The sequence below is a fragment of the Sphingopyxis sp. genome (genome assembly GCF_036261875.1).
In the GTDB taxonomy this organism is placed as follows: domain Bacteria; phylum Pseudomonadota; class Alphaproteobacteria; order Sphingomonadales; family Sphingomonadaceae; genus Sphingopyxis.
In genome coordinates this window covers 218893-274887 of sequence record NZ_DATAJZ010000007.1, presented here as the reverse complement: position 1 = coordinate 274887, position 55995 = coordinate 218893, and the positions used below count along the sequence as shown (strand labels likewise).

General features: G+C 66.6%; 51 protein-coding genes and 1 riboswitch (1 of these 52 only partly in view). Of the genes, 28 read left to right on the top strand and 23 right to left on the bottom strand.

The window, feature by feature from the left end:
* Window positions 1-55 precede the first annotated feature (55 nt).
* From VHO04_RS03140 to VHO04_RS03115, 6 genes are all read right to left on the bottom strand, one after another.
* Window positions 56-1009 carry a right-handed parallel beta-helix repeat-containing protein gene (locus tag VHO04_RS03140; protein ID WP_329626995.1) on the bottom strand — a complete coding sequence of 318 codons (954 nt, stop codon included), beginning with the start codon at window positions 1007-1009 and terminating at the stop codon, window positions 56-58.
* 126 nt (window positions 1010-1135) lie between these two features.
* Complete coding sequence (gene metH, locus VHO04_RS03135) at window positions 1136-3757, bottom strand: methionine synthase (protein ID WP_329626994.1); 2622 nt, start codon at window positions 3755-3757, stop codon at window positions 1136-1138.
* Window positions 3758-3779: 22 nt separating this feature from the next.
* A complete protein-coding gene (locus VHO04_RS03130; RefSeq protein ID WP_329626993.1) occupies window positions 3780-4304 on the bottom strand; it encodes an N-acetyltransferase in 525 nt (174 codons plus the stop codon).
* The gene (locus VHO04_RS03125) at window positions 4304-5368 is read right to left on the bottom strand and encodes a homocysteine S-methyltransferase family protein (protein WP_329626992.1); all 1065 of its coding nucleotides are present in this window, start codon (window positions 5366-5368) and stop codon (window positions 4304-4306) included. The genes VHO04_RS03130 and VHO04_RS03125 overlap by 1 nt, the downstream gene beginning before the upstream one ends.
* The gene (metF, locus tag VHO04_RS03120) at window positions 5365-6309 is read right to left on the bottom strand and encodes a methylenetetrahydrofolate reductase (RefSeq protein WP_329626991.1); all 945 of its coding nucleotides are present in this window, start codon (window positions 6307-6309) and stop codon (window positions 5365-5367) included. The genes VHO04_RS03125 and metF overlap by 4 nt, the downstream gene beginning before the upstream one ends.
* The gene (locus VHO04_RS03115) at window positions 6306-7286 is read right to left on the bottom strand and encodes a metalloregulator ArsR/SmtB family transcription factor (protein WP_329626990.1); all 981 of its coding nucleotides are present in this window, start codon (window positions 7284-7286) and stop codon (window positions 6306-6308) included. The genes metF and VHO04_RS03115 overlap by 4 nt, the downstream gene beginning before the upstream one ends.
* 225 nt (window positions 7287-7511) lie before the next feature.
* On the opposite strand from VHO04_RS03115, the gene VHO04_RS03110 reads away from it, so the two are divergent.
* The 4 genes from VHO04_RS03110 to VHO04_RS03095 all read left to right on the top strand — a co-directional run bounded on the left by VHO04_RS03110 (window position 7512) and on the right by VHO04_RS03095 (window position 9458).
* Window positions 7512-7835, top strand: coding sequence for a hypothetical protein (locus tag VHO04_RS03110; RefSeq protein ID WP_257544326.1), 324 nt, complete (start codon window positions 7512-7514; stop codon window positions 7833-7835).
* Between the two features lie 178 nt (window positions 7836-8013).
* Complete coding sequence (locus VHO04_RS03105; RefSeq protein ID WP_257544328.1) at window positions 8014-8343, top strand: entericidin EcnAB; 330 nt, start codon at window positions 8014-8016, stop codon at window positions 8341-8343.
* Between the two features lie 75 nt (window positions 8344-8418).
* Window positions 8419-8619 carry a hypothetical protein gene (locus VHO04_RS03100; RefSeq protein ID WP_329626989.1) on the top strand — a complete coding sequence of 67 codons (201 nt, stop codon included), beginning with the start codon at window positions 8419-8421 and terminating at the stop codon, window positions 8617-8619.
* A gap of 34 nt (window positions 8620-8653) precedes the next feature.
* Window positions 8654-8746, top strand: a riboswitch (ZMP/ZTP riboswitch).
* A gap of 22 nt (window positions 8747-8768) precedes the next feature.
* Entirely contained in the window at window positions 8769-9458 is a 690-nt protein-coding gene (locus tag VHO04_RS03095; RefSeq protein WP_329626988.1) for a DJ-1/PfpI family protein, read from the top strand.
* A 123-nt stretch (window positions 9459-9581) separates the two neighbouring features.
* On the opposite strand, the gene VHO04_RS03090 is transcribed toward VHO04_RS03095, so the two are convergent.
* The 3 genes from VHO04_RS03090 to groES all read right to left on the bottom strand — a co-directional run bounded on the left by VHO04_RS03090 (window position 9582) and on the right by groES (window position 12568).
* Window positions 9582-10346: a glutaminyl-peptide cyclotransferase gene (locus VHO04_RS03090; RefSeq protein WP_329626987.1), complete on the bottom strand. Its 765-nt coding sequence runs from the start codon at window positions 10344-10346 to the stop codon at window positions 9582-9584.
* Between the two features lie 227 nt (window positions 10347-10573).
* On the bottom strand, window positions 10574-12217 hold the full coding sequence (gene groL, locus VHO04_RS03085) for a chaperonin GroEL (RefSeq protein ID WP_329626986.1): 1644 nt from the start codon (window positions 12215-12217) through the stop codon (window positions 10574-10576).
* 63 nt (window positions 12218-12280) lie between these two features.
* Window positions 12281-12568, bottom strand: a complete 288-nt coding sequence (gene groES / locus VHO04_RS03080) for a co-chaperone GroES (RefSeq protein ID WP_037554105.1) — start codon at window positions 12566-12568, stop codon at window positions 12281-12283.
* Window positions 12569-12710: 142 nt separating this feature from the next.
* On the opposite strand from groES, the gene VHO04_RS03075 reads away from it, so the two are divergent.
* Window positions 12711-13184 carry an HNH endonuclease signature motif containing protein gene (locus tag VHO04_RS03075; protein WP_329626985.1) on the top strand — a complete coding sequence of 158 codons (474 nt, stop codon included), beginning with the start codon at window positions 12711-12713 and terminating at the stop codon, window positions 13182-13184.
* A 268-nt stretch (window positions 13185-13452) separates the two neighbouring features.
* Here the strand turns inward: VHO04_RS03075 and VHO04_RS03070 are convergent, their stop codons facing one another.
* The 3 genes from VHO04_RS03070 to VHO04_RS03060 are packed head-to-tail and all read right to left on the bottom strand — an operon-like array spanning window position 13453 to window position 16530.
* Window positions 13453-14850 carry an MATE family efflux transporter gene (locus tag VHO04_RS03070; RefSeq protein WP_329626984.1) on the bottom strand — a complete coding sequence of 466 codons (1398 nt, stop codon included), beginning with the start codon at window positions 14848-14850 and terminating at the stop codon, window positions 13453-13455.
* 42 nt (window positions 14851-14892) lie between these two features.
* Window positions 14893-15933 carry a TIR domain-containing protein gene (locus VHO04_RS03065; protein WP_329626983.1) on the bottom strand — a complete coding sequence of 347 codons (1041 nt, stop codon included), beginning with the start codon at window positions 15931-15933 and terminating at the stop codon, window positions 14893-14895.
* A gap of 24 nt (window positions 15934-15957) precedes the next feature.
* Window positions 15958-16530: a Pycsar system effector family protein gene (locus tag VHO04_RS03060; protein WP_329626982.1), complete on the bottom strand. Its 573-nt coding sequence runs from the start codon at window positions 16528-16530 to the stop codon at window positions 15958-15960.
* 152 nt (window positions 16531-16682) lie between these two features.
* Between VHO04_RS03060 and VHO04_RS03055 the strand changes: the two genes are divergently transcribed.
* The 3 genes from VHO04_RS03055 to VHO04_RS03045 all read left to right on the top strand — a co-directional run bounded on the left by VHO04_RS03055 (window position 16683) and on the right by VHO04_RS03045 (window position 20201).
* Entirely contained in the window at window positions 16683-16919 is a 237-nt protein-coding gene (locus VHO04_RS03055) for an acyl carrier protein (RefSeq protein WP_329626981.1), read from the top strand.
* Window positions 16920-16926: 7 nt separating this feature from the next.
* On the top strand, window positions 16927-18129 hold the full coding sequence (spt, locus tag VHO04_RS03050) for a serine palmitoyltransferase (RefSeq protein WP_329626980.1): 1203 nt from the start codon (window positions 16927-16929) through the stop codon (window positions 18127-18129).
* A 113-nt stretch (window positions 18130-18242) separates the two neighbouring features.
* Window positions 18243-20201 (top strand): ATP-binding protein, encoded by a 1959-nt coding sequence (locus VHO04_RS03045; protein ID WP_329626979.1) that lies wholly within the window; start codon window positions 18243-18245, stop codon window positions 20199-20201.
* Between the two features lie 147 nt (window positions 20202-20348).
* Here the strand turns inward: VHO04_RS03045 and VHO04_RS03040 are convergent, their stop codons facing one another.
* The 3 genes from VHO04_RS03040 to VHO04_RS03030 are packed head-to-tail and all read right to left on the bottom strand — an operon-like array spanning window position 20349 to window position 22708.
* Window positions 20349-21209, bottom strand: coding sequence for a hypothetical protein (locus VHO04_RS03040; protein WP_329626978.1), 861 nt, complete (start codon window positions 21207-21209; stop codon window positions 20349-20351).
* 47 nt (window positions 21210-21256) lie between these two features.
* Window positions 21257-22228, bottom strand: a complete 972-nt coding sequence (locus VHO04_RS03035; RefSeq protein ID WP_329626977.1) for an acylglycerol kinase family protein — start codon at window positions 22226-22228, stop codon at window positions 21257-21259.
* 6 nt (window positions 22229-22234) lie between these two features.
* A complete protein-coding gene (locus VHO04_RS03030) occupies window positions 22235-22708 on the bottom strand; it encodes a DUF2141 domain-containing protein (RefSeq protein WP_297663723.1) in 474 nt (157 codons plus the stop codon).
* A 120-nt stretch (window positions 22709-22828) separates the two neighbouring features.
* Between VHO04_RS03030 and lptF the strand changes: the two genes are divergently transcribed.
* Window positions 22829-24037, top strand: coding sequence for an LPS export ABC transporter permease LptF (gene lptF / locus VHO04_RS03025; protein WP_297663724.1), 1209 nt, complete (start codon window positions 22829-22831; stop codon window positions 24035-24037).
* 6 nt (window positions 24038-24043) lie between these two features.
* Window positions 24044-25141, top strand: coding sequence for an LPS export ABC transporter permease LptG (gene lptG / locus VHO04_RS03020; protein ID WP_329626976.1), 1098 nt, complete (start codon window positions 24044-24046; stop codon window positions 25139-25141).
* A 153-nt stretch (window positions 25142-25294) separates the two neighbouring features.
* On the opposite strand, the gene VHO04_RS03015 is transcribed toward lptG, so the two are convergent.
* Together VHO04_RS03015 and VHO04_RS03010 are read right to left on the bottom strand one after the other, a co-directional pair.
* Window positions 25295-25693 carry an acyl-CoA thioesterase gene (locus VHO04_RS03015; protein WP_329626975.1) on the bottom strand — a complete coding sequence of 133 codons (399 nt, stop codon included), beginning with the start codon at window positions 25691-25693 and terminating at the stop codon, window positions 25295-25297.
* Window positions 25694-25814: 121 nt separating this feature from the next.
* Window positions 25815-27065, bottom strand: a complete 1251-nt coding sequence (locus VHO04_RS03010; protein WP_329626974.1) for a threonine ammonia-lyase — start codon at window positions 27063-27065, stop codon at window positions 25815-25817.
* A 241-nt stretch (window positions 27066-27306) separates the two neighbouring features.
* On the opposite strand from VHO04_RS03010, the gene VHO04_RS03005 reads away from it, so the two are divergent.
* The 5 genes from VHO04_RS03005 (at window position 27307) to VHO04_RS02985 (ending at window position 34207) form a co-directional block, all read left to right on the top strand.
* On the top strand, window positions 27307-28185 hold the full coding sequence (locus tag VHO04_RS03005) for an NAD(P)-dependent oxidoreductase (protein ID WP_329626973.1): 879 nt from the start codon (window positions 27307-27309) through the stop codon (window positions 28183-28185).
* A 194-nt stretch (window positions 28186-28379) separates the two neighbouring features.
* Window positions 28380-30005 carry an amidohydrolase gene (locus tag VHO04_RS03000; protein WP_414713074.1) on the top strand — a complete coding sequence of 542 codons (1626 nt, stop codon included), beginning with the start codon at window positions 28380-28382 and terminating at the stop codon, window positions 30003-30005.
* Complete coding sequence (locus tag VHO04_RS02995) at window positions 30002-31258, top strand: FAD-binding oxidoreductase (protein ID WP_329626971.1); 1257 nt, start codon at window positions 30002-30004, stop codon at window positions 31256-31258. Before VHO04_RS03000 ends, VHO04_RS02995 begins: the two co-directional genes overlap by 4 nt.
* 137 nt (window positions 31259-31395) lie before the next feature.
* The gene (locus VHO04_RS02990; protein WP_329626970.1) at window positions 31396-32544 is read left to right on the top strand and encodes an alpha-hydroxy acid oxidase; all 1149 of its coding nucleotides are present in this window, start codon (window positions 31396-31398) and stop codon (window positions 32542-32544) included.
* 88 nt (window positions 32545-32632) lie between these two features.
* Window positions 32633-34207 carry a toll/interleukin-1 receptor domain-containing protein gene (locus VHO04_RS02985; protein WP_329626969.1) on the top strand — a complete coding sequence of 525 codons (1575 nt, stop codon included), beginning with the start codon at window positions 32633-32635 and terminating at the stop codon, window positions 34205-34207.
* A gap of 51 nt (window positions 34208-34258) precedes the next feature.
* On the opposite strand, the gene VHO04_RS02980 is transcribed toward VHO04_RS02985, so the two are convergent.
* A complete protein-coding gene (locus tag VHO04_RS02980; RefSeq protein ID WP_329626968.1) occupies window positions 34259-34993 on the bottom strand; it encodes a TorF family putative porin in 735 nt (244 codons plus the stop codon).
* A 396-nt stretch (window positions 34994-35389) separates the two neighbouring features.
* A complete protein-coding gene (locus tag VHO04_RS02975) occupies window positions 35390-36142 on the bottom strand; it encodes a TorF family putative porin (protein WP_329626967.1) in 753 nt (250 codons plus the stop codon).
* Window positions 36143-36405: 263 nt separating this feature from the next.
* Here VHO04_RS02975 and ispG point away from each other — a divergent pair, with 263 nt between their 5' ends.
* The 3 genes from ispG to VHO04_RS02960 all read left to right on the top strand — a co-directional run bounded on the left by ispG (window position 36406) and on the right by VHO04_RS02960 (window position 38681).
* Window positions 36406-37557 (top strand): flavodoxin-dependent (E)-4-hydroxy-3-methylbut-2-enyl-diphosphate synthase, encoded by a 1152-nt coding sequence (gene ispG / locus VHO04_RS02970; protein WP_297663578.1) that lies wholly within the window; start codon window positions 36406-36408, stop codon window positions 37555-37557.
* A gap of 196 nt (window positions 37558-37753) precedes the next feature.
* Window positions 37754-38170, top strand: a complete 417-nt coding sequence (locus VHO04_RS02965) for a hypothetical protein (RefSeq protein ID WP_329626966.1) — start codon at window positions 37754-37756, stop codon at window positions 38168-38170.
* A 31-nt stretch (window positions 38171-38201) separates the two neighbouring features.
* Window positions 38202-38681 (top strand): GNAT family N-acetyltransferase, encoded by a 480-nt coding sequence (locus VHO04_RS02960; RefSeq protein WP_329626965.1) that lies wholly within the window; start codon window positions 38202-38204, stop codon window positions 38679-38681.
* Here VHO04_RS02960 and VHO04_RS02955 read toward each other — a convergent pair.
* Both VHO04_RS02955 and VHO04_RS02950 read right to left on the bottom strand, forming a co-directional pair.
* Window positions 38678-38875, bottom strand: coding sequence for a hypothetical protein (locus tag VHO04_RS02955; protein WP_329626964.1), 198 nt, complete (start codon window positions 38873-38875; stop codon window positions 38678-38680). The two genes, VHO04_RS02960 and VHO04_RS02955, sit on opposite strands and share 4 nt — an antisense overlap.
* 9 nt (window positions 38876-38884) lie before the next feature.
* Complete coding sequence (locus VHO04_RS02950; protein ID WP_414713073.1) at window positions 38885-40015, bottom strand: acyltransferase family protein; 1131 nt, start codon at window positions 40013-40015, stop codon at window positions 38885-38887.
* Between the two features lie 92 nt (window positions 40016-40107).
* Here VHO04_RS02950 and VHO04_RS02945 point away from each other — a divergent pair, with 92 nt between their 5' ends.
* Window positions 40108-40971 carry a LytTR family DNA-binding domain-containing protein gene (locus tag VHO04_RS02945; RefSeq protein ID WP_329626963.1) on the top strand — a complete coding sequence of 288 codons (864 nt, stop codon included), beginning with the start codon at window positions 40108-40110 and terminating at the stop codon, window positions 40969-40971.
* Between the two features lie 99 nt (window positions 40972-41070).
* On the opposite strand, the gene VHO04_RS02940 is transcribed toward VHO04_RS02945, so the two are convergent.
* Window positions 41071-42588, bottom strand: coding sequence for an acyl-CoA carboxylase subunit beta (locus tag VHO04_RS02940; RefSeq protein ID WP_329626962.1), 1518 nt, complete (start codon window positions 42586-42588; stop codon window positions 41071-41073).
* Between the two features lie 56 nt (window positions 42589-42644).
* On the opposite strand from VHO04_RS02940, the gene VHO04_RS02935 reads away from it, so the two are divergent.
* The 4 genes from VHO04_RS02935 (at window position 42645) to VHO04_RS02920 (ending at window position 46789) form a co-directional block, all read left to right on the top strand.
* The gene (locus VHO04_RS02935; RefSeq protein WP_329626961.1) at window positions 42645-43145 is read left to right on the top strand and encodes a thioredoxin family protein; all 501 of its coding nucleotides are present in this window, start codon (window positions 42645-42647) and stop codon (window positions 43143-43145) included.
* Complete coding sequence (locus VHO04_RS02930) at window positions 43145-43918, top strand: SDR family oxidoreductase (protein ID WP_329626960.1); 774 nt, start codon at window positions 43145-43147, stop codon at window positions 43916-43918. Before VHO04_RS02935 ends, VHO04_RS02930 begins: the two co-directional genes overlap by 1 nt.
* A gap of 115 nt (window positions 43919-44033) precedes the next feature.
* Entirely contained in the window at window positions 44034-45632 is a 1599-nt protein-coding gene (locus VHO04_RS02925; protein WP_329626959.1) for a S10 family peptidase, read from the top strand.
* Window positions 45633-45886: 254 nt separating this feature from the next.
* Window positions 45887-46789 (top strand): DMT family transporter, encoded by a 903-nt coding sequence (locus VHO04_RS02920; protein ID WP_329626958.1) that lies wholly within the window; start codon window positions 45887-45889, stop codon window positions 46787-46789.
* Window positions 46790-46950: 161 nt separating this feature from the next.
* Here the strand turns inward: VHO04_RS02920 and VHO04_RS02915 are convergent, their stop codons facing one another.
* Window positions 46951-47910, bottom strand: coding sequence for an L-threonylcarbamoyladenylate synthase (locus tag VHO04_RS02915; protein ID WP_329626957.1), 960 nt, complete (start codon window positions 47908-47910; stop codon window positions 46951-46953).
* Between the two features lie 51 nt (window positions 47911-47961).
* Here VHO04_RS02915 and VHO04_RS02910 point away from each other — a divergent pair, with 51 nt between their 5' ends.
* The 5 genes from VHO04_RS02910 to VHO04_RS02890 all read left to right on the top strand — a co-directional run.
* Window positions 47962-49704, top strand: coding sequence for an acyl-CoA dehydrogenase (locus tag VHO04_RS02910; RefSeq protein ID WP_329626956.1), 1743 nt, complete (start codon window positions 47962-47964; stop codon window positions 49702-49704).
* A gap of 115 nt (window positions 49705-49819) precedes the next feature.
* Entirely contained in the window at window positions 49820-52111 is a 2292-nt protein-coding gene (locus VHO04_RS02905) for an EAL domain-containing protein (RefSeq protein WP_329626955.1), read from the top strand.
* Window positions 52112-52768: 657 nt separating this feature from the next.
* The gene (locus VHO04_RS02900; protein WP_329626954.1) at window positions 52769-54730 is read left to right on the top strand and encodes a ribonucleoside-diphosphate reductase subunit alpha; all 1962 of its coding nucleotides are present in this window, start codon (window positions 52769-52771) and stop codon (window positions 54728-54730) included.
* 28 nt (window positions 54731-54758) lie between these two features.
* Window positions 54759-54950, top strand: a complete 192-nt coding sequence (locus VHO04_RS02895) for a hypothetical protein (RefSeq protein ID WP_329626953.1) — start codon at window positions 54759-54761, stop codon at window positions 54948-54950.
* A gap of 13 nt (window positions 54951-54963) precedes the next feature.
* Window positions 54964-55995, top strand: the 5' portion of a protein-coding gene (locus VHO04_RS02890; protein WP_329626952.1) for a ribonucleotide-diphosphate reductase subunit beta. Its footprint extends 33 nt past the window's final position; 1032 of the gene's 1065 nt are visible here — the first part of the coding sequence; its start codon is at window positions 54964-54966; the stop codon falls past the right edge of the window.

The window sequence follows — 55995 nt, the reverse complement described above, 5'->3', positions numbered from 1 at the left end:
ACGGAGCGGGTCAAACCAAAACGATCACGCCCTAAGTTCGCCCCTTTCTTGGGGCCTAGCGTTTCTCGAACCTCGTGATCTTCGCTCCCAGCTCGTTGGCGCCGATCGCCAGCGGCTCGCCGCTCCAGTCGGCGACGAACACCGACGGCCAGCTTACCTCGGGTGACAGGCTCGCCCGGTTGCCCGAAATGGCGAGGCCGCGCGAGGGATGGTCGCGCGCTTCGGCGGCGACCGCGATAAAGGCCGAGTGATTTTCCTTGTCGGCCCCCTGCACGAACAAATTATTCACGATCCGCCCGGTCGATCCCGCCGGCAGGTCGATCATATAATTGGTCGCCTTGCCCTGCGTGTCGTCGAAGCTGTTGTCGCTGACGTCGACGACGGCGGCGCGCGTCTTGAGATAATGGCCGCCGCTGCCCTTTTCGAAGCGCGTGCGGGTGACGACGACGCGGCCATAGTCGCCGGTATAGACGCTGTGCGCGCAGCTCAGCCCGCGGTCGCAGCGGCCGAGGCGCGAAAAGGTCGAGCGGTCGATCGTCAGCGTCGCCGCCGGGTCGTCGGCGGTCAAAATACCCTCCTCGCTGCTGCGGAACAGGCTGTTCTCGACCGCAAGATCGCTCTTTTCGAGGCGGATGCCCGCGCCGTTGCCGTCGGGGACGCGCATGTTCTGAAACACGATACCATCGACCTTCGCCCCGGCGCCGCGCAGCACGAGCGCCGCCTTCCCTTCGCAGACCACGCCGTCGAAGACTGCGCGGCCGGGCTCGGCAGCGACGAAGGCAACGCGGCCTTCGGTCTGGACCGCGCAGTCGCGGTGATAGCCGGACGCGATGCGGATCGTCCCCTCGCCATCGCCGATCGCGTCGACCGCATCCTGAAGGCGGGTGAAGCCCCGGCCATCGACACTATAGGGCGCGCCGCCGGTCTGCGCGGGCAGCGGTGCCGGCGCAAGGAGCAGCGGAAGGGCGAGCAGCGGCAACATCGGCCGGCGGGCAAGCGTCTGGATCATGGCGGCTTTATAACAGCTTCGGCGACGTCCGTCGTTCGCGAAGCTGGTTAACCGGCGCGCTGTCCCTTTATCGGACAACAGCCGCCACCGTCCTTAACCGTCGCCTCCGCGGGGGGCGACGGAGGATCAATCCAGATTCGGCCGCAGCCAGCGCGTCGCGGTTGCAAGATCGACCCCGCGCCGCTCGGCATAGTCGGCAAGCTGATCCTCGCCCACCCGCGCGACCCCAAAATAGCTCGCGTCGGGATGCCCGAAGTAAAAGCCCGAGACCGCCGCGGTCGGCAGCATCGCGAAATGATCGGTCAGCGTCGCGCCCGACGTGTTGCCCGCGTCGAGCAGATCGAACAGGATGCGCTTCAGGCTGTGCTCGGGGCAGGCCGGATAGCCGGGCGCCGGGCGGATGCCGCGATATTCCTCCTTGATGATCGCCTCGGGCGTCAGTTGCTCGTCCGGCGAATAGCCCCAGAGGTCGGTGCGGACATGCGCGTGGAGCCGCTCGGCAAAGGCTTCGGCGAAGCGATCGGCGAGCGCCTTCAGCAGGATGTCGCTATAATCGTCGTGCGCCGCCTTGAAGCGCGCAAGATGCGGCTCGATGCCGTGGATCGCCACAGAAAAGCCGCCGATCCAGTCGCCGTCGGGGCTGATGAAATCGGCGAGGCACATGTTCGGGCGCCCCTCGCGCTTGGCAATCTGCTGGCGGAGGAAGGGAAGACGGACGTGGCGCTCCTCTTCTTCGAGGTGGATGATCACATCGTCGCCGTCGCGGCGACACGGCCACAGCGCCGCGACCCCGCGCGCGTGGAGCCAGCCCTCGCCGACGATCTTCTCCAGCATCGCCTGCGCGTCGGCGAAGAGGCCGCGCGCGCTTTCGCCGACGATTTCGTCGTCGAGGATCGCCGGATAGACGCCCGCGAGTTCCCAGGCGCGAAAGAAGGGCGTCCAGTCGAACCATTCGACCAGTTCGGCGAGATCCCACTGGTCGAAGGCATGGACGCCGGGCTTTTCGGGCGGGAATGGCCGGATATGCTCGTCGATCGTGAAGCCGTTGGCGCGCGCATCCTCGATCGGGATCAGCGCGCTCTGCCCCTTGTTCGCGCGCACCTCGCGGATATGCTCGTAATCGGCCTTGTAGCCCCCGACGAACGCATCGCGGCCGGTGTCGCTGACCAGCGAAGTCGCGACGCCGACGGCCCGGCTCGCGTCGAGCACATGCAGCACCGGCCCTTCATAGGCGGGGTCGATACGCAGCGCGGTGTGGACCTTCGAGGTCGTCGCGCCGCCGATCAGCAGCGGCATCGTCATCCCCGCGCGCTGCATCTCCTCGGCCACCGTCACCATCTCGTCGAGCGACGGCGTGATCAGGCCGCTGAGGCCGATCATGTCGGCGTCATTCTCGTTCGCCGCTTCCAAAATCTTCGACCAGGGCACCATCACGCCCAGGTCGACGATTTCGAAGCCGTTGCACTGCAGCACGACGCCGACGATATTCTTGCCGATGTCGTGGACGTCGCCCTTGACCGTCGCCATCACGACCTTGCCCTTGCCCTTCGCTCCGGGCTCCTTCGCCGCCTCAATGAAGGGCAGCAGGTGCGCGACCGCCTTCTTCATCACGCGCGCCGATTTCACCACCTGCGGCAGGAACATCTTGCCCGACCCGAACAGGTCGCCGACGACGTTCATCCCATCCATCAGCGGGCCTTCGATCACCTCGATCGGGCGGTCCATCGTGAGGCGCATCTCCTCGGTATCGGGAACGATATGCGCGTCGATGCCCTTGACCAGCGCATGTTCGAGCCGCTTGCGCACCTCCCACCCGCGCCATTCCTCGGCGGCCTTTTCCTGCGCGGCATTGCTACCCTTGTAGCGTTCGGCGAGCACGATCAGCCGTTCGGTCGGGCTGTCCTCCTCCCCCTCGACCTTACGGTTGAGGATGACATCCTCGCAGGCGCTCCTGAGTTCGGGATCGATCGTGTCATAGACATCGAGCTGCCCCGCATTGACGATCGCCATGTCGAGCCCGGCGGGGATCGCATAATAAAGGAAGACGCTGTGCATCGCGCGGCGCACCGTCTCGTTACCGCGAAAGCCGAACGAGAGGTTGGACAGCCCGCCCGAGAAATGGACGTGCGGACAGCGGACGCGGATTTCCTTCACCGCCTCGATGAAGTCGACCGCATAATTGTCATGCTCTTCCAGCCCCGTCGCGATCGCGAAGATATTGGGGTCGAAGATGATGTCCTCGGGCGGAAAGCCGATGCCCATGAGCAGCTTGTAGGCGCGCTCGCAAATCTCGATCTTGCGCTGTTTCGTGTCGGCCTGTCCGACCTCGTCGAACGCCATCACGACGACCGCGGCGCCATAGGCCATGCATTTGCGCGCGTGGGCGAGGAAGGGCTCCTCGCCCTCCTTCATGCTGATAGAATTGACGATCGGCTTGCCCGGCACGCATTTCAGCCCCGCCTCGATCACCTCCCACTTCGAGCTGTCGATCATCACCGGCACCCGCGCGATGTCGGGTTCGGCGGCGATCAGCTTGAGGAAGGTCGTCATCGCGCGCACCGCGTCGAGCAGTCCCTCGTCCATGTTCACGTCGATGACCTGCGCGCCATTTTCGACCTGCTGGCGCGCGACCTCGACCGCCGCGGTGAAATCGTCGGCGAGGATCAGCTTCTTGAACGCCGCCGATCCGGTGACGTTGGTGCGCTCGCCGACGTTGACGAAGGAGGAAGAGGAGAGAGAGGCGGTCATCGGCGGTCCAAAAGGCAAAGGGTCAGAGGGCAAGCGGGCGGGCAAGGACAAGGTCGTCGTAGAGCTTGCCCCCGACGTCGAACCGGCGCGTCCCGATGTCGGCGAAACCCTGCTTGCGATAGAAGGCGAGCGCCCTTTCGTTGCGGGCATAGACGCCGAGGAGCAGGCGACGATGATCCCGCGCCGCGGCCACCGCCTCGCGCATCAGCGCGGCGCCCAGCCCGCTGCCGTGGAAGCGCGACAGCGAATAGATGCGCTTGAGCTCGATGTCGCCCTCTTCGGCCGCGGCGAGGTCGGGCGTGCCGACCAGCGCGAAGCCGATCGGGGCGCCGCCCGGCTGCGCCTCGGCAAGCCACGCCCGCGCGCCATCGGCCAACAAGGCACGATAGGCCGCGTCGCAATGCTTCGCGGCGCAATGCGAAACGATCGCATCGCCGTCGAGAATCCCCGCGAAGGTTTCGAGGAAGGTCGCGGCGCCGATCAGCGCCAGCGCGGCGGCGTCATCCGCTCCGGCCTCGCGGATCGTCCATGATGGTCCGTCGTCCATCAGGAGGCCGCCGCCGCAAAAGCCGCCATCGTGAACGGCTCCAGCCCCGCCAGCCGCGTGCGCACCGGCACGTCGGGAACATGCCGCGGCGCGAGGCCTTCGACAGCCTTCGCCATCGCCGCGATATGCGCGGGGGTCGAACCGCAGCAGCCGCCGAGGATATTGACCTGCCCGTGCGCCGCCCATTCGCGCACCAGCCCCGCGGTCGTATCGGGCATCTCGTCATATTCGCCGAGTTCGTTGGGCAGCCCGGCGTTCGGATAGACCATCACCAGCGTGTCGGCGAGGTCGGAGAGCACGCGCACATGCGGGCGAAGCTGCGCCGCGCCGAACGAACAGTTGAGCCCGATCGTCAGCGGCCGTGCATGGCGCACCGCATACCAGAAAGCCTCGACCGTGTGCCCCGACAGGTTGCGGCCCGAAAGGTCGGTGAGCGTCATCGAGATCATCAGCGGCAGTTCGCGTCCGACCTTCGCCTCGGCCTCCAGCGTCGCGGCGATCCCCGCCTTGGCGTTGAGCGTGTCGAAGATCGTCTCGATCAGGATGAAATCCGCCCCGCCCTCGGCGAGCGCGACAACCTGATCGAAATAGACTGCCTTCAACTCGTCGAAGTCGATCTCGCGAAAGCCCGGATTATTGACGTCGGGCGACAGCGACAGCGTCTTGTTCGTCGGCCCGACCGCGCCCGCGACGAAGCGGCGGCGGCCGTCTTGTTTCTCGAATTTGTCCGCCGCCTCGCGCCCCAGCCGTGCGCTTTCATGGTTGATGTCGGCGACCAGATGCTCGGCGCCGTAATCGGCCTGGCTGATCCGGTTGGCGCTGAAGGTGTTGGTCGAGACGATATCCGACCCCGCGGCAAGATAGGCCTCGCCGATCGCGGTCACGACATCGGGCCGCGTCAGCGCGAGGATGTCGTTATTGCCCTTCTGGTCGTGCGACAGGCCAAGATTTCCCGCATAATCGCTCTCGGCGAGCTTGCGGAGCTGGATCTGGGTGCCCCAGCCGCCGTCGGTCAGCAGGATTCGCTCCTTCGCGGCGGCTTTCAGGGCTTCGCGGGCGTTCATGCGGCTGCTTCCTCCGTCGCGGGGGCCGCCTTCGGGCGCAGGCCCAACAGGTGGCAGATGGCGTAGCTGAGCTCCGCCCGGTTGAGCGTGTAGAAATGGAAATCGCGCACCCCGCCCGCATAGAGACGGCGGCACATTTCGGCGGCGATCGTCGCGGCGACGAGCTGGCGTGCGGCGGGATGGTCGTCGAGCCCGTCGAACAGCGACACCATCCACGCCGGGATTTGCGTCCCGCACATATCGGCCATGCGCCGCGTCTGCGACACGTTCGACACCGGCAGGATGCCGGGAAGGATCGGCGCGTCGATCCCCGCCGCCGCCGCGGCGTCGCGAAAGCGCAGGAAGGCGTCGGGCGAGAAGAAGAATTGGGTGATCGCGCGGGTCGCGCCCGCATCGAGCTTGCGCTTGAGGTTATCGAGATCGGCCTCGGCGCACGACGCGTCGGGATGCACCTCGGGATAGGCGGCGACCGAAATATCGAACGGCGCGACTGCCTTCAGCCCCGCGACAAGCTCGATCGCATTGGCGTAGCCTTCCGGGTGCGCGCGATAGGGCGCGCCGCCGGGCATGTCGCCGCGCAGCGCGACGATATGCCGCACCCCCGCTTCCCAATAAGCCTCTGCCACCTCGTCGATCTCGGCGCGCGACGCCTCGACGCAGGTCAGGTGCGCGGCGGGCGCCACCGGGCTCGTCGCGGCGATCCGCGCGACCGTCGCATGGGTGCGCTCGCGCGTCGAACCGCCCGCGCCATAGGTCACCGAGACGAAGCTGGGGGCGAGCGGTTCGAGCGTGTGGAACGTGTCCCAGAGCTGCGCCTCCATCTTCTCGGTCTTGGGCGGGAAGAATTCGAAGCTGACGCCGATGTCGCCCGCCAGATCGGCGAAGAGCGGAGTCGCGGCGGCGCGGCGCGCCTCGGCGAGCGAGTTGAGGGTCGATGTCATGCCGCGAGCCTTTTGTCGTCGTTGGAAAGGGGAGCTTGCCTGTCGTCGCCGGCGCGGCGGCCGAGCCACAGCTTGACCGCGAGATCGCCGCCTTCGAGCGTCTGCGTATTTTCGAGCGCCAGCCCCGCCGCCGCGAACCAGCCACCGATCTGGGTATCGGAAAAGCCGAGGCGCGCGTGCGCGGCGAGCGTGCGCAACTCCTCGTCGGCGTGCGGCGCGAAATCGACGATCAGCAGATGCCCGCCGCCGCGCAGCACCCGCCCCGCCTCGGCGATCACCCGGTCGGGTTCGTGCGCGAAATGCAGCGCCTGATGGATGACGATGCTGTCGATGCTCGCGTCGGCGAGCGGCAGATTGAGGAAATCGCCCTGCACCAGATCGATCGGCGCCGCCTGCCCGGCAAGCTTGGCGCGCGCGAGGCGGAGCATCTCGGGGCTGCGGTCGAGCGCGGTGACGCGGTGCGCGGCGGGGGCGAAGATTTCGGCCATCCGGCCGGTCCCGGTGCCGATGTCGAGCAGATGGCCGAGCCCGCGACCGCCCATCATCGCCAGCATCGCGGCCTCGACCTCGCTTTCGGCGATATGGCGCGACCGGATCGCGTCCCATTCGGCGGCATGGTCGGCGAAATAGCGTTCGGCCGCCGCCGCGCGCTCGGCACGCACCGCGGCAAGGCGGCGCGCGTCGTTGGCGATGACCAGCGACTCGCCTTCCGAAAAGGGCCACGCCCCCGCCTGGGTGACGATGCCCGACACCGGCCCGTCGGTCGCGATCCGCAGAAAGACCCAGCTCCCCTCGCGCCGCCGTTCGACGATCCCGGCCTCGGCAAGGATGCGGACATGGCGCGAAACGCGCGGCTGGCTCTGGTCGAGCACCGCGGCGAGTTCGCCGATCGCCAGTTCCATTTCGCGCAGCAGCGCGACGACGCGCAGGCGCGTCGGGTCCGCAAGGGCGCGAAAAATGTCGAGCAGCTCGGCCATGAAATAGGATATAAAGCTTTCTTTATATCCGGTCAACCGAGCCGCGCACCTCCCCTCCGATTTTATGAGGCGTGGGTCGATTTGCGACAAAAGGCGGGCGAATTTGCAAAAAGAGCGTTGCACCCCCCTTGGCGAGGCGGTATTTCTGCCGCCGATTGGCAAGTTCACGGGATCGATTGGGTTCCCATGCCGGTCGATCAGTTCAATCGAGAGGGGTATTCCCACATGAAGAAGTTGATCACTCTGTCGCTCGTCGCCGCTGCCTCGCTGGGCCTGGCCGCTTGCGGTGACAAGGCTGCCGACAACGCCGCCACCACCACCGAAACCCCGGCGACCGACACCGTCGAAGGCGCGGCCGATGGCGCGATGCAGGCTGCCGAAGGCGCCGCCGACGCTGCCGCGACCGCGAAGGACGCCGCGACCGACGCTGGCGCCGCTGCCGCTGCCGGCGACACCGCCGCTGCGACGGACAAGGCTGCCGAAGCGGCCGGCGCCGCCAAGGAAGCGACCGACCAGGCGAAGGCCGCCGTCGACGCTGCCAAGAAGTAAGCGCCTTTTCGGCTTCTGGCCGGAGGAATGCAGGGGTCGTCGGCACGCGCCGGCGGCCCCTTTCCTTTGCGGCGATCTTCCCTTGCGGTCGCTGTGCTGCGCGGTTGCCAAGCGGCCGATCCGCGATTAAACTTTTTCCCCAATGGCCGCCGGGCCATTGGATTTGAAAGGAAATTTCATGCGCAAGATCATCATCGCCTCGATGGCCGCCGCGGCCTTCAGCCTGACCGCCTGCTCGGACAAGACCCAGGACGCCGCCGCCGACGCCGCTTCGTCGGCCGCCGACGATGCCGCCGCCGCGGGTGATGCGGCCGCTCAGGGCGCGGCCGATGCCGCCGACGCGACCGCCGATGCGGCGAAGGACGCCGGGGCCGCCGTCGAAGGCGCCGCCAAGGACGCCGGCAACGCCGTCGAAGGCACGGTGAACGCCGCGGGTGACGCCGCCGCCAAGGCTGGCGACAAGATCGCCGAGGAAACCAAGAAGGCCGAAGCCAACGACAAGAAATAAGTCGAAGCTTCGCCTTCGGGCTGGTATCGAAGGGCTCCATCCGCGGATGGAGCCCTTTTTCGTGGGAGCCGAACGATGCGAACCCCTTGGCCCGCGGCGCTGCTCGCGCTGGCGCTGACCGCGACGGCGGGATGCAGCCGCACCGACAACGAACCCGGCCCCGGCGGCGTCACCGTCAGCGAAGCCAAGGCGCTCGACGATGCCGCCGCGATGCTCGAAAGCCGCGACGGGACGGCAGACCAGAAAAGTACGGACGACGGCAAAACCGGCAAATAGCGGCTTTCGCAGCCACCAAGGGACCGCTAGATTGCCGGAGCCCCGCAACTGGCGCTGAAGATGGGTATCCATCGGGGAACGGGGTTCGGCCGCATGGCCGGAAGAGCCGCGCGCCTGGGTGATCCGCTGCCGACGCAAGGAGCATCCGCATGACCGCCATTCCCCAAACCGCCACCCAGACCACCGTCGTCTTCCTGCTGTTTCCGGGCATCACCCAGCTCGATTTCACCGCGCCCGCGCAGGCGCTCAGCCGGATGCCCGGCGCGCGGCTGATCGGCGCCGCCGCGACGCTCGATCCGATCGCGACCGACAGCGGCTTTTCGATCGTGCCGACGCATGATTTCGCGTCGGCGCCACAAGCCGACATCCTCTGCGTCCCCGGCGGCCACGGCGTGACCGAAGCGCTCGGCGATACCGCGACGATCGATTTCGTCGCCCGGCAGGCGGCGGACGCGCAGTGGGTGACGAGCGTCTGCACCGGCGCCTTCCTGCTCGGCCGCGCCGGGCTGCTTTCGGGCAAGCGCGCGACGACGCATTGGGCGTACACGCATCTGCTGCCGCTGGTCGGGGCGGAGCCGGTCGCGGCGCGCGTCGTCGAGGATGGCAACGTCGTCTCCAGCGGCGGGGTGACCTCGGGCCTCGATTTCGCGCTGACCCTGATCGCCCGTCTGCATGGCGACGCGGTGGCGCAGGCGATTCAGCTTGCGATCGAATACGACCCCGCCCCGCCCTTCGCCGGTGGCCATCCCGACCGCGCGCCAGAAAGCGTCACCGCGGGGCTCAAGACCCGCGTCTACGACGCCGCGGCAGCGCGGATCGAAGCGGCGCTGAAGGGCTAGAATTAGATTACCCTCCTCTGTCATTGCGAGGAGCGGAGCGACGAAGCAATCTCCAGCCCTCGTCCGCTCGGGACGATAGCTGGAGATTGCTTCCCCCGGCTTTCGCCGGGGTCGCAATGACGATTAGGCGCACTCCGCCAGCGCAATCTCATACAGTTTCGGCCAATATTTGCCGGTGACGAACAGCCGCTTCTTCTTCGCGTCCCACGCGATGCCGTTGAGCACGCTGTCGCTTCCGTGCGCCCCGGCATCCGCCTTCAGCCCCGAAAGGTCGACGAGCGACACGACGTCGCCGCTCGCGGGGTCGATGCGGACGATGAGGTCGGTCATCCAGATATTGGCCCAGATTTGTCCGTCGATCGTCTCGAGCTCGTTGATCATGCGCAATGGCCGACCGCCAAAGCGGACGGTGACGCGGCCTTGCTCCTTCATCGTCGCGGGGTCGAGGAAGCGGAGATCGGACGAGCCGTCGCTGAGCACCAAGCGATCCCCGACCATGGTGACGCCCCACCCTTCGCCATCATAGGCAAAATCGCCGATCGGTTTCAGGTCCTTGATCGACCAGCGGTGACCGACGCCATTCTGCCACGTCACGCCGATGATCTGATGCCCCCAGCGCGTGATCCCCTCGCCGAACTGGTCGTCGGGCAGCTTCGTCTCGGCAAGCGCCTTGCCGGTTTCGAGGTCGAGCCGCGCGATGCGCGAATGGCCATATTGGCCGGTGCTCTCGTAAAGATGCCCGCCGTCCCAGAACAGGCCCTGGGTAAAGGACGCGCTGTCGTGCGGATAGCTTTGGACGATGCGATAGCCGCAGCGCTCGACCGGCGATGGTGCGGGGGCGGCGACCGCCGGTTCGGCGAGCAGAACGAAGGCAAGAAGAAGGCTCATAGCGCCTAGCTATGCCGGACAGCACGAACTGGCAATGAGAGAGCCACCGTGCCCCTGCGAAGGCAGGGGCCCATTACCTGCCGTTGCCCTCATATCCGCCGGTCGCGGGGAAACGCGTCGTCCGGTGATGGGCCCCTGCCTTCGCAGGGGCACGGTGCGCAAGAAAAAGGGCCGGAGGATCGCTCCCCCGGCCCCGTTTCTTCGACTGAGCGCCGAACGGTTCGGACTTAGAAGTCCATGCCGCCCATGCCGCCCATGCCGCCGCCGCCCATCGGCATCGCCGGCTTGTCTTCGGGAAGCTCGCTGACCGCCGCTTCGGTGGTGATCAGCAGGCCCGACACCGACGCAGCGTCCTGAAGCGCGGTGCGCACGACCTTGGTCGGGTCGATGACGCCGGCGGCCTTGAGGTTCTCATAGACGTCGGTCGCGGCGTTGAAGCCCTGGTCCTGGTTGTTTTCGCGCAGCAAATTGCCGGCGACAACCGCACCGTCGTGACCGGCGTTGGCCGCGATCTGGCGCAGCGGCGCTTCGATCGCCTTGCGGACGATGTCGATGCCGCGGGTCTGGTCGTCGTTGGCGCCCTTCAGCCCGTCGAGAGCCTTGGTCGCGTAAAGGAGCGCGGTGCCGCCACCGGGGACGATGCCTTCTTCGACCGCAGCGCGGGTCGCGTGCAGCGCGTCATCAACGCGGTCCTTGCGTTCCTTCACCTCGACCTCGGTGGCGCCGCCGACCTTGATCACCGCAACGCCGCCGGCGAGCTTCGCCAGACGTTCCTGCAGTTTTTCGCGGTCATAGTCGCTGGTCGTGGTTTCGATCTGCGCGCGGATCTGTTCGACGCGGCCCTTGATCGCTTCGGCTTCACCCGCACCATCGACGATGGTGGTGTTGTCCTTGTCGATGGTGACGCGCTTCGCCTGGCCGAGCATGTTCAGCGTGACCGACTCGAGCTTGATGCCCAGGTCTTCGCTGATCATTTCGCCGGCGGTCAGGATCGCGATGTCCTGCAGCATCGCCTTGCGGCGATCGCCGAAGCCCGGCGCCTTGACGGCCGCGACCTTCAGGCCGCCGCGCAGACGGTTGACGACGAGCGTCGCGAGCGCTTCGCCTTCGATGTCCTCGGCAATGATCAGGAGCGGCCGGCCCGACTGCACCACAGCTTCGAGGATCGGCAGCATCGACTGGAGGTTCGACAGCTTCTTCTCGAAGATCAGGATGTAGGGATCGGCGAGCTCTACGACCATCTTTTCGGGGTTGGTGATGAAGTAAGGCGACAGATAGCCGCGGTCGAACTGCATGCCTTCGACGACGTCGAGCTCGAACTCGAGGCCCTTGGCTTCCTCGACGGTGATCACGCCTTCCTTGCCGACCTTGTCCATCGCTTCGGCGATCTTCTCACCGACTTCGGTGTCGCCGTTGGCCGAGATGATGCCGACCTGTGCGATTTCAGAATTGCCCGCGACCGGGGTCGAGCGCGCGGCGAGATCGGCGACGACCTTGCCGACCGCGAGGTCGATGCCGCGCTTGAGGTCCATCGGGTTCATGCCGGCGGCAACCGACTTCATGCCCTCGCGGACGATCGCCTGGGCGAGGACGGTCGCGGTGGTGGTGCCGTCACCGGCCTTGTCGTTCGCCTTGCTGGCGACTTCGCGCAGCATCTGCGCGCCCATATTCTCGAACTTGTCCTTGAGCTCGATTTCCTTGGCGACCGACACACCGTCCTTGGTGATGCGGGGGGCGCCGAAGCTCTTGTCGATCACGACGTTGCGACCCTTGGGGCCCAGCGTGACCTTGACGGCGTCGGCGAGGATGTCGACGCCCTTCAGGATGCGCTCGCGCGCGTCGCGCGAAAATTTAACGTCCTTGGCAGCCATTGGCTCATTCCTTTCAAAGGCGCAGAAAACTGCGCAACTTCACTCTCAATTCGACGGATGGACTCAGGCGATGACGCCGAGAATGTCCGATTCCTTCATGATCAGCAGCTCTTCGCCGTCGACCTTGACTTCGGTGCCCGACCATTTGCCGAACAGGATGCGGTCGCCGGCCTTGACGTCGAGCGGGGTGACCTTGCCGTCGTCGGCGCGGGTGCCCGAACCGACCGAGACGACTTCGCCTTCCTGCGGCTTTTCCTTGGCGGTGTCGGGGATGATGATGCCGCCGGCCGTCTTTTCCTCGGCTTCGATACGGCGGACGAGCACGCGGTCGTGCAGCGGACGAAATTGCATGGATATCCCTCCAGAGGTGCAAATGATGTCACTTAGCACTCACATGGCGCGAGTGCTAACAGGCGGGCATATGGGTCGCACCCCCGGAGGCGTCAAGCGGAGTCCAACGAAAATTTTACGGCTGCGCTTTATACCGCCCGCCATGACCGACAAAGCGACACAGCAGATATCGCAGCCCGCGTTGGAAAAGCCGGAAAACGCGGCCCGCCCATGCCTCGATTCCATGCCCTATCGGACCCTCGTTTTCGCTCGCCTGCACAGCAAGGAAATGCCGGTGCCTCTCTATTGGGTTGCCGGAGTCAACGGCGGCCCATGGGGCGCGACGAACAGCTTGAAGAAAGCCGCTGAGGTTCATGGCGCAAACTGTTTCTATTGTTCGACGGAGTTGACGAAAAATACGGCCACCATCGATCATGTTGAAGGCCAGACCGGTGAGGCGGCGAACGCAATCCAGAATCTCGTGCTGGCGTGCAAGCCGTGCAACACCAAGAAGGGCAGCTTTCCCATCGACGCCTTCAAACCCGAAGCGGGCCGCGAATGGCTGTCGGCGTTACTGGCGCAAGTGCAGGATCGACTGGACCGGCTGGACAACCCCGAACAGGAACGACCCGCTTAGCGCGACGCGCGTAAAGTCTGAACCGCCCCATCTTCCGTTCGTGTCGAGCGAAGTCGAGACACCCATCGGCGTAGAGCGAGGCCGATAGGCCAGCTATTTTTTGTTTCGCACAAAGACACGAAGCCACGAAGAAGAAGGCTCGGGCCGACAGGCCCCATATTCTTTCATCGGCGCGGCAGTGCGCGGCGTTGAAAGAGAAAGCCGCTTCGCGGCAAGCACGACATCTTCGTGTCTTTGTGTCTTCGTGCGAACCAAATCACAAAGAACCCTAGCCCGGCAACAGCCCCAGCCGTCCCCGCAGCCGCCAGCGCGTGAGCAGCAGCGCCGCGACGACGACCAGCCCGACCGCGAGGCCGATCCACACGCCGACGCCCGCCATCGGCGTCCAGAAGCCGAGGTAGATGGCGGTGCCATAGCCCGCGAGCCAATAGCCGCAGACCGCGATCAGCATCGGGATGCGCGTGTCCTGCAGCCCGCGCAGCACCCCCGCCGCGACCGTCTGCGCGCCGTCGAAAAGCTGGAAGGCGGCGGCGACGACGAGGAATTGCATCGCAAAGCCGACGAGCAGCGCGTTCTTCGGGTCGCCGACATCGACATAGATCGACAGGAAAAGACTCGGAAACAGCCACATCGACAACGCGGTGAGCGCCATGAAACCGATGCCGAGCCCCAGCGAGGCGCGGCCCGCGAGCGCGATGCCGCGGCGGTCGCCCGCGCCATAAGCGAGCCCGACGCGGATCGTCGCCGCCTGCGCGACCCCGAACGGAATCTGAAAGGCGAGCGCCGCGATCTGCAGCGCGATCGTATGCCCGGCAAGCTGCGCCTCGCCGATCCGCCCCATCAGGAAGGCGGCGCCGGTGAACAGCCCCGCCTCGGCGAGGATCGTCAGCCCGATCGGGGTGCCGATGCGCAGGATTTCGGTGAAGCGGCCCCACTCGCTGCGCCACCAGTTGCCGAACAGATGATAGCGCCGTAGCCGCCGGTCGCTCTGGATCACGACGACATAGGCGACCAGCATCGCCGTGCTGGTGAGGATGCTCGACAGCGCCGAACCGTGGAGGCCGAGCGCGGGCAGGCCAAGATGGCCGAACACCAGCACCCAATTGCCGAACACATTGACGAACAGCGCCAGGAAGGTGATCGCGGTCGCGATCGTCGGCCGCCCGAGCGCCGAGACGAAGATGCGCAGCACGCTCGCCGCGATCATCGGGAACATGCCCCACATCAGGATCAGCAGGAAACTGGCGGCATGAAGGGTGAGTTCAGGCTCCTGCCCGGTCGCGCGCATGATCGGCCCGCCCGCCGCGCAGACGCCCATGAAGACGAGCGAGACGAGCAGGCTGATCCACAGCGCCATGCGGACGGTGCGCCGCACCTCGCGCACGCTGTGCTTGCGGCGGCCGAGTTCGGCGGCGATCAGCGGTGCCGACGCGCCGACGAGCCCGGTGCCGGTCCACAGCAACAGGCCGAAAATCGCGACGCCGAGCGACGAAGCGGCGAGCGCCGCGTCGCCGAGCCTTGCCACGAAGATGACGTCGACCGCATGAACGAGCATCTGGAGCAGGTTCGCCGCCGCCAGCGGCCAGGCGAGCGCCAGCGTCGCGCGAAATTCGGCGCGGAAATTCTGCGGCGGCGCCGCGGTCAGGGGATGGGCCTGCTCCAGCATAGCCGGCCCGGATAGGCGAGCAGGCGGGTCAGCGGCAAGCCCCTAATGCAGGGTGATGTCCACGCGGCCGCCCGCTGCCCCGGTCGAGCGGCGGTCCATCTTCGAGCGCGGAACGCCGCGACCTTCGAGATAATTCTGGACCACGGCGGCCATGCGGTCGTTCGGCGCGGCGATCTCCACCCGGCCGTCGCAGTCGCGGGCCACCTTGCCCAGCATATCGAGCAGCGCCGTCGATTCGGGCGTGATGCCGGCAACATCGGCATCGAAATCGATCGGGAAAGGCCCGGTCCCGCACACGGCCGTGCCGAGGTCGCCCGGAACGAAGGCCTCGGTAATGTCGGACATCGCCGCAGGCGGGGGCGGCGATATGGTCGCCGTCGGGGCGGAAGGCGGCGCAGCGCCGTCCGCGGCCGCGCTGCCGCCGCGATATATCCATGCCGCCGACAGCAGCAGCACGCCGGCGACGCCGGCAAGCATTGCCCAGCGAAAGGGAGAAGCGCTCATCCGCCCGGCTTCGGGGGACGCCGGCGCCTTCTCTTCCTCTGCCCGAGGCTTGGGATCGTGATCGAGCAGCGCGGCGAGATGCCGCTTTGCCGCGTCCGTCAACGGATCGCCGGGATGGGCGGCGATCCAGCCGCGCCAAGCCCGGGCGTCGGCCCTCTGCTCGCAGCTCAGATAATCGCCGAGCCCGGGCCGGCCGACGAGGCGGCCGATGCGTTGAACGATCTGACCCCATCCCTCGCTCGTCCTGAAATCGGATGGGCCGAACAGATCGACCGCCTGCACCGATGCGAATTCGAGCGGCGGCAGACAATCGTCGAGCCGCGCCGCGACCAGCCGCTCGCCCTGCCGCCCGGTGCGCGCCTCGGCGCGAATCCAGTCGCTATCGGCCGCGAGCGCCGACCAGAGGACGAGGACGACCTTGGCGGCGCGGACCTCCCGCTCGATCTCGCGATCGAAATCGGTGCCCGGCTCGATATGCGCGTCGAACCAGACCGACAGTTTCAGCTCGACAAGCGCATCGTGGATGGAGAGGCAGCGTGCGCGTTCCTCGCGCTTGTAGCTGATGAAGACGTCCGTCATTGTCGCATTCAATGCTTTGCGGCGTCATTGGCTCCACATCATCGTCATTTCATAGGCGAAAGTGATGAAAGTCAGCGTCAGCCCGACGACGAACAGCCGATAGGCATAGGCCAGAAAGCGATATTTGCGCCGCGCGAGGATCAGCCCGTTCTGATAGGTGTCGCGCAGGATCGTCTCGTACAGATCCTCCTCGGTCCGCATCCGCGCCTTGACCGCGTCGATGAACTCATCCTCGTCCATCTGCGCGAAGCGGCCGAAGAAGAGGATGTTGCTGTGGTCCTTGCCGTCGCGATAGACGGCGGGCGGCGCCTTGCCGACGCGCGGCAGCACCGCCGAAATCGCAAGCAGCGCGGAGAGGAAGGAAAAGGTCGCGAGCACGGTCAGCGGCATCGCGAACGCGCCGCCCCCGCCCCGCGCCTGTCCGACCGCGAGCGTGAAGACGACGAAGGTCGCGCCCATCAGGATCGACGCCTTTTGATCCGCCATCTGCGACAGCTGCATCGTGATCTGCTGATTGGTGCGCACCAGATGCACCGCGTTCGGCGGAAAGCTGATGGCCGGCCGGTCCGGCCTGGCGTCGGTTGTTTCGCTGTCCATCGCGTCCCGTCCCTGTCGGCGGCCCTGCCGGGGGGATGGCACGAAGCGCCGCGAACGGCAAGATGCTGCCCGATTCCCGCCGCATTCGCTTGCCATGCGGGACGCATCGCGGCATTCCCGCGCACAACATTCCTCTATATGGGACGCACCCGATGAGCACCGCCCTCAAGGACCAGATTTACGGCCTGATCACGCCTTTCAACAAGAAAGGCGTCGCCCTTACCGACGCGACGACCTTTGCCGGCGACCTCGAATGGGACAGCCTGACGGTGATGGATTTCGTCGCCGAGGTCGAGGACACGTTCGACATCATCATCAGCATGAACCAGCAGGCCGAGATCGAAAATGTCGGCCAGTTGATCGCCGCGGTCGAAAAGCTGCAGGGCTGATCCGACGATGACCGACCTCTTCTCGAAATTCGACCCGCTCATCAAGCAGCGCGAAGACCTGCTCGCGACCGGGGTCACCGATCCGTTCAGTCTGGTGATGGAGAAAGTCCTCTCCCCCACCGTCGCGATCTGCAACGGGCGCGAGACGATCCTGCTCGGCACCTATAATTATATGGGCATGACCTTCGACGCGGACGTCATCGCCGCGGGCGAGGAAGCCCTTGAGAAATTCGGCAGCGGCACCACCGGCAGCCGCGTCCTCAACGGCACCTATCAGGGCCACAAGGCGTGCGAGGAGGCGCTGAAAGAATTCTACGCCATGGATCATGCCATGGTGTTCTCGACCGGCTATCAGGCGAACCTCGGCATCATCTCGACGATCGCGGGCAAGGGCGACTATGTCATCCTCGACATCGACAGCCACGCCTCGATCTACGACGGCTGCAAGATGGGCGATGCCGAGATCGTCGCCTTTCGCCACAACGACATCGAGGCGCTGGAAAAGCGCCTGAAGCGCCTGCCGCCCGAGGCCGGCAAGCTCGTCGTGCTCGAAGGCGTCTATTCGATGCTCGGCGACGTCGCGCCGCTGAAGGAGATGATCCGCATCGCCAAGGAAAATGGTGCGATGGTGCTGGTCGACGAGGCGCATTCGATGGGCTTCATCGGCGAACACGGCCGCGGCGTCGCCGAGGCGCAGGGGGTGATCGACGACGTCGATTTCATCATCGGCACCTTCAGCAAGAGCGTCGGCACCGTCGGCGGCTTCTGCGTCTCGAACCATCCGAAGTTCGAGATCATGCGGCTCGTCTGCCGCCCCTACGTCTTCACCGCGTCGCTGCCGCCGAGCGTCGTCGCGACCGCCGCGACGAGCATCCGCAAGCTGATGCACGGATCGAACAAGCGCGCGCACCTTTGGGAAAATTCCAAGACGCTGCACAAGGGGCTCAAGGATCTCGGCTTCACGCTCGGCACCGAGGAGCCGCAATCGGCGATCATCGCCGTCATCATGCCCGACCTCGAAAAGGGCGCGATGATGTGGGAAGCGCTGCTGGAAGAAGGCCTCTACGTCAACCTCGCGCGCCCGCCGGCGACGCCCGCGGGCATGACCCTGCTGCGCTGCTCGCTGTGCGCCGAGCATTCGAGCGAGCAGGTCGGCGAGATTCTCGCCCGCTTCGAGCGTGCGGGACGGCGCGCGGGAATTTTGGGCTGAGCCGGGCGCCCGCGCCGACCAGCGGATTCCTTTTCGCGGCGAATCGAGCCGGCGCGCGGCACCTGCGTCCTTCGCACCTTTGCCCCGCGCCGCTTGTTCGGTAGAACGCACGCGTGTTCGAGCGGGATCTGGATGATGAAACCGAGGAACGGCGGGAGCGGTTTCGCTTCTGGCTGACCGTCGGGCTGGGCGCGATCCTGACCTGCGTGGTCGGGGCGCTCGTCCTGCTGCTCAGCCGCGCCAACGACGATTACGACCGCTCGCTCGGCTGGCAGGCGCACAGCCTGGAAATCATCTCGCAGACGCGCAGCCTCGACGCGGCACTGGCCCGCGCCGAAGCCGCGCTCGGCCGCTTCGCGGTGGGACTGCAGAAGGAGGACGGCCGCGTCTATCAACAGCAATGGGGGCTGTCGCAGCAATATCTGACGCTGCTCCAGCGCAACGTCCGCGACAATCCGCAGCAGGCCGAACTCGTCCGCAAGCTGACCGCCGAACTCGACGCGCGCGGCGCGCAGCTCGGCGATGCGGCGCTCAGCGCCAATTATCGCCAGACCGTCGCCGCCATCTCCAAATATAATGCCGCCGGCCACGATGCCGCGCTGATCCGCATCGACCGGCTCTTGTCCAGCCTCATTCGCAACGAGCGCCGGATATTGTTCGAGCGCAATCGCGTCGCGGCGTCGGACCGCGCCAGCCTCAACCAGGCGATCCTGCTCTTTTCGCTGCTCGGCGCCGCCGCCGCAGTGATCGCGATCGCCGCGACGGTTTCGCTCGTCCGCGCCGAGGGCGAACGCCGCGCGGCACGGCGCGAAACCCTGTTCGAAAGCGACCGCGCGATGCAGCTCGAAGCCGCGGTCGAGGCGCGCACCACCGAGCTCGCGCAGGCGAACAAAGCGCTGCGCAGCGAGATGGGCGAGCGCGAAGCGGCCGAGGCGCAGCTTCGTCAGGCGCAGAAGATGGAAGCGGTCGGTCAGCTCACCGGCGGCATTGCGCATGATTTCAACAATATGCTCGCGGTCGTCGTCGGCGGGCTCGAACTCGCGCAGCGGCTCGTCGCGACCGCGCCCGACAAGGCGCAGCGGCACCTCAGCAACGCGATGGACGGCGCCAACCGCGCCGCCGACCTGACCCGCCGCCTGCTCACCTTCGCGCGCTCCGAACCCGCACGGCCCGAGATGATACCGGTCGACGCGTGCATCACCAGCTTCGCCGAACTGATCGAGCGGACCATCGGCGACCGAATCGCGCTGACGCTCGACCTCAACGCGCCCACGCTCGCCTGCTGGGCCGATCGCCAGCAGTTCGAAAATGCGCTGCTCAACCTCGCGGTCAACGCGCGCGACGCAATGGAGGGCCATGGCTCGCTGACGATCCGCACGCTGCGCGACGAGGCGGAGGAAGCCGCGGCGCTGGCGGTGCAGGTTATCGACACCGGCTGCGGCATGTCGGCGGAGGTGCTCGAACGCGTCTTCGACCCCTTTTACACCACCAAGCCCGCGGGCCAGGGCACCGGCCTCGGCATGAGCCAGGTCTTCGCTTTCTGTCGCCAGTCGGGCGGCGAGGTGCAGATATCGTCAACCGAGGGCGAAGGGACGAGCGTCGCGATGCTGCTGCCCGTCGCGCGCGCCGAAACCGGCCTCGCCGCCGGCGACGATGCGGGCGAGACGCCCGACGTCACGCCCCCCGCCGACGCCCTGACGATCCTTGTCGTCGAGGACGACCAGCGCGTCCTCGCGGCGACGGTCGGTGCCGTCGAGGAACTGGGGCACACGGCGATCGCGTGCAGCAATCCGCTTGATGCCGAGGCGCTCGTCGACACGCACGGCGGTTTCGATCTCATCCTGTCGGACGTGCTGATGCCCGAACTCACCGGCCCCGAAATGGTCGCCGGGTTGAAACAGCGCTGGCCCGACCTGCCGGTGCTGTTCGTCACCGGCTATGCCGGCGATGCGAGCGAGGACGCGGCGTTCGGCAACCATGACGTGCTGCGTAAACCCTTCACTCTGACCGCGCTCGACCAGGCGATCCGGCGCAGCAATGCCCCGGTGGAGGGGCGGCGGCTGGCGGGCTAGCGAGACCTGTCAAATCCTGATCGCCCCTTTCTCTTTCGTCATCCCGGCGAAAGCCGGGATCTCACCGTCTCGGCCTGATGCACCGGCGGGATCCCGGCCTTCGCCGGGATGACGAAAGCAGCGTTTCAGTCAAATCCTGATCGCGCTCTAACGAATCGCGCCGCTCTTCATCAGGCGCGGCACCAGCGTCACCGCCGCGAGCAGCGGCCAGCGGCGCTGCCAGGGCTTGATCTCGATCTTCGTGCCTGCGTGGCGATTGATCTTCCACGCCAGATAATCGATCCCGCCGGCATAGGTGAGGCTCGCCTTCGCGAGCCGCGCGACGCTGAGCAGCTTGCCTTCGATGCGCCGGCGCGCCCAGCCGCCGCTCGGTGCGCCGGCGGGAATCGCGGCGACCGCCGGCTCGCTAAAGCGCCAGTAGCGCTCGGGGTCGGCGTCGACGACCGACTGCGCGCGGTTCGCGCGTTCGGCGCGCAGCTCGACCGAATAGGTCAGCGCAAAGGCGCGGCGCCACCAGTCGAGCGGCTCCTCGCCCGCGCGGGCACCCGCGGCGGCGAGCAGGGTCGGCGCGGCGCGCGACACCGCCGCGACCGCGCGGGCGGCGGCGGTATCGTCGACCGCCCAAACGAGCCGCGACGGCTGCGCGAAGCGCGCCCACACCGACACGTTGCGCGTCTCCGGCCCGTTCAGCCGATCGAAGTCGGCTTCGCTCAGCACCGCATATTTGGCGATCAGCCCACCGTGCTGGAACGGAAAGACATTGGGCGGGATCAGCCGGTTCGCGAGCGCCAGCCAACGCCGCGGATAGGCGTCGCCATAGTCGGAAACGATCAGATAGAAATCGAGCATCAGCCCGTCGAGTTCGCGCTCGCGCAGGCAGCTCCCGTAAAAAAGCACCGCACGCGCGCTGCCCGGATAGTCGGCGGAGATCGCTGCCGCCATCGCGGCGACGCGCGGATCGACGGGGAGCGACACTTCTTCGCGGACAAGGTCGGCAATCGCGGACATGACAAATCGCTCTACGCTATCCGTTCGGGAGAAATAAAAACGGCGACCTAGGCGGCAAGGCGCAGAAAGGGAACCGGCTGGGTCGAGGTCAGGATGATCGGCTTGCCACCCGTCGCCTCGAAAATCTCACCGTCGAGGATGACGTTCGAACGCTCGCCCTCAATGCGGATTTCGTCGCCCTGCTGGAAATGGACGCCGTCGAGCGGTTTCTGCCCCAGCGTCCCGCGCCACGTCGCGCCGAGCATGCGGAACAGCGCCCCGACGCTGCTTTCGGTCGCCAGCAGCTTCATATGGCCGTTCGGCCCGGGGCCGTCGCCGGTGCGGATGCTGAGCAGCAATTTTTCGAGCGTCGTCACGATCAGCAGCGAGAATTTGCCCTGGAACTCCCCCTGGCGGACGAGCGACACCGTCATCGGTTCGGGCTTGGGCGGCAGGCGCCCGCCGCCGATCCCCAGGATCATCGCGAACAGGCCGAGGATCGCGGCGAGGACGTGCGACACGCCGTTCGGCAGACCGAGCGGATAGATGCGATGGCGGCAATAGAGCATGACGTCGGCAAGATAGGCGCCGCCAAGGAACATGCCGAGCACCGGCCGGCCCTCGTCACGGTCGAGCGCGATGAGCTGGCGCTCGACGACATGATCCTCGAGCCGGCCATCGTGGACCAGCTCGACGACGCGTTGCAGCGCCTTGATCGGGTCGCCCTCGGCGCCCAGGTCGAGCGCAATCAAATTGGTCTTGCCGTTGGGCAGCACCGCGACCGGCGGCGGCGAGCCGCCGAAATGGCCGCCCGAATAGAGCTCGGTCAGCGCCGCCTGGACGGTGCCGTCGCCGCCGTTGATTGCGACGATGCGCGGGGACACCATCGCGATGGTGCGGATCGCCTCGCCGATCTGGTCGACATCCTCGACCTCATAATGGAAAATGTCGGGGTGCGCCGCGCAATATTCGCGCACCTGTGGCAACAGGGCGCGGTTGCCCGTCGAGCGTGGATTGGAAAGAAGCGCGACGCTCGCCATTCGTCCCTACATATATTTCATGGTGATGGTGATCGTCCGCGGCGCATTGCCGACCGCAAAGGCGGTCTTCTTGTAGCTCGGCTTGCCGAGGTTGAAGATGTTGATGCTCGGATTGTTCGACATGCCGCCGCCGTCCGAGGTCAGATCGGTCTTGCCGTTGCCGTTGACGTCGTGGCGCACCGCAATGCCATAGCTGCCCGCTTCGGGCAGCGGCACGCACACGGTCATCGACCCTGCGCGCACGGGCACTTCGATCCGGTTGATCCAGCGGCCCTTGGCCAGCCAGTCGGCTGCGGTCGCGCGATAGCTTTGCACGCGCACTTTGCCCGTGCCGCCTTTCAGCCCGTTGATCTGGACCAGCGTGGACGGCCCGCTCCGGCACTTCGACAGGTCGTTCGACATGACCTGTCCCGACGCTTCCGCCGCTCCCGCGGCGAACAGCAAAGCCAGACAGAGGGACGTCGATACAAATTTCGACATGACGCAATAGCTCCCAGTGGTTATAGCCATGCCAGCCAGGCTGGTATGGGCCCCTGTCGCCCTTGAATCGGCATATCGGAAACATTTGCGGCCAAATCATGGTGATGGGGCGACCGAAACTTGAATAAGCTACCCGCCATCGATCGCTACATCGCGCGGCTCATCTTCTTTCCCATGCTCGGCACCCTCGTCCTCTCGGCGATGCTGCTGGTGCTCGAGAAGATGCTCCGCCTGTTCGATTTCGTCGCGACCGAGGGCGGTCCGGTCAGCGTCGTGTGGCGGATGCTCGCCAATCTGATCCCCGAATATCTGTCGCTCGGCATCCCGATCGGGCTGATGCTCGGCATCCTGCTCGCCTTTCGCCGCCTCGCGACGTCGAGCGAACTCGACGTGCTGCGCGGCGTGGGCATGAGCTTCGGGCGGCTTCTCCGCGTCCCCTATGCCTTTGCTTTCGCGCTCGCCTTGCTCAACCTCGCGATCGTCGGATTTATCCAGCCCTATGCGCGCTATGCCTATGAAGGCTTGCAGTTCGATCTGCGCTCGGGAGCGCTCGGGGCGTCGATCAAGGTCGGCGAATTCACCAAGCTCGGCCAGCGGATGACGCTGAGGATCGAGGAAAGCTACAACGACGGCAAGTCGCTGCGCGGCATTTTCGTGCGCGGCGAGAACAAGGACGGGCAGACGGTGTCCGCGACCGCCTCGCGCGGCCAGTTCCTCGCCACCGACGATCCGAACACGATCATTCTGCGCCTGTCGCAGGGCGTGCTGATCCACGAATCGCCCAAATTCGCGGTGCCGCGCGTCCTGACCTTCGACAACCACGACCTGCCGATCCCGCTGCCCAAGATCGAGGCGTTCCGCCTGCGCGGCGGCGCCGACCGCGAGCTGACGATCCCCGAGCTGTTCGTCGTCGGCAAGGACAAGACCGAACCGCTGAAGACACGGCTCGAATCGCGGGCGAATTTCCATTTCCGCATCGTCGAGGTCATGTCGATGTTCCTCGTCCCGCTGATCGCGATTTCGCTCGCCATCCCGCCCAAGCGCTCGACCTCGGCGCTCGGCGTCTTCCTGTCGATCGTGATGCTGGTGACCCAGCACAAGATCAACCAATATGCCGAGGATCTGGGGGCGCGCGGCGTCATCGACCCGCTGCTCGCGCTGTGGGTTCCCTTCCTGCTCTTCGCGGGGCTGGCAATCTGGATGTATTACACGCTCGCGCACGTCCCCGGCGGCCAGCCGATCGGCGCGCTCGAACGCGTCGCGGCCAAGGCCGGCGCGCGCATCCGCGGCCTGATCCGCATCTTCCAGCGCAAGCAACAGACGGCCTAGGACCAGATGCACCAGCTTCACTTTTTCCCGTCGCGCACGATGGCAATCTATGTCGGGCGGATGTTCCTGATCCGGTCCTTCGCGATTCTGTTCGCGCTGGTGCTGGTGCTGCAGACGCTCGACCTGCTCGGCGAAAGCGGCAAGATCCTGGCCGTCGCGGGCAACGGCGACAGCGACGTCTGGCGCTATGTCGGGATGCGGATGCCGCAGATCATCGAGACATTCCTGCCCTTTTCAGTGCTACTCGGGACGATCCTGACGCTGATGACGCTCAATCAGAACAGCGAGGTGATCGCGATGAAGGCGGCGGGGATGTCGGCGCATCAGGTGCTCGCGCCGCTGTTCCTCGCCGCGCTGCTCGTCGCGGGGATCAGCTTCGCCTTCAACGAACGCATCGTCACCCGCGCAACCGCGACGCTCAGCGCCTGGCAGAAGGTCGAATATGCCAAGGTGCCGAAGGACAGCGGAATCCGCACCAATATCTGGGTCCGCGAGGGTAGCGACCTGATCAACGCCGCGACGGTCGAAACCGGCGGGCCGGCGATCGTTCTGCGGACCGTCACCATCTATGAACGGACGCAGGGCGTGCTGTCGTCGATGCTCAAGGCGGACAGCGCGCACCCCGTCGCGAGCGGCTGGGAACTGACCAATGCCCGGCGTTTCCTCCGCCGCTCGGGCACGCGCGAACCGCTCGGCACCGTCATCGCGATGAAGGGGGTGCGTCCCGACCAGTTCACGCTGGCGCAGGTCGACGGCGACGAACTCCCCTTCCCGCAGCTCGCCTCCGCCATCGCCGATCTGGAGGCCGCGGGACGGCCGGTCGACTCGCTGAAGGGCGTGCTGTGGCACAAGATTTCGGGGCCGCTGTCGGCGATCTTGATGCCGCTGCTCGGCGCGGTCGCGGCGTTCGGCCTCGCGCGCTCGGGCAAGCTGTTCGTGCGCGCGATCCTCGGCATGGCGCTCGGCTTCGCCTATTTCGTCGCCGACAATTTCGCGCTCGCGATGGGCGACCTCGGCGCCTATTCGCCCTTCCTCGCCGCGTGGGGGCCGTTCATCCTCTTCGCGCTGATCGGCGAGATGATCCTGATCCGCACCGAGGAATAGGCTGGAGCCATTGCGTTAACCCCTCCGCTTCCCCGAGCGAAGCCGAGGGGCTCGTTCGAGCGAAGCGAAAACCCGCACCATCGCCGCCTCGACTTCGCTCGGCAGGGCCCCTCGGCTTCGCTCGGGGAATCGGCGTGGATATGGCTCGCCGCCCTACCCCAAAAACGGCGCCACCACGTCATCGGTGACGCGCAGCGGCCGCCCGCTCGCCTTGTCGAGCAGCGCCCACACCGTGCGCGCGCGGACATGCACCTTGCCGCCCTCGCCGGTGAATTCCATGAAGCGATCGAACTTCGCGCCCTGCGGCCGGTCGGCGACCCAGGTCCGCGCGGTCACCGTCTCGCCGGGGCCGAGCGCGCGCAGATAATCGATCTCGTGCCGCACCACGACCCAGATATAGTCATCCTTGTGACTCTGCGGCGCCACGGCGTCCCAATGGCCGGTCGCGACCTGCTGGATCCACTGGACCCAGACGGCATTGTTGACATGGCCAAGCTCGTCGATCGTGTCGGGGGTGGCGGTGAGGGAGAGGGTGAAGGTGAAGGATTTCATGGGCAACGTCTCGCGACAAAAGCCATCGTCATTGCGAGCGGCGAAGCCGCGCGGCAATCCAGAGTCTGCATAAACCGCTCTGGATTGCTTCGCTACGCTCGCAATGACGGACGGATATGGGTTAAGCCAATTCCACCGTCGTCACCATATAGCCCGCGTCGCGCAGCGAGGCGACGAGGCTGTCGAGATGCTCGCGGTCGCGCGCCTCGCACTCGATGTCGGTGATCAGCCCCTTGGCGGGCAGCGTGGTGAAGATGCGCTGGTGATAGATTTCGATGATGTTGACCTGCTTCTCGTCGAACAGCTTCATCACCTTGAACAGCGCCCCCGGCCGGTCCTGCAGCCGGATGCGCAGCCGCGCGATGCGGCCCGAGCGCGCGAGGTCGCGCAGCAGCACATTGGCGAGCAGCCGCGTGTCGATATTGCCGCCGGTCAGCACCAGTCCGACCTTGCGCCCGGCAAACTCCTCGGGGTGCGCAAGCATCGCCGCGAGCCCCGCCGCGCCCGCGCCCTCGACCACCGTCTTCTCGATCTGGAGCAGCAGGCTGACCGCGCGCTCCAGATGCCGTTCGGCCACCAGCACGATGTCGTCGTTGAGTTCGGCGACCAGCTTGCGGGTGTAAGAACCCGGCTCCTTGACCGCGATGCCCTCGGCCAGCGTGTCGCCCTCGCACGCCATGTCGACGCCGTTGAGTTCGGCATACATCGACGGATAAAGCTCGGCCTGCACCCCGACGAGGCGCATGTCGTTCTTGATCCCGCGCGCCGCGGTGCCCATGCCGCTGAGCAGCCCGCCGCCGCCGATCGGCACGATCAGCGTATCGAGCTCGGGCACATCCTCAAGCATTTCCAGCGCCACCGTTCCCTGCCCCGCCGCGACATGCGGATGGTCGAAGGGATGAACGAAGGTCAGGCCGCGTTCCTTTTCGAGCTCGCGCGCATGGGCATAGGCGTCGTCGAACTTCTCGCCATGGAGGACGATCGTCGCGCCATGGCTCGCGGTTTGCGACACCTTCACCTGCGGCGTCGTGCTCGGCATGACGATGGTGACCGGAACGCCGAGGCGCTTGCCGTGATAGGCGAGGCCCTGCGCATGATTGCCCGCCGACGCCGCGATCACGCCGCGCGCCCGCGCTTCGTCGCCCAGCAGCAGCAGCGCGTTCAAGGCGCCGCGTTCCTTATAGGCCGCGGTGAATTGCAGATTCTCGAACTTCAGCCACACCTCGGCGCCGACCATCTCGGACAATGTCTGCGATTTCAGCGTCGGCGTCCGCACGACCGCCCCGTCAATTCGCCCCGCCGCCGCGCGCACATCGTCCAATGTGATCGCCGGAAAATCGGCGGCGGAGGTCAGGGTGAGTTGATCGGTCATAGCGGGCCGGCCCTAACGGCAAGCCGGGCGAAGGGGAAGAACTACTTGCGCCCCTTTCCCGAGCCACCGTCACCCCGGACCTGATCCGGGGTCCCGCTTTCGGGCGGTGACAAGCGGGACCCCGGATCAAGTCCGGGGTGACGAAAAAGGACAATGAGCGCGCGGCTTCCAAATTATGTTGTCGCCAAGAGTAGAGGCTTGAGCGCTGGCGCGCCGCGCAAACCATGGTTATGGACCGGGTATGAGCGAACAGAAATTGCGCGTCACTTTCATCGGCACCGGCGTCATGGGCGGGCCGATGGCGGGGCATCTCGTCAAGGCGGGGCACGTCCTCACCGTCTACAACCGCACCCGCGCCAAGGCCGACGCCTGGGTCGCCGAATATGGCGGCACGGCGGCGGCGACGCCCGCCGAGGCCGCGCAAGACGCCGATGTCGTGCTGAGCTGCGTCGGCAACGACGACGACCTTGCGCAGGTGACGCTCGGCCGCGACGGCGCCTTCCGGGCAATGAAGAAGGGCGCGCTGTTCATCGACCACACCACTGTTTCGGCGCGCATCGCCCGCCAGCTTTCGGTCGAGGCCGAGGGGCTGGGCCTGCTCTGTGTCGACGCCCCCGTCTCGGGCGGCGAGTCGGGCGCGCAGGCGGGAACGCTGTCGGCGATGTGCGGCGGCACGCAGGCGGCGTTCGACGCCGCCGAGCCGATCATGCGCGCCTATGCCGCGCGCATCACCCACATCGGCGGCCCCGGCGCGGGACAGACGACCAAGATGGTCAACCAGATCGCGATCGCCGGGGTGCTCCAGGGCCTGTCCGAAGCAGTCCGTTTCGCACAGGCGTCGAAGCTCGACACCGACAAGGTGTTCGAGGCGGTGTCGGGCGGCGCCGCGGCAAGCTGGCAGATGCTCAACCGCTGGGGGACGATGGCGAAGGACGAGTTCGATTTCGGCTTCGCGGTCGACTGGATGCGCAAGGATCTGGGCCTCGCGCTCGACGAAGCGCGGGTGAACGGCGCGACGCTTCCCGTGGCGAGCCTCGTCGATCAATTCTACGCCGACGTGCAGAGGGCCGGCGGCGGGCGCAAGGATACGAGTTCGCTCGTGACGAGGCTGCCGAAATGAGTGGGGAACACACCCATCCCCTCCCGCAAGCGGGAGGGGCAGCGAAACTTGGTCCGGCGCAGCCGGGCCTAGTTGCAGCGGGGTGGGCACTTACGGCCCGCAACCTGCTGCCCACCCCGCTGCGACTAGCGAGCAAGCTCGCAAGTCTCGCTGCCCCTCCCGCAAGCGGGAGGGGATTGCTGGTTCTCGCGGCTTTGGCCCTCGCCGCCCCCGCCCATGCCGACACGCTCGTCGACAATGTCAACGGCATCACCCTCGACAAGGACGGCAAGGTCGTGCGCTTCACCGGCCTGCTCGTCGGCACCGACGGCAAGGTCAAGCAATTGCTCGACCGCAAGGACAAGCGCCCCGAACGCCCCGATTTCAAGGAGGACGGCAAGGGCCGAACCCTCATCCCCGGGCTGATCGACGCGCACGGCCATGTCATGGGGCTCGGCTTCTCGCTGATGCTGCTCGATCTTTCGGACACGACCAGCCTTGCCGAGGCGCAGGCGGCGATCCGCAAATATGCCGCCGACAATCCCGAAATGCCGTGGATCATCGGGTCGGGCTGGAACCAGGAGAAATGGGGACTCGGCCGCTTCCCCACCGCCGCCGATCTCGACGCGGCGGTCCCCGACCGCCCGGTGTGGCTCGAACGCGTCGACGGCCACGCCGGCTGGGCGAATACGGCGGCGATGAACGCCGCGAAGATCAGCGCGACGACCAAGGCGCCCGAGGGCGGCCGGATCGAAATGGCGGGCGGCAAGCCGAGCGGAATCTTCGTCGATGCCGCGGTCGCGCTCGTCGATGCCGCCAAGCCCAAGCCGCTCGCGCGCGACCTCGACCGCGCCTTCCTGCTCGCGCAGCAGAAACTGCTGTCGCAGGGCATCACCGGCATCGCCGACATGGGGACGACGATCCAGGACTGGCAGGCCTATCGCCGCGCCGGCGACAAGAAACAGCTCGCGATCCGTATCCTGAGCTATGGCCGCGACGTCGACAATATGGCGCTGATCGCGGGCGGCCAGCCGACCCCCTGGCTCTACGACGACAAGCTGCGCATGGTCGGAGTGAAGCTCTATCTCGACGGCGCGCTCGGCTCGCGCGGCGCGTGGCTGAAGGCGCCCTACAGCGACGCGCCGGGGCAGAAGGGCCTGCCTTTGCTCACCCCCGCGCAGCTTCGCAACAAGATGGTGCGCGCCTCGATGGACAAGTTCCAGGTCGCGATCCACGCGATCGGCGACGCCGCCAATGCCGAAGCGCTCGACGCGATCGCCGATCTCTCCCGCGACCTGCCGGGCGAGCGCCGCTGGCGCATCGAACATGCGCAGATCGTCGACCCCGCCGACATCGCGCGCTTTGCCGAGATGAAGGTGATCGCCTCGATGCAGCCGATCCACCAGCCCTCCGACCGGCTGATGGCCGAGGCGCGGCTCGGCCCCGATCGGCTGAAGGGCGCCTATGCGTGGCGCAGCATGGAAAAGGCAGGCGTCCGCCTCGCCTTCGGGTCCGACGTGCCGGTCGAAAGCTCGAACCCCTTCCCCGGCATCGCCGCCGCCATCTCGCGCACCGGCGCCGACGGCCAGCCGGTCGGTGGCTGGCATCCCGAGGAGACCGTGAGCCGCGAGACCGCACTCGACGGCTTCACCCGCACCGCCGCTTTTGCGGCCTTCGCCGAGGACCGGCTCGGCACGCTGATGCCCGGAATGCGCGCCGACTTCGTCATCCTCGCCGACGACCCGCTGCTCGCCAGCCCCGACGCGATCCGCAAGATGACCCCGCTCGAAACCTGGATCGGCGGCTATCGCTATTACAAGAAGGGCGGCACCGGCGGATGAGCCTCGACCGCCGCCGCCTGATCGCCGCGCTGGGCGCCGTGCCGATCGCCCTCGCACTCGGCGGCGCCAAGAAGGAGCCGAAGCGCAAGGACCCGCCCGAGCCGCGCGCCTCGCGCCGCCGCAAGGGCGCGAAGCCGCCCGCGAAGCATGTCGACGTCGCGGTCGTCGGCGCGGGGGCGATCGGCGCGTGGACCGCGTGGCACCTCGTCCGCGCCGGGCTCAGCGTCCGGCTGTTCGACGCCTATGGCGCCGGCAACGGCCGCGCCGCGTCGAACCTGCCGTCGATGATGCTCGATCCGGTGCAGGGCGGCGATGCGCTCTACGCGGCGCTCGTCGATGACAGCCGTGACGCGTGGGAGCGCCTGTCCGACAGCGCGAGCCTGCCGATCCTGACCCCGTGCGAGGCGGTCACCGCGCTTGCCGCGAGCGATGCCGTCGCCGATCCGCGCGGTGCCGACCGCACCACCGGCGAGCGGCTGCGGGGCCGCTTCACGCAGATCGCCTGGCGCCCCGAGGAAGCGGTGTTGCACGCCGCCAAAGGCGCGATGATCGCGGGCCGCCGCGGCGTTCTCGAAACGATCCTCGACGCGCAGATCGAATGCGAGGACATCGTGATGCCCGCGCCGCTGCGCGACAAGAAACAGGGTCTCTACCGGCTCCCCGACGGCGGCACCGCGCAGAATCTCGTCTATGCGACCGGCGCCTGGCTGACCGAATTGTTCCCGCAGATATTGACGCCCGCACGCCTGTCCGCGGTGCGCCAGCAGGTCTTCCACTTCGGCCCCGGCCAGGGCGATACGCAGTTCCGCCCGCCCGCGATGCCCGCCTTCGTCGACCGCGCCTATGGCTTCAACCTGCTCCCCGACGTCGAGGGAGTCGGCGTGCGCGTCTGGAAAAGCGCGCCCGACGCCAGCGTCGATCCCGACAGCTTCGACCGCCGCGCCGACATCGACGCGGGAGCGCGCGCGCTCGCCGACGCACGCCAGTGGATCGCCGCGCGCCTGCCGCGCCTCGCCGATACGCCGGTCGTCGCCAGCGCGGCGGCGCACGACTGCCGCACAGCGACCGGCGACCTGTTGCTCGACCGCCTGCCCGGACAGGACCGCGTCTGGGTCGTCGGCGGCGCGGCGGGCCGCGCCTTCGCGCTCGCCCCCGCGATCGGCGCGCGCGTGGCGGCGCATGTTCAGGACGCCGCGCGGCCGATCGAGCCGCGCTGGGCGCTCGCGCGGCTGACGGGTGGCGGGGCAGCATAAAATCCTTCCGATTCCTCTGATCTTTCGTCATTGCGAGGAGCGAAGCGACGCGGCAATCTCCAGCCATCGGCCTTGTGCTAGGCCGATGGCTGGAGATTGCTTCGCTCCGCTCGCAATGACGAGGTAACCGGACCGACATGAAACTCACCGACTGCCATAACATCGACGATTTCCGCGCGCTGGCGAAGCGGCGCCTGCCTTGGCCGGTGTTCGACTATATCGACGGCGCCGCCGACGACGAGGTCACCCGCCGCCGCAATCGCGACGCCTTCGACCAGTGCGACCTCATCCCGCGCGTCCTCGCGGGGGTCGAGAATGTCGACATGCGAACGACGCTGTTCGGGCGCGAGATCGCGATGCCGCTCTTCCTCTCGCCGACCGCGCTCCAGCGCCTCTTCCACTGGCAGGGCGAGCGCGCGGTGCTGCGCGCCGCCGCCGACGCGGGCACCGTCGCCGGCATCTCCAGCCTCGCGACGATCGGCCTCGCCGAGGCGGGCGCGCTGACCGACGGTCCGAAACTCTTTCAGCTCTACGTCCACCACGACGAGGGGCTCAACAAGGCGATGCTCGACGCGGCGCGCGAGGCCAAATTCGATGCGGTCGCGCTCACCGTCGATACGATCGTCGGCGGCAACCGCGAACGCTGCCTGCGCTCGGGCTTCACCTCGCCGCCGCGCTTCACGCCAAGCAACATGCTGAGCTATGCGATCAAGCCCGGCTGGGGCCTGAACTACGTTTGCCGCGAGAAATTCAGCCTCCCCAACCTCGCGACGCACGTCTCCGAAGGGTCGAGCGTGCCGAAGTCCGTCGCCGAATATTTCACCACGATGCTCGACCAGAGCCTCGACTGGAAACGCGCCGAGGCTATCCGCAAGCAATGGGGCGACCCCTTCTGCCTGAAAGGCATCGTTGCGGTCGAGGATGCGAAGCGCGCGGCCGATATCGGTGCGACCGCGATCATGGTGTCGAACCACGGCGGCCGCCAGCTCGACGGCAGCCGCGCGCCCTTCGACGCGCTCGCGGAGATCGTCGATGCGGTCGGCGACCGGCTGGAAGTGATCTGCGACGGCGGCATCACCCGCGGCACCCATGTGCTCAAAGCGCTGTCGGTCGGCGCGAAAGCCTGTTCGGGCGGGCGCCTCTATCTCTACGCGCTCGCCGCGGCGGGCGAGGACGGCGTCGACCGCGCGGTCGGCCTACTGCGCGCCGAAATCGAGCGCGGCATGAAGCTGATGGGCGCCAAAAGCCTCGCCGACCTGTCGCGCGGCAATCTGCGCTGGCGCTGACCATTCGCCGCGCGGCGCTTGCCAAGCCTCGCGGGGCTGCTATCGCTGCCGGCAGGAAAAACGGGGACAGGCCAGGGCCGGGGCAGCGATGACGACAGAAGCGAGCGACGCGCCGCCCGAGCGCCCCTACGACATCTTCATCAGCTACAGCCGCGCCGACGCCGACAAGGCGATGCGGCTGCGCGACCTGCTGCTCGCGCGCGGCCATCATATCTTCTTCGATGCCGAGGGGATCGACGCCGGCGCCGAATTTCCCGACGTCATCGACCGCGCGGTCAAGGGCGCGAAGGTCGTGCTCGGCTGCTGGACCCCCGCCGCGATCCAGCGCCGCTGGGTCCGCATCGAAAGCCGCATCGGCCTCGACCGCGGCTCGCTCGTCGCGATCGGGCTCGAAAAGATGGACCCGGAGGCGCTGCCGGCCGAATTCTACAACGTCAACGTCCTCGACCTGTCGAGCTTCGACGGCCGCAGCGAAACGCATCCCGCGTGGCAGCGCGTTCTCGCCGCCATCGACCGCCGCCTCGGCCGCGAGGGCACGGCGCCCCGCCCGGCCGAGACGGCGCGCCCCGCCGCCCCGCGCCGACGCTTTTCGCCGCTCGCACTCGGCGGCGCCGCGCTTCTGGCAGTCGCCGTCATCGGCGGGGGCGGCTGGTATTATGCCGCGAGCGCGGGCGCTTTCGACAAGGCGGCGGTCGAAGCGAGCCTCGACCGGTCGGTCGATACCGCCGCGCCGGTGATCGCCAACGCGGTCGACAGCGCGCTCCGCGACACCGAGGGATCGACCAACGGCAAGATCTTCTGGGGCCTCGCACAGCTCATCGCGGTCGAGACCTCGCCCAGCGAGAGCGAACTCGCGCGCTTCGATGCCGACGTCGCGAAATTCTTCGGCGATCCCTGCCACTGTGTGCCGGTCGAGGGCGCGCCCTTCACCATCGTCTCGCTCTGGACGCTCAAGGCCTATGGCGCGGTCAAGCGGCCGCCGCCCGCGATGGTGGTGGAATCGCTGCTCGCGGCGCAGAATGGCGAAGGCTGGTGGTCGAGCGCGATGGACGCCGCCAACCGGCCCGACAATGCCGCCGCCTATGTCACCGCCTTCGCGGTCATCGCGCTGCGCGAGCTCGACCCGGCGCTGACCGGCAACCCGGCGCTCCGCGCGAAAGTGCGCAGCGCACGCGAGCGCGCGGTCGAATGGCTGAAGCGGCGGCGGCCGAAAGCCGGGGTGAACTGGGCCGACTATCCCGACAACAGCCTGCGTACCGAGGCCTCCTCGATCTCGGCTATGGCGACGGTCGCGCTGCTGCCCGAGGTGAGCAAGGCCGAAGCAAAGGACATCGCGGCTGGCTTCGTCGCGGGGATCGACAAGCTGTCGCCGATCGACAGCAATTTCTCGGCCGACATCATGGTCACCCGCGCCAATGGCGAAACCTATGTCGACACCTATCGCCATGTGCCGGCGGGCTGGGAAATCCGCGCGCTCGCCGAAAGCTATCCGCTGCTGGACGGCGACGCGGCGGCGAAGGCGGGACGCCTGCTCGACCAGGCGAAGGCAATCAGCCTGTCGGACCCGCAACTCGCGCGCCAGGACTGGATGCTCGCCGAACAATATATGGGATTCCGCGGCGCGCGCGATGCGCTGGCCGCTCCCGCCGCCGCGAAGCCCTAGCGCTGGATGGGAAGGGGGCGGCTTCCCCCCGGATGCCGCCCCGGCCCGGCGTCAGAAAGACGCGCCGAGCGAAAAGATCACCGCTCCGTCGGCCCCGATCGCGCTCTTGTAGCCAAGCGCTTTCGGTTCGTCGGTGTTCACATAGCTGATGCCGAAGGTGAGCATCTTGTACGAGGCGGTCGCGCCGACCGACCAGTCGAAGACCTTGCCGTCGAAACCGCCGGGGAACGCATCGCTCCACGCCTGTCCGGCATGGGCGTTCAGCGCGAACGGCGTATCGGGAATTTGGGCGGCCAGTTCGCCGTGCAGATAAAAGGCCGACGATTTCGCCCCGATCGGACGGCTCGGATCTTGGGTGTTGCCAAGCGCAGACTGCTTCCATGCATAGTTGACGCCGACCTTGGCGTTCACCGGGCCGACATCGGTCGACAGGTTCAGATAGGGTTCGAAGAAATCGGCGCCCGACCCGCCATGCTGGGGGTAAAGATAGTAGAGCAAGCCGCCATCGACCGTCACGCCGCCGACGTCCTTGCTATAGCCCGCAAAGAGATCGACTTCGGTATTGCCCGCAAAACTGACGCTCGATGCCCAGGTGCCGGCGTAAAGCCCGCTCTCATGGGTAACGGTAATTCCGCCCTGGATCGCGGGGTCTTCGCTGCTTTGGCTGAAACCGCGGAAACGATAATCCGAGACCAGGGTCACGCTGCCGGTGATCGTGATTGGTTCGGAGGCCGCTTCTTCCTGAGCGTGAGCCGCGGCGGGCATCAGAGAAACGGCGAAGAGCATGCCGAGGCATGCGCGGGAGAGATTTTTCATGGACTGATCCCTTGATGGTTGTCGGATCGTCCCTGCCTGCCGCGCGACCGCCAGCCTCTTTTTCGGGCCGGTCGCATCTCGCGTGCCCGATGTGTCGTCGAATTTGCTGCGTCGCACAAACGAAAAATGCGCCGCCTGCGCGAAATCGGCATCATCGTGCGACTTTTATGCAACAGGAGATTGCGCAAACGTCCCGGCGGTTGAAACTTTGATACCGCGAACGGCCTGGATTTCGGGGAAAAAATCTGCGCGTTCCCGCGAAGGCGGGAGCACGGCTTTCGTCCAACCGCCACCCATAAAAAAGGGGACGGCCTTCCCCCGAAAGCCGCCCCCTCCCAAGCGCGTGGTCGCTGACCTGCCGGGGGCTTAGAAAGCCACGCCCAGCGTGAAGACCACGGTCGGATCGTAAAGCGTGTCGTCGGCCTTGACGCCCGTCTTTTTGATGTCGGTATCGATATAGGCGACCGACAGCGTCGCGGGCCCGGCGCTGTAGGACGCGCCGATCGACCAGTCGAGATAATTGCCGTCGGCCGCCGCGGTGCCCAGCGACCCGTCGGTATAGCCGAGCCCGGCATTCAGCGTGACCGGCGTGTTCGGAATCCCGAAGCCGAGGCCGAGGTTCAGATAGAGGTTGTCTTCGCTTCCCAGCGATTTCTGGCTGGGGGCATAAGCGACGAGGCCGGTCGCCGAAAGCGGGCCGATATCGTGCGACAGCGAGCCGATGACCTCGACATAGTCGGCGGGCCCCGCACCCTTATGATGCCCCGGATAGGCATAATAGGTGGTGTTGAGGTCGATCGTCGTTCCCGGCGCGACCTCGGTCGAAAAGCCCGCGATCAGATCGAGCTCGAACTTGCCGTAAAGCGGGCTGTTCGGAAGCCCCGATCCCCATGTGCCGACATAGAAGCCGCTGTCGTGGGTCAGCGTCAGGCTGGGCTGGATCTCGACCTTCTCGTTCGACAGCGAAATGCCGCGATAGCGATAGTCGGACACGATATCGACGCCGCCCGACAGGGTGAACGGACCGACCTTGTTTTCGTCATCCTGCGCAAAGGCCGGAGTCGACATCGCCGATGCCGCGAGCAGCATGCCGAAACAGGCTTTGCCGAGAAACTTCATGGGTTGATCCCCCTCGTTGATGGCTACCGGATCGTCCCGCCTGCCCTGCACGTCCATGCCTCTGACCGGGCCTGATACCACGAACGGGCGGAAAATTGCCGATGTTGTTGCAACGCACAAATGAAAATTGCGTGTATGTCGCGATTGAAAGACGGCCTGTGTCTTTCGCGCAACAGCCATTCGTTTCACGCTTGCGCTTTGCCAAGTCGGCGCCGGAAGGCTAAAGAGCGCCCGGTTTCTTCCTTGGTATCGAGCCTGAATCGATGAGCGATCACAATCCTGGCCTGCGCCCCTGGCGCGACATCGCGCGGCGGACGAGCCGCCAGATCATGGTCGGCACCGTCCCCGTCGGCGGCGGCGCGCCGATCACGGTCCAGACGATGACGAACACGCCGACCGCCGATCCGGTGGCGACGATCGACCAGATTCGCCGCTGCGAGGATGCGGGCGCCGATCTGATCCGCGTCTCCTGCCCCGATACCGACAGCACCGCGGCGCTTGGGGCCATCGTCCGCGCCGCGCGCATTCCGATCATCGCCGACATCCATTTCCACTACAAGCGCGCGCTCGAAGCCGCCGACGCCGGCGCCGCGTGCCTGCGCATCAACCCCGGCAACATCGGCTCGTCGGAGCGCGTCGGCGAAGTGGTGCGCGCCGCCAAGGCGAACGGCTGCGCGATCCGCATCGGCGTCAACGCGGGCAGCCTCGAAAAGGATCTGCTCGAAAAATATGGCGAGCCCTGTCCCGAGGCACTCGTCGAAAGCGCGCTCGATCATATCAAGCTGCTCCAGGACCATGATTTCCACGACTATAAGGTCGCGGTGAAGGCGAGCGACGTCTTCCTCGCGGTCGCTTCCTACATGCAGCTCGCCGACGCGGTCGACTGCCCGCTGCACCTCGGCATCACCGAGGCGGGCGGGTTGATCGGCGGCACCGTCAAGTCGGCGCTCGGCATCGGCAACCTGCTGTGGGCCGGGATCGGCGACACGATCCGCGTCAGCCTCTCGGCCGAGCCCGAGGAGGAGGTGCGCGTCGGCTACGAGATATTGAAGACGCTGGGCCTCCGCACCCGCGGCGTCCGCGTCGTCTCCTGCCCGAGCTGCGCACGGCAGGGCTTCGACGTCATCCGCACCGTCCAGGCGCTCGAGGATGCGCTCCAGCACATCAAGACCCCGATGTCGCTCTCGGTCCTCGGCTGCGTCGTCAATGGCCCCGGCGAGGCGCGCGAAACCGACATCGGCATCACCGGCGGCGGCAACGGCAAGCATATGGTCTACCTCTCGGGCGTCACCGACCACCATGTCGAGGACGCCGACATGATCGCGCATATCGTGAAGCTCGTCGAAGCCAAGGCGGCGGAGATCGACGCGGGCAGCGCGGTGAGCATGGACACGCTCCACGGCAAGGCGGCGTGAGGCACTGACGCGGGGCAACGGCCGGACACGTCCGGTTCGGGGTGGGGAGCCGTCATCGACTAACCACGCTCGTCATCCCGGCGAAGGCCGGGATGACGGGAAACGGCCGCTAGCTGGCATCCGATCCACACGCGCCATCGCCTTTTCATCGCCGTCGGCGAAGGCTAGCATCCTCGGCATCGCAGGAGCCCCCGCCATGACCGATAAACCCGACACGCTCGATCGTCTCGTCCAACTCCTGCTGCTCGTGGCCGCGGTCACGACGATCGCCAACGGCGTCTTCATGCTCGTCCGCCCGCTCGACTGGTATGTGTTCATCCCCACCGTCGTCACGACCGGCCCGCCGAACGCGCATTTCATCCGCGATATCGGCCTCGCCTATCTGGGGTCGGGCCTGATCCTGCTCTATGCGACCGCAAACCCCGTCGTCCGCTGGCGCGCCGCGGTCGTCGGCGGGCTCTGGCTCGCCCTGCACGGCGCGCTCCACATCTACGAGGTGGCGGCGGGCATCTGCGGCCCCGCGACCTTCTGGGCCGACGCGCCGGGCGTGATCGGCCAGCCCGCGCTCGTCATCGCCGCGCTTGCGATCCTGCGCATTCGAAAGCGCATTTGACAGCGCGCATCCGACTGGACAAAGCGCGTCCATGACCCTCTCCATCCGCCCCGCCACGCCCGCCGACCTGCCCTTGATCGCGCAGTTCATCCGCGACCTCGCCGATTATGAAAAGCTCGCGCACGAGGTGCGGTTCGACGAGGCGAAACTCGGCCGGAAACTGTTCGGGGAACGCCCCTATGCCGAGGTCGTCATCGGCGAGATCGACGGCGCGCCGCAGGGCTTCGCGCTCTTCTTCCACAATTTCTCGACCTTCGAGGGGCGCCCGGGACTCTATCTCGAGGATCTGTTCGTCCGCCCCGAAGCGCGCGGATCGGGGCTCGGCAAGGCGCTGCTCGCGCATCTCGCGGGGCTCTGCGTCGAACGCGATTGCGCGCGGCTCGAATGGTCGGTGCTCGACTGGAACGCGCCGTCGATCGGCTTTTACAAGAGCCTCGGTGCGCGGATGATGGACGAATGGACGGGAATGCGCGTCGATGGCGACGCGCTCGGGGCGCTCGCCGCCGTCTAGCGCTTCCGCCCGAACCAGACGAGCAGGATACCGGCCACCGCCAGCACCGCCCCATTGCGCGTCCACACCCGGTCGCCGAGCATGAAGCTGCTTTCGGGCCAGTGCACGATGTCCAATCCCTGCAGCATCCACAGACCGCCCATCAGGATCGCCGCGACCCCGACGATCGTCATGATCGCTTTCACTGCCGCCATGACCGCCTCCTATCGTTTCTGCAGTCCGATCAGCGGCCGCAGCCAGCCGATGCTGCGCCCGATCGCATAGAAAAGCCAGCATCCGATGACGGTCGCCGCGAGCAGCATCGCAAAGGACGGCAGCGCCGCCACGCCCGCGAGCAGCAGTCCATATCCCACCAGAACGATGATCGTCTGATGGATGATGTAAAAGGGAAACACCGCCTCGGCGAGCGTGGCGCGCCACCGGTGATCGCGGTTCCAGAAGCGGTCGGCGATCCCGACCAGCGCGACGATCGCCGCCCAGCCCTGGACCAGCCGCAGCACCATGACGGGCGTGACGATTCCCGCGGACGGCCCCTCGCCCGGCGCACTCGCCACCGCCCAGGCGACAGTGGCATAGGCCGCGATCGCCGCCACCGCCGCGGCGGGCCAGCAGCGCGCGACCGCTGCGAACAGCGCCGGGCGCGCGCGCAGCAGCCAGCCGATGAAGAAGGGCACCAGATAGTGAAGATGGTTCGGCCCGTCGTCGAACAGCGCATGGGTTTCGCGATAGCCGGGAAAGGCGAACAGGATGGCGAGCCACGCCGCGAGCGGCACCGCCAGCATTCCCCAGCCGCCGAGCAGCCGCGCGGCGCCGTCGGCGACCCGGCTCCGCGCCTTTTCGGGCACTGCCGCCAGAACCGCGACCGCGAGCAGCGTATAGACGAAGAGATAGACGACGAACCACAGATGCTGCCACGTCGGCAGCACGATCCCGTCGAGCGTGCCGAAGCGGAAATAATCATGGGCCCAGAAATGCAGGAAACTCGCCGCATAGCCGTGCTGCGTCGTCAGTTCGATCCACGGCTGCACCGGGATAACGACGATCATGCCGAAGGCGAGCGGGATCAGCAGCCGCGCGGCGCGCAAACGCAGGAAAGCGCCCGGCACGCCGAGCTTCGCGAACAGCGCCGCGCTCGCATAGCCCGAGACGAGGAAGAGCAGAGGCAACCGCCAGCTATTCGTCGCCAGCATCGGAATTTCCACCCAGTCCATCGGCCGCGGCGTTTTGACGTGCCACCCCCAGGGCACGAAATACATGCCGATATGATAGAGGATCAGCAGCGCGAAGGCGCCGATCCTGAGCCAGTCCATTCCATAATGTCGCTTCATGTCCATCGCGGCGAAACTCCTTTGCCGGTTCGTGCCGCTGCCGCTAATCGGGAAAGCGGCCGGCGGGCGATCCCGGCGGGACGAGAAGCGGAGCCCATGTGACGGACGAAGAAGCGCGAGGGACAAGCGGCGGCGCAGCCGGGACGAGCGGCCCCACTGGCGGGCTCAGCGCCCGCGCGCTCACCGCGCTGCTGCTGAGCGCGGTCTTCCTGTTCGGGCTCATCCGCATCGCCGCCAACGTCTATTCCTACATCGCCGACCGCGAGGGCGCGGGCGTGATCGTCTCGCCGACCATCGCCTGGATGCTGGAGGGCAGCAGCCTGATCGCCTGGGCGGTGGTGATGATCCCCTGCTGGTTCGCGGTGCGGCGCATCCGCCCGCCGCGCGTCGCCCTGCCGTGGGCAGTCGCGATCCACGCGCTGCTCACGATCCCGGTGTCGCTCGGCCATATCGCGCTGATGGTCACTTTCCGCGCCGCGCTCTGGCGGCTGATGGGGCTCACCTATCATTTCACCGCGCCCGACGGCTCGCCGATCCTCTATGAATTGCGCAAGGACGTCTCGGCCTATGCCGAGCTCGTCTTCATCCTCTTCCTCGTCCAGTGGCTCGTCGCGCGCTACGCCGCGCCGCCCGCCGCAGCGCCGCGGCCCGCGACGCTCGCGGTCGGCGACGGCGCGGTCACGCACCATCTGCCGGTCGGCGAGATCGAGCATGTCGCCGCCGCCGCCAATTATGTCGAGATCGCGTGGCGCGGCCAGACTTTGCTCCACCGCGCGACGCTGACCGCGATCGAAAGCGAGCTCGCCGCCGCCGGCTTCGTCCGCATCCACCGCAGCCGCGTCGTCCGCCGCGACGCGGTGCGCCGCGTCGTCACGCTGAAGAGCGGCGATTTCGATGTCGAGATGGCCAGCGGCGCTGTGCTGCGCGGGAGTAGGCGGTATCGGCCGGGGCTGGACCGTTAAACCCTCTCTTTCGTCATCCCGGCGAAGGCCGGGATCTCGCCGGTGCGGTATGATGCAAGGACGAGATCCCGGCCTTCGCCGGGATGACGAAAAGGGTGGCTATCCAACAACCCGCCACGCCAATTCCGCAAACTCGCACAGCAGCGGCCGCGTATCCCGCGGGTCGATAATATCCTCGACCCCGAATTTCTCCGCCGTGCGGAACGGCGAGCGCACGCGATTGAGCCGCTCCCGGATCGCCTCCAGATGCGCCGCCGGGTCTGCGGCGGCTTCGAGTTCGCTCTTGTAGGCGACCTCGACCCCGCCCTCGATCGGCAGGCTGCCCCAGTCGCCCGAGGGCCAGGCGAAGCGATACTGGAAACGCTCGGCGTTCGACATCGCGCTCCCCGCGATCCCGTAAGCCCGCCGCACCACCACCGACGCCAGCGGCACGGTCGCGCGATAGATGGCGTTCATCGCCTGCACGCCATAGCGGATCGTCCCCGTCCGCTCGGCCTCGCCGCCGATCATGAAGCCGGGATTGTCGACGAGATGGACGATCGGCAGCCGGAACTGGTCGGCCAGCTTGACGAAGCGCTCGGCCTTCTCGCTCGTCTTCGCGTCCCACGACCCGCCCAAAAAAGAGGGGTCGCTCGCGAGCACCGCGACCGGATACCCATCGAGCCGCGCAAAGGCGGTGATCGCCGCCCGCCCCCAGCGCGACCCCATCTCGAAGACACTGCCCACATCGAACACGGCATTCGCGATGCGCCGCATCGAATAGACCTGCTTCGCCTCGCGCGGCACGACCGACAGCAAGGCCTCCTCGCGCCGCCCCACGGGATCGCTGCACGCCGTCCGCGCCGCGCGGTCGTGGATCGACGACGGCAGGTAGGAGAGAAAGCGCCGCGCCGCCGCGAACGCCTTGGCCTCGCTCGCCACCTCGTCGTCGACGACGCCGTTGCGCGTATGGACGTCGGTCCCACCCAATTCCTCGCGGTCGAGCGTGTCGCCGATCGCCGCCGCGACCGCCGGCCCTGCCGCGAACAGCTGCGACAGCCCGCGCACCATGATGCTGTAATGGCTCGCCACAACGCGCGCCGCGCCCAGCCCCGCGGTCGGCCCGAGCGCCAGCGCGACGACCGGCACCGCGTCGAGATTGGCGATGATCTCGTGCCACCCCGGCACGTGCGGGATATAGGTATAGCCCATATCCTCGAGCGTCTTGACCGACCCGCCGCCGCCGGTGCCGTCGATCATGCGGATCAGCGGCAGGCGATATTCGTGCGCCATCGCCTCGCACTGGATGAATTTGCGGTGCAGCGCCGCATCGGCCGCACCGCCGCGCACGGTGAAATCGTCGGCCGAGGCGACGACCGGCCGCCCGTCGATATTCGCGCGCCCGAAGATGAAGTTCGACGCGGCCAGATCTTCGAGCTCGCCATCGGGGCCGTAGCTCCCCCGCCCCGCGATCTTGCCAATCTCGCGAAAGCTCCCCGGATCGACGATCGCCGCGAGCCGCGCCCGCGCGTCCATCTTGCCGCGCCCATGCTGCCGCGCGACCTTCTCGGCCCCGCCCATCTTCTCGGCCATCGCCCGCCGCGCGGCAAGTTCGCCCACTTCTTTTTTCCAGCTCATGGGCGCGAAGCTAACTGACGTTGACGGAAACGTCATGCAAAACCTATCGTGCCGCCATGACCCGCCTCATCGCGTTCCCCCTTGCCGCCTTCCTGCTTCTGCCCGCCGCTGCTGCGGCAGGCGAAGCCCGCCCGATGGCCGGCGTCGCCGAGCCCTACAGGACCGACGTCTTCGATCCCGATGCGGATGCCATGAAGGCAATCGACGCCGCGCTCGCCGCGGCCGAAGGCTCGGGGAAGCATGTCCTGCTCGTCATGGGCACCAACAGCTGTCACGACAGCGCCTGGCTTGCCAATCTGATTGCGACCGCCCGTTTCGCACCGGTGCGCGACCGCTACGAGATCGTCTTCGCCGACATCGGGATGCCGCACGCCGGCCTCGTCCGGCACCCCGAGGTGCCGAAGCGCTTTCATTTCCGTATCAAGGGCACTCCGACGGTCGCGATCCTCGACACCGACGGCCATGTCCTCAACCGCAAGGCGGCGCCCAAATGGCGCAATGCCGCAAGCCGCAGCGACGATGAAATCTATGCCGAACTGATGGAAGAGGAAGAGTAATGACCGATTTGAATCTCACGGGCCGCACCGCGCTCGTCACTGGCGCGTCGCGCGGCATCGGCCGCGGCATTGCGCTCGCACTGGCGAAGGCAGGCGCCGACATCGCGGTCAATTACACCCGCGATGGCGAAGCCGCCGCTGAAACCGTCGCCGCCATCGCTGCGCTCGGCCGCAAGGCCAAGGCCTATCAGGCCTCGGTCGCCGACGAGGACGCCTCCGCCGCGATGATCGCCGCGATCGCGGCCGACTTCGGCCCGCTGTCGATCCTGATCAACAATGCGGGCGTCGCCAGCCGCGGCAAGGCCGTCGCCGACACCGACGCCGCCGAGGTCGAGAAATTGCTCGCGATCCACGCCGTGGGCGCGCACCGCCTGTCGCGTCTCTGCCTGCCGCAGCTTCGCCAACATGATCGCAGCGACATCATCGTCATCTCGAGCGTCGCGACGCTCGGCCACGCCGCGAACGGCGCGCCCTATAATATGGCGAAGGCGGCGGGCGAAGCGCTGGCGCTCACCCTCGCCAAGGAAGAGGTCCGAAACGGCGTCCGCGTCAACATCGTCGCGCCGTCGCTGACCGTCAGCGACATGGGCGAACGCCTCGCGCGCGCGATCACCGGCGGCGACATCCACGATCTCGACGCGCGATTCCCGTTCGGCCGCGTTTCCACCCCCGACGATGTCGCCGCGGCGGTGCTCTGGTTCGTGTCGGACGCCAACCCCTATTGCTCGGGACAGAAACTCAACATCGACGGCGCCGGGCAGGCGCGCTTTTGACAGACCCCGTCATTGCGAGCGGCGAAGCCGCGTGGCAATCCAGAGCGGGCATAAGCCACCCTGGATTGCTTCGCTCCGCTCGCAATGACGATTCAATGAAGATGAGATCGATCGCATGAAATTCATCACCGCCGCCACCCTCGCCTTCGCTCTCGCCGGCTGCGCCACCGCGCAATCAAAGGAAGCGCGCCCCGCGACCGAAAAGCCCGTCCCCGACGCACCGATGTTCGCCCCCACCGAGGTCGAAAGCCGCGGCTCGGTGACCGTCGGCGGCACCGCCATCCCCTATCGCGCGGTCGCGGGCACGCTCGTCATCCACCCGAAGGGCTGGGACGACACCGTTCCGATCGAACGCAAGCGGGATAAGGACGCCGCCGAGGACGTCCCGAACTCCGAAGCCTCGATGTTCTACACCGCCTATTTCAAGGAAGGCGCACCCGCCGACAGCCGTCCGGTCACCTTCCTGTTCAACGGCGGCCCCGGTTCGCCGACGCTGTGGCTCCACATGGGCGCTTACGGCCCGGTACGCGTCGAGACGCCCGATCTGGCGCACGGCAGCGCCCCCTATCGCACCGTCGCCAACGACCAGAGCCTGCTCGACGTTTCCGACCTCGTCTTCGTCGATGCCCCCGGCACCGGCTTCAGCCGCGTCGCGGGCAAGGACAAGGACAAGGCGTGGTTCGGCGTCGATCAGGACATCCACGCCTTCACGATCTTCGTGCGCGATTTCCTGTCGAAATACGGCCGCTGGAAATCGCCCAAATATCTTTATGGCGAAAGCTATGGGACGATGCGCGCCGCGGGGATGACGCTCGCGCTGCAACGACAGGACATCGACCTCAATGGCGTGATCCTGCTTTCGGACATATTGAACTGGGACCTGATCCCCGACGATCCGCAGCTTAATCCGGGGGTCGACCTACCTTATGTGGTGTCGCTCCCGACCTATGCCGCGACCGCCTGGTATCACAAGCGCGCCGGCGCGGGCCACGACCTCGCCTCGTGGCTCGCCGAGGCCGAGACTTTCGCGACCAGCGACTACACGCTCGCGCTGATGAAGGGCAACGAGCTCACCGATACCGAGCGGCAGGCGGTCGCGGCACGGCTCCACGCCTATACCGGCCTCCCCGTCGATTATCTTCTCAAGACCAACCTCCGCATCGAATATGGCGCGCTGCAAAAGGAGCTGCTCGCCGACAAGGGGCTGACCACGGGAACGCTCGACACGCGCTTCACCGGCGCAACGCTCGACCCCCTGAGCAAGGTCGCGTCGAACGATCCGCAGGGCAGCGCGATCGGCGCGGCCTATACCGCTGCCTTCAACGACTATGTTCGCGGCACCTTGGGTTATGGCGCGGGAACGCATTATGAGGGCGGGCTCGATGTCTATGGAAGCTGGGACTACAAGCACCGCCCGCCCGGCGCCGACCGCGCGCTGATCGCGCTTCCGAACGTGCTCCCCGACCTCGCGGTCGCGATGAAGCAGAATCCGAAGATGAAGCTGCTCGTCACCGGCGGCTATTTCGACGTCTCGACCCCCTATTTCGCGGGCCGCTACGAACTGCGTCATCTGCCCGTTCCGGAGGAGCTTCAGGCAAACATCGCCTATAAATATTATAGCTCGGGTCACATGGTTTACGTGAACCCCGCGCTGCTCGGCGAGATGCACAGCGACGTCGCCGACTTCATCCGGCGGACCGACGGGATCGATTGACCGCGGATACCGTCTGCCGTTTCCATCGGTTGCCACCCCCGGGAGGCAGCCTTGGGGTAGGGAACGGACGTTCTTTTCTTTCGTCATCCCGGACTTGATCCGGGATCCATTCATCCGGCGCTGAGAGAATGGATCCCGGATCAAGTCCGGGATGACGAAGTTGAAGGTCGACTTCCGACCGCAAACCGCCATTCCGTTGACGAGAACAAGATCGATCGGGACGAATGCCTCTCCGGCCCGCTACAGCCCCACCCATGCGCCCCGATTCGCCCTCCCCGCTGATCCCCTTCCTCGTCGCCTGCGCGGGGATCGCGACCTATTCGGCGATGGACGTGCTGATGAAGGGGCTGTCGATCGGCATCGGCGCCTATAACGCCGTGTTCTGGCGCACCGGCGCGGGCGCGCTGCTCAGCGGGGCGCTCTATTTCGCGGTGCGCCCCGCGATGCCCGACGCGCCGACGATGCGCATCCACGCGTGGCGCGCGCTGTTCGTCGCGGGGATGGCGATCACCTTCTTCTGGGCACTCGCGCGGCTGCCGATGGCCGAAGCGATCGCGCTCGCCTTCGTCGCGCCGCTGCTGACGCTTTACATGGCCGCGATCTTTTTGGGCGAAACGATCGGCTCGCGCTCGATCGCCGCCTCGCTGCTCGGGCTTTGCGGCGTGGTCGTCATCGTCGCGGGCAAGCTTGGCGGCGGCGATTATGCGCCCGAAGCCTTGTGGGCGGTCGGCGCGGTATTCCTGTCGGCGGTCTTCTATGCCTACAACCTCATCCTCGCGCGGCGGCAGGCGAAGATGGCGGGGCCGATGGAGATCGCCTTCTTCCAGAACCTGTTCGTCACCCTGTTCCTCGCGATCGGCGCGCCGTGGTTCGCCGTGATGCCCGACACAGGCCACGCCCCGCATATTCTCGGCGCCGCGACGCTCGCGACGATCTCGCTGCTGCTCCTGAGCTGGGCCTATGCCCGCGCCGAGGCGCAGATTCTCGCGACGACCGAATATACCGGCTTCCTCTGGGCGATGAGCTTCGGCTGGATCTTCTACAACGAGCCGGTCACCTGGCCGACGATCGCGGGCGCGCTGCTGATCGTCGCCGCCTGCCTGATCGTCGCCCGCAAGACCCCGCACGGCGACCCGGTGGAACCGGCGGCGGCTTAGAAATTTGTTCGCACGAGGACACAAAGACACGAAGAAGACCGTCTGGGCCGATAGGCCCTTTTCTCATCATGGCCGCGCCTTACGCGGCGTCGAAAGGGAAAGCCGCTTCGCGGCAAATCACGACCTCTTCGTGTCTTTGTGTCTTCGTGCGAACCAAAAAATCACACCGCCGCGCGCGCGAGCCGGTCGTTGATCGCAGCGCCCAGCCCCGCGTCGGGGATCGCCGCCACCGCGATCTTCGGCTTTTCGCTCGCCGCGCCCGCGTGCAGCGCGTCGAACAGCCGCGCCGCCGCCTCGGCCGCATTACCCTCGGCGCTGAGCTGATAGTCGCCCGCGAGCCCGCCGAACCCGATCCCGAACTCATCGGCCTCGAACCCGGCGGCGTTCAGCCGCACCGGCTTGCCCGGCGCATAATGGCTCGCGAGCATCCCCGGCGCGACGACGTCGGCGCCCGCGCGGCCCGTCACCGCCAGCCCCGAAGCTTCCGCCAGCATCGCCGCGGTCACCGGCCCCGGCCGCAATATCTGCACCGCCCCGTCCGCCACGCGCGCGATCGTCGACTCGACCCCCGCCGTCGTGGCGCCGTCGTCGATCACCAGCGCGATCCGCCCGTCGAGGCTGGCCAGCACATGCTCCGCCCTGGTCGGGCTGATCCGCCCGCTCGCATTGGCGCTCGGCGCGGCGAGCGGCGCGCCGGTCGCCTCGAGCAGCGCCTGCATCGCGCGGTGCCCCGGCACGCGCAGCGCGATCGTGGCGAGCCCCGCGGTCGCGATGTTCGCCACCGGGCAATCATGGGTGCGCGGCACGACCAGCGTCAGCGGCCCCGGCCAGAAAGCCGCGGCGAGCGCCCGCTCCGCTTCGCCGAACACGCCCAGCTTCTCGGCCGCCGCCAGCGACGGCACATGGACGATCAGCGGGTTGAAATCGGGCCGCCCCTTCGCGGCATAGATGCGCGCGACCGCCGCCGAGTCGCGCGCGTCGGCGGCGAGGCCGTAGACCGTCTCGGTCGGCACCGCGACCGGCAGCCCGCGCGCGATGCAGGCCGCCGCGCGCGAAATCGCGTCGGCGCCATAGGGACGGATTTCGGTCCCGGCGGGTTCGTTCGTTTGACCCTCGGCCATGCCGCGCTATAGCGCCGCCTGCAACGGAATCACCAGGAAAGTCGGCACCCCATGACCTATACGCCGCCCACCACCGAACAGCTTTTCGTCCTCGGTCACATCGCGCGCATCGACGCGATGGCGACGCACGAGAAATATGCCGCCGCGACCCCCGACATGGTCGAGGCGATCGTCACCGGCGTCGGCGATTTCGCGGCAGAGGTTTACGCCCCGCTCAATCGCGTCGGCGACACGCAGAACCCGAAATGGCAGGATGGCAAGGTCACCATGCCCCCGGGCTTCAAGGAGGCTTACCAGCAGTTCGTCGAGGCGGGCTGGGGCAGCCTCGACGGCCCCGGCGAATATGGCGGGCAGGACCTGCCCTTCACGCTCGCAACGGTGGTGATCGAGGCGCTCGGCACCGCCGACATGGGCTTTACCCTCTGCAATATCCTGACCCCCGGCGCGATCCACGCGCTGATGGCCTATGGCACCGAGGAGCAGCGCCGGACCTGGCTCCCCAAGCTGATCACCGGCGCGTGGAACGGCACGATGAACCTGACCGAGCCGAGCGCCGGCAGCGACGTCGGCGCGCTCCGCTCGACCGCCGAAAAGGTCACCGAAGGCGAGCACGCCGGACTCTACAGGATCAAGGGCCAGAAGATCTTCATCACCTTCGGCGAGCACGACCTCACCGACAATATCGTCCACCTCGTCCTCGCCCGCACCCCCGGCGCAAGCGAGGGAACGCGCGGCATCTCGCTCTTCCTCGTCCCCAAATACCGCCTCGACGCCGATGGCAATCCGACGATCAGCAACGGCGTCCATTGCGCCTCGATCGAGCACAAGCTCGGCATCCACGGCTCGCCGACCGCGGTGATGGTCTATGGCGAGGGCGAGGATTGCCTGGGCGAGATCGTCGGCGACGAGATGGGCGGCATGAAGGCGATGTTCGTGATGATGAACAACGCCCGGCTGATGGTCGGCTGCCAGGGCGTCCAGATCGCCGAGCGCGCGACCCAGCAGGCGCAGCGCTACGCCGCCGAGCGCGTCCAGTCGTCGCTCGCGGGCTCGCCCGACCGCACCCCCGTGACGATCGAACATCATCCCGACGTCAAACGGATGCTGTGGCGGATGCGCGCGCAGACCGAGGCCGCGCGCGCGCTGATCTATTATGCGTCGGCGCAGACCGATTTCGGCAAGCTCGGGGACGAGGCGGCAAAGCTGCGTGCCGACGTCCTCATTCCGCTCGCCAAGGCGCACGCGACCGACATCGGCTGCGAGGTCGCGAGCCTCGGCGTCCAGGTCCACGGCGGCATGGGCTTCATCGAGGAGACGGGCGCCGCGCAGCATTATCGCGACGCGCGCATCGCGCCGATTTACGAAGGCACCAATGGCATCCAGGCCGCCGACCTCGTCGGGCGCAAGCTCGGCCTCGCGGGCGGCGACGGGGTGCGCGCGCTGATCGACGACATCGCGCGCGGCGCCGCTGATTTCCCGCAGCTCGCCGAGCTCGCCGAGACCTGCCGCCACGTCACCGACTGGCTCGAACAGGCCTCGACGCCCGACCGGCTCGCGGGCAGCTACCCCTATCTCACCATGCTCGCGACCGCCACCTGCGGCTGGCTGATGGCGCTGCAGAATCGCGCCGCGCGCGCCGCACTCGACGCGGGCGAAGGCGATACCGCCTTCCTCGAGGCAAAGATCGCCTCGACGCGCTTCTATCTCGAACAGATCGTCCCAGCAGCCGTCGGCCTCGCCGCCTCGGCGCTCGCCGGCGACGCGGCGCTCGCGCCGCTGCCTGCGATCGCGTGAATCCCGCGGAAATCCTCGCCCTCTCGCACGATGCGAGGGGACGAGGCCGCACCCATGATTAACGCAATGATAACCAAATCGGGATAGGTGCATCCGGCAATTGCCGGAGACCTGCGTGCCCAAGCTCGGACAGAAGATGATCGTCAGTTGGCGGACGCTCGCGCTGTCGCTTCTGCTGTGCATCTTCGTGGGCTTCAGCGGGGCGGGCGAAGTGCCCGATCGCCTGATCGCCAGCATCACCAGCCGGTTCGCCTATCGCGACGTATCGGGCGACATCGTCGTCGTCGGCATCGACGACCGCACGCTCGGCGCATCGCGCGGCGGCGAATTTTCGCGCCGTGACCACGCCGCGCTGATCCGCGCGGTCGACCGGGCGGGCGCCAAGCGGCTGTTCATCGATTTCGACTATCAGCGCCACGACAATTACGGCGGGCTCGAAAGCATCACCGCCGCGGTCCGCGCGATGGGGCCGCGCGCCGTCCTGGCCGTGCCGACGCGCTCGGTCCCCGGCACCAGCCAGGCCGTCACCATCTTCCCCGACCCCTCGTTCGGCAAGCAGGCGACACAGGCCAGCATCGCGTGGGATAACGAGTTTTGGCAGGTGTGGGACATCCCCCTGATGTACGAGGCCGAAGGACATTTGCTGCCCAGCTTCGCCGCCGTGCTGGCGAACAAGCGCGCGAGCAGCCCTGGCGTGTTCCGCATCGACTTTTCGTACCGGATCGAAAGCATCAAGCAGTATAGCGCGATCGACGTCATCAAAGGCAAGGTCGGCGCCCGCGAGCTTGCCGGCAAGGACGTCATCTTCGCACCGACCGCCTCGCGCCTTTTCGACAGCCATTATCTGCCGGGTCATAACCTGACTCCCGGCGCCTATATTCATCTCGTCGCGGGCGAGACGCTGCGCCGGGGCGATCCCGTCAATCTCGGCTGGCTGCTCCCGCTGGGGCTCGTCATCCTCGCCATGATGCCGTGGCTGTTCGGGAACCGCGGCCGCAGCTTCGGCCTCGTCGCACTCGGCACGACGGCCTTGCTGATCGCGGTCAAGCTATTGCTCGCCACGCAGCTCGTCACCGCCTCGGTCGGCGTGAGCCTTCTCTATCTGACGGTCATCGGCGCCAATGTCTCGCGCACCAACCGCCGCAATTCGGCGCAGCGCGAAAACCCCGTCTCGGGCCTTCCCAATTTCGAGGCGCTGCGCTCGCAGGCGCCCTTCGGCAGCGCGACCGTGATCGCGGCAAAGGTCGTCAATTTCGAGGATCTCGCCGCCTTCATCCCCGGCGACGGCATCGGTTTGCTGATCGAGCAGGTCACCCGCCGCCTTCAGCTCGCATCGCAGGGTACGGTGCTGCATCACGATCTCGACGGCACCTTCGCCTGGCTCGTTCCCTATTATCAGCACAGCCAGATCGAGGGGCAGCTCGCGGGGCTTGCCGCACTGTTCAACGCGCCGCTGACGATCGGCGAGCTTCGCGTCGACGTCGCTATCGCCTTCGGGGTCAACGACGAGTTCGAGGGTTCGAACGCCCAGCGCCTTGCCGCCGCGCTCGTCGCCGCCGAAAAGTCGATCCGCACCCGGTCGCTGTGGACCAAATATACGCCGCGGCAAAAGGACGACGCGGGCTGGCAATTGTCCTTCCATTCGCAGCTCGAGGACGCATTGTCGGGCGGCGACATCTGGGTCGCCTTCCAGCCGCAGTACGGGATCGCGACGAAAGAGCTTGTCGGGGTCGAGGCGCTGGCGCGCTGGACGCATCCGACGCGCGGTCCGATTCCGCCCGACGAGTTCATCGTCCAGGCCGAAAAGAGCCAGGACATCTATCGCCTCACCCTGTTCGTGATGGACCAGGCGGTTCGCTCGGCGGCCGAGCTCCATCAGCGCGGGTTCGACATCCATATGTCGGTCAACCTGTCGGCGACCCTGCTCGACCACAGCGACCTCGTCGGGACGATCCGCGTCATGTTGACCGCGCACCATCTGCCCGCCGAAAAACTGACGATCGAGATCACCGAAACCGCGCAGATCGAGAACAGCCGCCAGGCGAAGCAGACGCTCGCGCAGCTCCGCCGCGCCGGCATCCGCCTGTCGATCGACGATTATGGCACCGGCCAGTCGAATCTCGAATATCTGACCGAGATCGAGGCCGACGAGATCAAGATCGACAAGCGATTCGTCATGACCATGCGCGATTCGCAGCGGAACCTCGAAGTCGTCAAATCGACGATCGATCTCGCGCATCGTCTGGGCGCCGTCGCGGTCGCCGAAGGCATCGAAGACGCGCCGACGCTCGCGCTTCTGGGCCAATTGGGCTGCGATGTCGGTCAGGGATATCTGCTTGGAAAGCCCCAGCTATTTTCCGAACTGGTGAACAGCCTCTCCGCTTCCCCCCACAGCCGCACCGCTTAGCTGCCAGATTGGCAGCAATCACCTCTGCGCAATTATAGTTAAGACTCGATTTACCTTATCTATTAAGGTATATGCTCCGTTAACTGTTCTTCGTGGGCAGTGCCAACAGGAGATCTGACATGGGTTGGTTCATTAGACTCTTGGGCGGCGGCGGCACCGTTAGCGGTGGCGGCTCGGCCTAACTGGGACATACAAAATCAGAAAAGGGCTCCGGACATGTCCGGGGCCCTTTTTCTTTGCCCTGACCCGCGCTGGCCCCACGACTTCCATGGCGGCATTTTAAGGCTCGCCGACCCCTCGCCCGCGAACCCCTAGGAAAAGCGCGGCGCATTGCCATAAGGCGCGTCCGGCGCGCGGTGAACCGAATCAAATTATCGACGAGTTGAGTCCTCAATCTGTCATTTACCGTCTTGCATCGGCGCGCCGACGTGGCACTATGGGTGGTGGGTCAGCCACGGGGGCACCCCAATAAATAGTATCAGGCCGAAAGTGGCGGATTTCCGTCGCCCATGACGCATGGGCCCGGGAAAACCCTTCTTGCGCCGAAAATAAGTGCCCCGGGGACGCGTTTAGATGCTAGGATCGGGGCTTCGCCCTGAGTCGAACAAGACAGGAACATATGCGCCGCGGCGCATAGGCAGAACGGGGACGAGTTAGATGGATTTTCGCGAGACGGAACGGGTGGAGACGAGCGACGTGGCGACGATGGAACTGGCAAAGAATGACGCTCCGGCGGCCTCCGAAGCAAAGGGCGAATCGGGGGGCGAAACGGTTCCCGAGACCGCCAAGCTGAACGACAGCGGCGAGCCCAAGGTCCACGCCCGCCGATTCGCCATCACGACCGACGCCGGCCGCGATTCGCTGCTCACCGATTTCGGCAAGGAAACGCTACGCGACCGCTATCTCCTCCCCGGCGAATCCTATCAGGATCTCTTCGCGCGCGTCGCCTCGGCCTATGCCGACGACGCCGACCACGCCCAGCGCCTCTACGACTATATCTCGAAGCTCTGGTTCATGCCCGCGACCCCGGTGCTCTCGAACGGCGGCACCGGCCGCGGCCTGCCCATTTCCTGCTACCTCAACTCGGTCGACGACAGCCTCGAGGGCATCGTCGGCACCTGGAACGAGAATGTCTGGCTCGCCTCGCGCGGCGGCGGCATCGGCACCTATTGGGGCGCGGTGCGCGGCATCGGCGAACCCGTCGGCCTCAACGGCAAGACGAGCGGCATCATCCCCTTCGTCCGCGTGATGGATTCGCTCACCCTCGCCATCAGCCAAGGGTCGCTCCGCCGCGGCTCGGCCGCCTGCTACCTCGACATCTCGCACCCCGAGATCGAGGAGTTCCTCGAGGTCCGCAAGCCCTCGGGCGACTTCAACCGCAAGGCGCTCAACCTCCACCACGGCGTCCTGATCACCGACGAGTTCATGGAGGCCGTCCGCGACGGCGCCGAATTCAACCTGCGCAGCCCCAAGGACCAGAGCGTCCGCGGCACCGTCGACGCGCGCAGCCTGTTCCAGAAGCTCGTCGAGACGCGGCTTGCGACCGGCGAGCCCTACATCATCTTCATCGACCAGGTGAACCGCATGATGCCCAAGCATCATCGCGACCTCGGGCTCAAGGTCTCGACCTCGAACCTCTGCTCGGAAATCACCCTGCCGACCGGCCGCGACCATCTCGGCAACGATCGCACCGCGGTCTGCTGCCTCTCGTCGCTCAACCTCGAAACCTGGGACGAGTGGAACGGCGACAAGCAGTTCATCGAGGACGTCATGCGGATGCTCGACAACGTCCTCCAGGACTATATCGATCGCGCCCCGCCCGAAATGGCGCGCGCCAAATATAGCGCCAGCCGCGAACGCTCGGTCGGCCTCGGCGTCATGGGCTTCCACAGCTTCCTCCAGGCGCGCGGCCTGCCGTTCGAGGGCGCGATGGCGAAATCGTCGAACCTGCGCGTCTTCAAGCATATCCGCGCGCAGGTCGACCAGGCGTCGATGCTGCTCGCCAAGGAACGCGGCCCCTGCCCCGACGCCGCCGATCAGGGCGTGATGGAGCGCTTCAGCTGCAAGATGGCGATCGCGCCGACCGCGTCGATCTCGATCATCTGCGGCGGCACCAGCGCGTGCATCGAGCCGATCCCCGCGAACATCTATACCCACAAGACGCTGTCGGGCAGCTTCTCGATCCGCAACCCGCACCTCGAGGCTTTGCTCGTCGACAAGGCGAAGAACAGCGACGCGGTGTGGAACTCGATCCTCGAACGCGGCGGCAGCGTCCAGCACCTCGACTTCCTGACCCAGGACGAGAAGGACTGTTACAAGACCAGCTTCGAGATCGACCAGCGCTGGCTGCTCGAACTCGCCGCCGACCGCACCCCCTATATCGACCAGGCGGCGTCGCTGAACCTGTTCATCCCGGCGGACGTCGAGAAATGGGACCTGCTCATGCTCCACTACCGCGCGTGGGAGCTCGGCATCAAATCGCTCTATTATCTCCGCTCGAAATCGGTCCAGCGCGCCGGCTTCGCAGGCGGGGTCGAGGCCGACAACACCGCCGAAGCGCCGAAATTCGAACTCAGCGCCGAAAGCACCGATTACGACGAGTGTCTGGCGTGCCAGTGATCGCGCAGGACAGGAGGGTGAAGGCACCATGACCGCGGTTCACACTCTGCGCCTCATTCTGCCCGGCGCGCTGTTCATGCTGCTCGGCCTCCTCAACCTCGCATCGAAGCGCCAGTTGCAAGGCCCGCCGTCGGGCAGCTTCGTCTGGCGCTACACGGGGCCGCTGCTGATCGTGGGGGGCCTGCTCCTCATCCTTCTCAACTTCTTCCAATTCGACTGATCCGGAGTTCCCCATGTCCCTTCTCGAAGCCCGCAAGACCTACAAGCCCTTCGAATATCCGTGGGCGTTCGAGTTCTGGAAGCGCCAGCAGCAGATCCACTGGGTGCCCGAGGAAGTGCCGCTGGGCGAGGATTGCCGCGACTGGGCGCAGAAGATCAGCGACCACGAACGCAACCTGCTGACGCAAATCTTCCGCTTCTTCACCCAGGCCGATATCGAGGTGCAGGACTGCTACCACGACAAATACGGCCGCGTGTTCAAGCCGACCGAGATCAAGATGATGCTGACCGCGTTCAGCAACATGGAAACGGTCCACATCGCGGCCTATTCGCACCTGCTCGACACGATCGGGATGCCCGAAAGCGAATATGGCATGTTCCTCGAATATGACGAGATGCGCGCCAAGCACGACTATATGGGCACCTTCGGCGTCGACAATGACGAGGATATCGCGCGCACCCTTGCGATGTTCGGCGGCTTTACCGAGGGGCTGCAGCTTTTCGCCAGCTTCGCGATGCTGATGAACTTCCCGCGCTTCAACAAGATGAAGGGCATGGGCCAGATCATCAGCTGGTCGATCCGCGACGAGAGCCTGCACTGCGAGGGCATCACCCGCCTGTTCCACGCCTTCGTCAAGGAACGCGACTGCCTGACCAAGGCGGTGAAGGAAGACATCATCGACTGCTGCCAGAAGACGGTGCGGCTCGAGGATGCGTTCATCGACCTCGCCTTCGAGCAAGGCCCGGTCCCCGGCATGACGCCGAAGGAGATCAAGCGCTACATCCGCTACATCGCCGACTGGCGCCTGGGGCAGCTCGGCTTCCAGCCGATCTACATGATCGACGAACACCCCCTCCCCTGGCTCGCCCCGCTGCTGAACGGCGTCGAGCACGCGAACTTCTTCGAAACCCGCGCCACCGAATACAGCAAGGCCGCGACCCGCGGCGACTGGAACACCGTCTGGTCGAGCTTCGACAGCCGCAAGAAGGCAAAGGCGAACGACGACGCCGCGCCGGCGAGCGACGCCGAAAGCGACGGCGAGGAT

What these genes read in the sequence shown, in the direction of transcription:
- VHO04_RS03140 (WP_329626995.1), bottom strand. Translation starts at nt 1,009, where the DNA reads ATGATCCAGACGCTTGCCCGCCGGCCGATGTTGCCGCTGCTCGCCCTT.
- metH (WP_329626994.1), bottom strand. Translation starts at nt 3,757, where the DNA reads ATGACCGCCTCTCTCTCCTCTTCCTCCTTCGTCAACGTCGGCGAGCGC.
- VHO04_RS03130 (WP_329626993.1), bottom strand. Translation starts at nt 4,304, where the DNA reads ATGGACGACGGACCATCATGGACGATCCGCGAGGCCGGAGCGGATGAC.
- VHO04_RS03125 (WP_329626992.1), bottom strand. Translation starts at nt 5,368, where the DNA reads ATGAACGCCCGCGAAGCCCTGAAAGCCGCCGCGAAGGAGCGAATCCTG.
- metF (WP_329626991.1), bottom strand. Translation starts at nt 6,309, where the DNA reads ATGACATCGACCCTCAACTCGCTCGCCGAGGCGCGCCGCGCCGCCGCG.
- VHO04_RS03115 (WP_329626990.1), bottom strand. Translation starts at nt 7,286, where the DNA reads ATGGCCGAGCTGCTCGACATTTTTCGCGCCCTTGCGGACCCGACGCGC.
- VHO04_RS03110 (WP_257544326.1), top strand. Translation starts at nt 7,512, where the DNA reads ATGAAGAAGTTGATCACTCTGTCGCTCGTCGCCGCTGCCTCGCTGGGC.
- VHO04_RS03105 (WP_257544328.1), top strand. Translation starts at nt 8,014, where the DNA reads ATGCGCAAGATCATCATCGCCTCGATGGCCGCCGCGGCCTTCAGCCTG.
- VHO04_RS03100 (WP_329626989.1), top strand. Translation starts at nt 8,419, where the DNA reads ATGCGAACCCCTTGGCCCGCGGCGCTGCTCGCGCTGGCGCTGACCGCG.
- VHO04_RS03095 (WP_329626988.1), top strand. Translation starts at nt 8,769, where the DNA reads ATGACCGCCATTCCCCAAACCGCCACCCAGACCACCGTCGTCTTCCTG.
- VHO04_RS03090 (WP_329626987.1), bottom strand. Translation starts at nt 10,346, where the DNA reads ATGAGCCTTCTTCTTGCCTTCGTTCTGCTCGCCGAACCGGCGGTCGCC.
- groL (WP_329626986.1), bottom strand. Translation starts at nt 12,217, where the DNA reads ATGGCTGCCAAGGACGTTAAATTTTCGCGCGACGCGCGCGAGCGCATC.
- groES (WP_037554105.1), bottom strand. Translation starts at nt 12,568, where the DNA reads ATGCAATTTCGTCCGCTGCACGACCGCGTGCTCGTCCGCCGTATCGAA.
- VHO04_RS03075 (WP_329626985.1), top strand. Translation starts at nt 12,711, where the DNA reads ATGACCGACAAAGCGACACAGCAGATATCGCAGCCCGCGTTGGAAAAG.
- VHO04_RS03070 (WP_329626984.1), bottom strand. Translation starts at nt 14,850, where the DNA reads ATGCTGGAGCAGGCCCATCCCCTGACCGCGGCGCCGCCGCAGAATTTC.
- VHO04_RS03065 (WP_329626983.1), bottom strand. Translation starts at nt 15,933, where the DNA reads ATGACGGACGTCTTCATCAGCTACAAGCGCGAGGAACGCGCACGCTGC.
- VHO04_RS03060 (WP_329626982.1), bottom strand. Translation starts at nt 16,530, where the DNA reads ATGGACAGCGAAACAACCGACGCCAGGCCGGACCGGCCGGCCATCAGC.
- VHO04_RS03055 (WP_329626981.1), top strand. Translation starts at nt 16,683, where the DNA reads ATGAGCACCGCCCTCAAGGACCAGATTTACGGCCTGATCACGCCTTTC.
- spt (WP_329626980.1), top strand. Translation starts at nt 16,927, where the DNA reads ATGACCGACCTCTTCTCGAAATTCGACCCGCTCATCAAGCAGCGCGAA.
- VHO04_RS03040 (WP_329626978.1), bottom strand. Translation starts at nt 21,209, where the DNA reads ATGTCCGCGATTGCCGACCTTGTCCGCGAAGAAGTGTCGCTCCCCGTC.
- VHO04_RS03035 (WP_329626977.1), bottom strand. Translation starts at nt 22,228, where the DNA reads ATGGCGAGCGTCGCGCTTCTTTCCAATCCACGCTCGACGGGCAACCGC.
- VHO04_RS03030 (WP_297663723.1), bottom strand. Translation starts at nt 22,708, where the DNA reads ATGTCGAAATTTGTATCGACGTCCCTCTGTCTGGCTTTGCTGTTCGCC.
- lptG (WP_329626976.1), top strand. Translation starts at nt 24,044, where the DNA reads ATGCACCAGCTTCACTTTTTCCCGTCGCGCACGATGGCAATCTATGTC.
- VHO04_RS03015 (WP_329626975.1), bottom strand. Translation starts at nt 25,693, where the DNA reads ATGAAATCCTTCACCTTCACCCTCTCCCTCACCGCCACCCCCGACACG.
- VHO04_RS03010 (WP_329626974.1), bottom strand. Translation starts at nt 27,065, where the DNA reads ATGACCGATCAACTCACCCTGACCTCCGCCGCCGATTTTCCGGCGATC.
- VHO04_RS03005 (WP_329626973.1), top strand. Translation starts at nt 27,307, where the DNA reads ATGAGCGAACAGAAATTGCGCGTCACTTTCATCGGCACCGGCGTCATG.
- VHO04_RS02995 (WP_329626971.1), top strand. Translation starts at nt 30,002, where the DNA reads ATGAGCCTCGACCGCCGCCGCCTGATCGCCGCGCTGGGCGCCGTGCCG.
- VHO04_RS02990 (WP_329626970.1), top strand. Translation starts at nt 31,396, where the DNA reads ATGAAACTCACCGACTGCCATAACATCGACGATTTCCGCGCGCTGGCG.
- VHO04_RS02985 (WP_329626969.1), top strand. Translation starts at nt 32,633, where the DNA reads ATGACGACAGAAGCGAGCGACGCGCCGCCCGAGCGCCCCTACGACATC.
- VHO04_RS02980 (WP_329626968.1), bottom strand. Translation starts at nt 34,993, where the DNA reads ATGCTCTTCGCCGTTTCTCTGATGCCCGCCGCGGCTCACGCTCAGGAA.
- VHO04_RS02975 (WP_329626967.1), bottom strand. Translation starts at nt 36,142, where the DNA reads ATGAAGTTTCTCGGCAAAGCCTGTTTCGGCATGCTGCTCGCGGCATCG.
- ispG (WP_297663578.1), top strand. Translation starts at nt 36,406, where the DNA reads ATGAGCGATCACAATCCTGGCCTGCGCCCCTGGCGCGACATCGCGCGG.
- VHO04_RS02965 (WP_329626966.1), top strand. Translation starts at nt 37,754, where the DNA reads ATGACCGATAAACCCGACACGCTCGATCGTCTCGTCCAACTCCTGCTG.
- VHO04_RS02960 (WP_329626965.1), top strand. Translation starts at nt 38,202, where the DNA reads ATGACCCTCTCCATCCGCCCCGCCACGCCCGCCGACCTGCCCTTGATC.
- VHO04_RS02955 (WP_329626964.1), bottom strand. Translation starts at nt 38,875, where the DNA reads ATGGCGGCAGTGAAAGCGATCATGACGATCGTCGGGGTCGCGGCGATC.
- VHO04_RS02950 (WP_414713073.1), bottom strand. Translation starts at nt 40,015, where the DNA reads ATGGACATGAAGCGACATTATGGAATGGACTGGCTCAGGATCGGCGCC.
- VHO04_RS02940 (WP_329626962.1), bottom strand. Translation starts at nt 42,588, where the DNA reads ATGAGCTGGAAAAAAGAAGTGGGCGAACTTGCCGCGCGGCGGGCGATG.
- VHO04_RS02935 (WP_329626961.1), top strand. Translation starts at nt 42,645, where the DNA reads ATGACCCGCCTCATCGCGTTCCCCCTTGCCGCCTTCCTGCTTCTGCCC.
- VHO04_RS02930 (WP_329626960.1), top strand. Translation starts at nt 43,145, where the DNA reads ATGACCGATTTGAATCTCACGGGCCGCACCGCGCTCGTCACTGGCGCG.
- VHO04_RS02925 (WP_329626959.1), top strand. Translation starts at nt 44,034, where the DNA reads ATGAAATTCATCACCGCCGCCACCCTCGCCTTCGCTCTCGCCGGCTGC.
- VHO04_RS02920 (WP_329626958.1), top strand. Translation starts at nt 45,887, where the DNA reads ATGCGCCCCGATTCGCCCTCCCCGCTGATCCCCTTCCTCGTCGCCTGC.
- VHO04_RS02915 (WP_329626957.1), bottom strand. Translation starts at nt 47,910, where the DNA reads ATGGCCGAGGGTCAAACGAACGAACCCGCCGGGACCGAAATCCGTCCC.
- VHO04_RS02910 (WP_329626956.1), top strand. Translation starts at nt 47,962, where the DNA reads ATGACCTATACGCCGCCCACCACCGAACAGCTTTTCGTCCTCGGTCAC.
- VHO04_RS02900 (WP_329626954.1), top strand. Translation starts at nt 52,769, where the DNA reads ATGGATTTTCGCGAGACGGAACGGGTGGAGACGAGCGACGTGGCGACG.
- VHO04_RS02895 (WP_329626953.1), top strand. Translation starts at nt 54,759, where the DNA reads ATGACCGCGGTTCACACTCTGCGCCTCATTCTGCCCGGCGCGCTGTTC.